50 protein-coding genes and 3 tRNA genes (2 of these 53 only partly in view) are annotated in these 57,671 nt (G+C 63.3%); 5 read left to right on the top strand and 48 right to left on the bottom strand.

All coding sequences use genetic code 11. The features are described from left to right. The 8 genes in view from tatB to BW994_RS06790 are tightly spaced (at most 48 nt apart) and all read right to left on the bottom strand, a layout consistent with a single transcriptional unit that may run on beyond the window. Positions 1-87, bottom strand: the 5' end (the start) of a protein-coding gene (tatB, locus tag BW994_RS06825; RefSeq protein WP_029311248.1) for a Sec-independent protein translocase protein TatB. The gene continues 360 nt to the left of window position 1, outside the view; the window shows 87 of its 447 coding nt (coding positions 1-87); the start codon lies at positions 85-87; the stop codon falls past the left edge of the window. Between the two features lie 48 nt (positions 88-135). Continuing rightward, complete coding sequence (scpB, locus tag BW994_RS06820) at positions 136-702, bottom strand: SMC-Scp complex subunit ScpB (RefSeq protein ID WP_035228461.1); 567 nt, start codon at positions 700-702, stop codon at positions 136-138. Next, positions 695-1,450, bottom strand: a complete 756-nt coding sequence (locus BW994_RS06815) for a segregation and condensation protein A (RefSeq protein ID WP_029311250.1) — start codon at positions 1,448-1,450, stop codon at positions 695-697. The genes scpB and BW994_RS06815 overlap by 8 nt, the downstream gene beginning before the upstream one ends. Then, complete coding sequence (locus BW994_RS06810; RefSeq protein ID WP_029311251.1) at positions 1,437-2,132, bottom strand: site-2 protease family protein; 696 nt, start codon at positions 2,130-2,132, stop codon at positions 1,437-1,439. Before BW994_RS06810 ends, BW994_RS06815 begins: the two co-directional genes overlap by 14 nt. Continuing rightward, positions 2,129-3,055, bottom strand: coding sequence for a beta-N-acetylhexosaminidase (gene nagZ / locus BW994_RS06805; RefSeq protein WP_029311252.1), 927 nt, complete (start codon positions 3,053-3,055; stop codon positions 2,129-2,131). Before nagZ ends, BW994_RS06810 begins: the two co-directional genes overlap by 4 nt. A gap of 7 nt (positions 3,056-3,062) precedes the next feature. Then, on the bottom strand, positions 3,063-3,824 hold the full coding sequence (locus tag BW994_RS06800) for an SPOR domain-containing protein (protein ID WP_081849033.1): 762 nt from the start codon (positions 3,822-3,824) through the stop codon (positions 3,063-3,065). A 13-nt stretch (positions 3,825-3,837) separates the two neighbouring features. Next, positions 3,838-5,628, bottom strand: a complete 1,791-nt coding sequence (locus BW994_RS06795) for an arginine--tRNA ligase (protein WP_029311254.1) — start codon at positions 5,626-5,628, stop codon at positions 3,838-3,840. Between the two features lie 8 nt (positions 5,629-5,636). Beyond that, the gene (locus tag BW994_RS06790) at positions 5,637-6,776 is read right to left on the bottom strand and encodes a deoxyguanosinetriphosphate triphosphohydrolase (protein ID WP_029311255.1); all 1,140 of its coding nucleotides are present in this window, start codon (positions 6,774-6,776) and stop codon (positions 5,637-5,639) included. A gap of 144 nt (positions 6,777-6,920) precedes the next feature. Between BW994_RS06790 and BW994_RS06785 the strand changes: the two genes are divergently transcribed. Both BW994_RS06785 and BW994_RS06780 read left to right on the top strand, forming a co-directional pair. Then, on the top strand, positions 6,921-7,250 hold the full coding sequence (locus tag BW994_RS06785; protein ID WP_035228496.1) for a HesB/IscA family protein: 330 nt from the start codon (positions 6,921-6,923) through the stop codon (positions 7,248-7,250). Positions 7,251-7,262: 12 nt separating this feature from the next. Continuing rightward, on the top strand, positions 7,263-8,033 hold the full coding sequence (locus tag BW994_RS06780) for an exodeoxyribonuclease III (protein WP_029311257.1): 771 nt from the start codon (positions 7,263-7,265) through the stop codon (positions 8,031-8,033). A gap of 207 nt (positions 8,034-8,240) precedes the next feature. Here the strand turns inward: BW994_RS06780 and BW994_RS06775 are convergent, their stop codons facing one another. Together BW994_RS06775 and BW994_RS06770 are read right to left on the bottom strand one after the other, a co-directional pair. Next, positions 8,241-9,842, bottom strand: coding sequence for an NAD(P)/FAD-dependent oxidoreductase (locus BW994_RS06775; protein WP_029311258.1), 1,602 nt, complete (start codon positions 9,840-9,842; stop codon positions 8,241-8,243). Between the two features lie 9 nt (positions 9,843-9,851). Continuing rightward, positions 9,852-10,049 (bottom strand): hypothetical protein, encoded by a 198-nt coding sequence (locus BW994_RS06770; RefSeq protein WP_029311259.1) that lies wholly within the window; start codon positions 10,047-10,049, stop codon positions 9,852-9,854. Here BW994_RS06770 and BW994_RS06765 point away from each other — a divergent pair. After that, positions 10,048-11,835, top strand: coding sequence for an ABC-F family ATP-binding cassette domain-containing protein (locus BW994_RS06765; protein WP_029311260.1), 1,788 nt, complete (start codon positions 10,048-10,050; stop codon positions 11,833-11,835). The genes BW994_RS06770 and BW994_RS06765 overlap by 2 nt on opposite strands. A 130-nt stretch (positions 11,836-11,965) precedes the next feature. Here BW994_RS06765 and BW994_RS06760 read toward each other — a convergent pair whose 3' ends face one another. From BW994_RS06760 to mutS, 35 genes are all read right to left on the bottom strand, one after another. Then, entirely contained in the window at positions 11,966-12,430 is a 465-nt protein-coding gene (locus BW994_RS06760) for a phosphate-starvation-inducible PsiE family protein (RefSeq protein WP_029311261.1), read from the bottom strand. Next, entirely contained in the window at positions 12,420-13,358 is a 939-nt protein-coding gene (locus tag BW994_RS06755) for an alpha/beta hydrolase (RefSeq protein ID WP_029311262.1), read from the bottom strand. Before BW994_RS06755 ends, BW994_RS06760 begins: the two co-directional genes overlap by 11 nt. A gap of 17 nt (positions 13,359-13,375) precedes the next feature. Next, positions 13,376-14,053: an ABC transporter ATP-binding protein gene (locus tag BW994_RS06750; RefSeq protein WP_029311263.1), complete on the bottom strand. Its 678-nt coding sequence runs from the start codon at positions 14,051-14,053 to the stop codon at positions 13,376-13,378. After that, positions 14,046-15,293 carry a lipoprotein-releasing ABC transporter permease subunit gene (locus BW994_RS06745; RefSeq protein WP_029311264.1) on the bottom strand — a complete coding sequence of 416 codons (1,248 nt, stop codon included), beginning with the start codon at positions 15,291-15,293 and terminating at the stop codon, positions 14,046-14,048. The genes BW994_RS06750 and BW994_RS06745 overlap by 8 nt, the downstream gene beginning before the upstream one ends. Then, a complete protein-coding gene (proS, locus tag BW994_RS06740) occupies positions 15,293-16,606 on the bottom strand; it encodes a proline--tRNA ligase (protein ID WP_029311265.1) in 1,314 nt (437 codons plus the stop codon). The genes BW994_RS06745 and proS overlap by 1 nt, the downstream gene beginning before the upstream one ends. Before the next feature lie 34 nt (positions 16,607-16,640). Further along, positions 16,641-17,735, bottom strand: a complete 1,095-nt coding sequence (locus BW994_RS06735) for an acyltransferase family protein (RefSeq protein ID WP_029311266.1) — start codon at positions 17,733-17,735, stop codon at positions 16,641-16,643. A 248-nt stretch (positions 17,736-17,983) separates the two neighbouring features. Beyond that, positions 17,984-19,648 carry a ribonuclease J gene (locus BW994_RS06730; RefSeq protein ID WP_029311267.1) on the bottom strand — a complete coding sequence of 555 codons (1,665 nt, stop codon included), beginning with the start codon at positions 19,646-19,648 and terminating at the stop codon, positions 17,984-17,986. Between the two features lie 19 nt (positions 19,649-19,667). Beyond that, positions 19,668-20,468, bottom strand: a complete 801-nt coding sequence (locus BW994_RS06725) for a type III pantothenate kinase (RefSeq protein ID WP_029311268.1) — start codon at positions 20,466-20,468, stop codon at positions 19,668-19,670. Between the two features lie 22 nt (positions 20,469-20,490). Beyond that, positions 20,491-21,219, bottom strand: coding sequence for a biotin--[acetyl-CoA-carboxylase] ligase (locus BW994_RS06720; RefSeq protein WP_245594079.1), 729 nt, complete (start codon positions 21,217-21,219; stop codon positions 20,491-20,493). After that, positions 21,216-22,652, bottom strand: coding sequence for an NADH-quinone oxidoreductase subunit NuoN (nuoN, locus tag BW994_RS06715; RefSeq protein WP_029311270.1), 1,437 nt, complete (start codon positions 22,650-22,652; stop codon positions 21,216-21,218). The genes BW994_RS06720 and nuoN overlap by 4 nt, the downstream gene beginning before the upstream one ends. An 8-nt stretch (positions 22,653-22,660) precedes the next feature. Further along, positions 22,661-24,169 (bottom strand): NADH-quinone oxidoreductase subunit M, encoded by a 1,509-nt coding sequence (locus BW994_RS06710; RefSeq protein WP_029311271.1) that lies wholly within the window; start codon positions 24,167-24,169, stop codon positions 22,661-22,663. Between the two features lie 13 nt (positions 24,170-24,182). Further along, positions 24,183-26,111: an NADH-quinone oxidoreductase subunit L gene (nuoL, locus tag BW994_RS06705; RefSeq protein WP_029311272.1), complete on the bottom strand. Its 1,929-nt coding sequence runs from the start codon at positions 26,109-26,111 to the stop codon at positions 24,183-24,185. A 1-nt stretch (position 26,112) separates the two neighbouring features. After that, complete coding sequence (gene nuoK / locus BW994_RS06700; RefSeq protein ID WP_029311273.1) at positions 26,113-26,421, bottom strand: NADH-quinone oxidoreductase subunit NuoK; 309 nt, start codon at positions 26,419-26,421, stop codon at positions 26,113-26,115. Further along, positions 26,418-27,077 (bottom strand): NADH-quinone oxidoreductase subunit J, encoded by a 660-nt coding sequence (locus BW994_RS06695; protein ID WP_029311274.1) that lies wholly within the window; start codon positions 27,075-27,077, stop codon positions 26,418-26,420. The genes nuoK and BW994_RS06695 overlap by 4 nt, the downstream gene beginning before the upstream one ends. Positions 27,078-27,086: 9 nt before the next feature. Continuing rightward, positions 27,087-27,575, bottom strand: a complete 489-nt coding sequence (nuoI, locus tag BW994_RS06690; protein WP_029311275.1) for an NADH-quinone oxidoreductase subunit NuoI — start codon at positions 27,573-27,575, stop codon at positions 27,087-27,089. A 168-nt stretch (positions 27,576-27,743) separates the two neighbouring features. Further along, the gene (nuoH, locus tag BW994_RS06685) at positions 27,744-28,760 is read right to left on the bottom strand and encodes an NADH-quinone oxidoreductase subunit NuoH (protein ID WP_029311276.1); all 1,017 of its coding nucleotides are present in this window, start codon (positions 28,758-28,760) and stop codon (positions 27,744-27,746) included. A gap of 4 nt (positions 28,761-28,764) precedes the next feature. Next, the gene (gene nuoG / locus BW994_RS06680) at positions 28,765-30,840 is read right to left on the bottom strand and encodes an NADH-quinone oxidoreductase subunit NuoG (protein WP_029311277.1); all 2,076 of its coding nucleotides are present in this window, start codon (positions 30,838-30,840) and stop codon (positions 28,765-28,767) included. After that, a complete protein-coding gene (locus BW994_RS06675; protein ID WP_051657245.1) occupies positions 30,840-31,226 on the bottom strand; it encodes a pentapeptide repeat-containing protein in 387 nt (128 codons plus the stop codon). The genes nuoG and BW994_RS06675 overlap by 1 nt, the downstream gene beginning before the upstream one ends. A gap of 12 nt (positions 31,227-31,238) precedes the next feature. Further along, complete coding sequence (gene nuoF / locus BW994_RS06670; protein ID WP_029311279.1) at positions 31,239-32,534, bottom strand: NADH-quinone oxidoreductase subunit NuoF; 1,296 nt, start codon at positions 32,532-32,534, stop codon at positions 31,239-31,241. Beyond that, positions 32,534-33,145: a complex I 24 kDa subunit family protein gene (locus BW994_RS06665; RefSeq protein WP_029311280.1), complete on the bottom strand. Its 612-nt coding sequence runs from the start codon at positions 33,143-33,145 to the stop codon at positions 32,534-32,536. The genes nuoF and BW994_RS06665 overlap by 1 nt, the downstream gene beginning before the upstream one ends. A gap of 3 nt (positions 33,146-33,148) precedes the next feature. Next, entirely contained in the window at positions 33,149-34,366 is a 1,218-nt protein-coding gene (locus tag BW994_RS06660; protein ID WP_029311281.1) for an NADH-quinone oxidoreductase subunit D, read from the bottom strand. Continuing rightward, positions 34,363-35,022 carry an NADH-quinone oxidoreductase subunit C gene (locus tag BW994_RS06655; RefSeq protein WP_029311282.1) on the bottom strand — a complete coding sequence of 220 codons (660 nt, stop codon included), beginning with the start codon at positions 35,020-35,022 and terminating at the stop codon, positions 34,363-34,365. Before BW994_RS06655 ends, BW994_RS06660 begins: the two co-directional genes overlap by 4 nt. Further along, entirely contained in the window at positions 35,015-35,575 is a 561-nt protein-coding gene (locus BW994_RS06650; protein ID WP_029311283.1) for a NuoB/complex I 20 kDa subunit family protein, read from the bottom strand. Before BW994_RS06650 ends, BW994_RS06655 begins: the two co-directional genes overlap by 8 nt. 101 nt (positions 35,576-35,676) lie before the next feature. Further along, positions 35,677-36,042, bottom strand: a complete 366-nt coding sequence (locus BW994_RS06645; RefSeq protein WP_029311284.1) for an NADH-quinone oxidoreductase subunit A — start codon at positions 36,040-36,042, stop codon at positions 35,677-35,679. 198 nt (positions 36,043-36,240) lie between these two features. After that, positions 36,241-36,317 (bottom strand) — tRNA-Asp (locus BW994_RS06640). 55 nt (positions 36,318-36,372) lie between these two features. Beyond that, a complete protein-coding gene (locus BW994_RS06635) occupies positions 36,373-36,585 on the bottom strand; it encodes a hypothetical protein (RefSeq protein WP_029311285.1) in 213 nt (70 codons plus the stop codon). 121 nt (positions 36,586-36,706) lie between these two features. Further along, positions 36,707-36,778 (bottom strand) — tRNA-Val (locus BW994_RS06630). An 85-nt stretch (positions 36,779-36,863) separates the two neighbouring features. Further along, the gene (locus BW994_RS06625) at positions 36,864-37,127 is read right to left on the bottom strand and encodes an HU family DNA-binding protein (RefSeq protein WP_029311286.1); all 264 of its coding nucleotides are present in this window, start codon (positions 37,125-37,127) and stop codon (positions 36,864-36,866) included. 201 nt (positions 37,128-37,328) lie between these two features. Then, positions 37,329-39,659 (bottom strand): endopeptidase La, encoded by a 2,331-nt coding sequence (gene lon / locus BW994_RS06620; protein ID WP_408734946.1) that lies wholly within the window; start codon positions 39,657-39,659, stop codon positions 37,329-37,331. A 303-nt stretch (positions 39,660-39,962) separates the two neighbouring features. After that, positions 39,963-41,219, bottom strand: coding sequence for an ATP-dependent Clp protease ATP-binding subunit ClpX (clpX, locus tag BW994_RS06615; RefSeq protein WP_029311288.1), 1,257 nt, complete (start codon positions 41,217-41,219; stop codon positions 39,963-39,965). A gap of 135 nt (positions 41,220-41,354) precedes the next feature. Further along, complete coding sequence (clpP, locus tag BW994_RS06610) at positions 41,355-42,017, bottom strand: ATP-dependent Clp endopeptidase proteolytic subunit ClpP (RefSeq protein ID WP_029311289.1); 663 nt, start codon at positions 42,015-42,017, stop codon at positions 41,355-41,357. 158 nt (positions 42,018-42,175) lie between these two features. After that, complete coding sequence (gene tig / locus BW994_RS06605; RefSeq protein ID WP_029311290.1) at positions 42,176-43,498, bottom strand: trigger factor; 1,323 nt, start codon at positions 43,496-43,498, stop codon at positions 42,176-42,178. Between the two features lie 90 nt (positions 43,499-43,588). Further along, positions 43,589-43,670: transfer RNA gene (locus tag BW994_RS06600), tRNA-Leu, on the bottom strand. Positions 43,671-43,851: 181 nt separating this feature from the next. Then, positions 43,852-46,695 carry a [protein-PII] uridylyltransferase gene (locus BW994_RS06595; protein ID WP_029311291.1) on the bottom strand — a complete coding sequence of 948 codons (2,844 nt, stop codon included), beginning with the start codon at positions 46,693-46,695 and terminating at the stop codon, positions 43,852-43,854. After that, positions 46,688-49,342 (bottom strand): DNA mismatch repair protein MutS, encoded by a 2,655-nt coding sequence (mutS, locus tag BW994_RS06590; protein ID WP_029311292.1) that lies wholly within the window; start codon positions 49,340-49,342, stop codon positions 46,688-46,690. The genes BW994_RS06595 and mutS overlap by 8 nt, the downstream gene beginning before the upstream one ends. A 61-nt stretch (positions 49,343-49,403) precedes the next feature. Here mutS and BW994_RS06585 point away from each other — a divergent pair, with 61 nt between their 5' ends. Then, the gene (locus BW994_RS06585) at positions 49,404-52,178 is read left to right on the top strand and encodes a hypothetical protein (protein ID WP_029311293.1); all 2,775 of its coding nucleotides are present in this window, start codon (positions 49,404-49,406) and stop codon (positions 52,176-52,178) included. On the opposite strand, the gene BW994_RS18835 is transcribed toward BW994_RS06585, so the two are convergent. Beyond that, entirely contained in the window at positions 52,072-54,036 is a 1,965-nt protein-coding gene (locus BW994_RS18835; RefSeq protein ID WP_245801530.1) for a putative bifunctional diguanylate cyclase/phosphodiesterase, read from the bottom strand. The two genes, BW994_RS06585 and BW994_RS18835, sit on opposite strands and share 107 nt — an antisense overlap. A gap of 624 nt (positions 54,037-54,660) precedes the next feature. On the opposite strand from BW994_RS18835, the gene BW994_RS06560 reads away from it, so the two are divergent. After that, positions 54,661-55,470, top strand: a complete 810-nt coding sequence (locus BW994_RS06560) for an N-acyl amino acid synthase FeeM domain-containing protein (protein ID WP_051657246.1) — start codon at positions 54,661-54,663, stop codon at positions 55,468-55,470. Positions 55,471-55,523: 53 nt separating this feature from the next. Here the strand turns inward: BW994_RS06560 and BW994_RS06555 are convergent, their stop codons facing one another. Next, entirely contained in the window at positions 55,524-56,741 is a 1,218-nt protein-coding gene (locus BW994_RS06555) for an acyl-CoA dehydrogenase (RefSeq protein ID WP_051657253.1), read from the bottom strand. Positions 56,742-56,746: 5 nt separating this feature from the next. Then, positions 56,747-57,671 carry the 3' portion of a DEAD/DEAH box helicase gene (locus tag BW994_RS06550; protein ID WP_081849036.1) on the bottom strand. It continues 767 nt past the right edge of the window, so the window shows 925 of its 1,692 coding nt (coding positions 768-1,692); its start codon lies off the right edge, out of view; the stop codon is at positions 56,747-56,749.

Raw genomic sequence — 57,671 nt, 5'->3', positions numbered from 1 at the left:
GATTGCCACCGGCAGATCCTTCGGGCCGATGACGACCAGCGCCACCATCATGATGACCAATAATTCTGACCAGGAAAATCCGAGCATAACAATCCACTGTGATCGAGGCGTTTGCTAGCAGAGACGCGCGGCAGGTCAAGGATCGGGGGGCATCGGCTCGGTGACGGGGGCGGTGGGTTCGACCAGCAGATCGGTCCGGCGGGGCAGGTCGCGCAGCGATTTCAGGCCGAACTGGATCAGGAAATGCGGCGTGGTGGCCCAGAGCGCGGGGCGGCCTGGGGCCTCCTTGTAGCCGGCGGGGGCGACCAGATCGGCTTCGAGCAGAGCATCGAGCGTGTTCTGCGACAGGCTGACGCCGCGCAAATCTTCGATTTCGGCGCGGGTGATCGGCTGGTGGAAGGCGATGACGGCGAGGGTTTCCATCGCGGCGCGCGGCAGGCGGCGCGGCACTTCGACGACGCGCCGGAGGTCGGGCGCGAGGTCGGGGGCGGATCGGAACATCACGCCGGCGCCGATGTCACACAGCTCGAAGCCGCCGCCGGCGTGGCGGGCGCGGATGGCGGCGAGCACGGTATCGAGATCGGTGGCATCGGGCAGCAGGGTGGCGAGGGTGCGCAACGGTACGGGGTCGCGGCTCGCGAAGATCACCGCTTCGAGGAGGCGTTCGGCGTGGGGGCGGGCGGTGATGGAATGATCACTCATGCTGAGACCCCGAGCGGACCATGATCGGGGCGAAATCGGCGTCCTGGCGGAGACTGAGCACGCCGTTGCGGGCCAGTTCGAGGCTGGCGAGCAGCGTGCTCGACAGGGCGGCGCGCTGGCCGAGCGGCGATTGCGGCGCTTCGGGCAGGAACTGCGTGAGGTCCGACCAGTCCGGCACGCTGCCGATCAGCCGGTTCAGCCGTTCCAGCGCCTGTTGCACGGTCCAGTAGATGACCGGCTTGGGGCGGTACTGGCGTTTGGCACCCGAGCGGCGGCGGGCCGCGAGATAGGCGGAGAGCAGCGCCGGCAGATCGAGCTTCAGGCGTGAGCGATCGAATTCGGTGAAATCTTCCGGCATGCCGCGCGCGAAGACATCCTGACCGAGTTGGGGGCGTGCGCCCAACCAGGCGGCGCCGGCGCGGATGGCTTCGAGCGCGCGCAGGCGGTCGGCCAGAATGTCCGCGGTGATTTCGGCCTCCTCGATCGCTTCGGGGTCGGGCAGCAGCAGGCGCGATTTCAGCCAGGCGAGCCAGGCGGCCATGACCAGCCAGTCGGCCGCGAGTTCGAGGCGGATTTTGCGCGCGCCTTCGATGATCGCGAGATATTGATCGACCAGCGCAAGGATCGAGATGCCGGCGAGGTCGAGCTTCTGGCTGCGCGCGAGGTCGAGCAGCAGGTCGAGCGGGCCCTCGAAGCCTTCGAGCTGGACGATGAACGCCTCGGTCGGCGCGGGTTCAGTAGCCGGCATGCACACCCGCGACATGCAAAAATTCGGTGGCGACGCGGGGCACCCAATGGTCGAGGACGTCCGACACCGGGTTGAAATGGATGCCGAACTGACCGAGTGCCGCGGGCAGGATGAACACCAGGAACAGGATGACCAGAATGCCCAGCCGTTCGACCTGAGCGAGCGCGCGGGCGGCGGCGAGCGGCAGGATGCCGACCATGATCCGCCCGCCATCGAACGGCGGCAGCGGGACTAGGTTGAACAGGCCGAGCAGGATGTTGAACAGCAGGAAATAGAACAGGAAATCGGCGATGATGCCCCGGGTGCCGATGGCGGCGAGGATGAAGGCGGAGATCAGCGCGAGCAGGAAATTCGAGGCGGGACCGGCGGCCGCGACGATCGCCATGCCGCGGCGGGGATTGCGGAAACCGGATGGGTCGATCGGGACCGGCTTTGCCCAGCCGAACATATAGGCGATCCGGCCGATGGTCAGGAGTTGGAACGCGATCAGCACGGCGGGCAGGATAATGGTGCCGACCCGGTCGATATGGCGCAGCGGGTTGAGCGAAAGCCGGCCTTCGCGCTGGGCAGTGTGATCGCCCATCGCCAGGGCGGTGAAGCCGTGGGCGAGTTCGTGCAGCACGATGGCCAGCACCGAGGCGCAGACCCCGATGGCGATGCTGCGGATCAGGTCGTTGTTCATGACGGCTGGGTCGCCTTCAACCGGGGGATCAGGGCCGGGTCGAGATCGGGGATGGCGGCGAGGACGGCGCGGTTGGCATCGAGCGCGCCGGGGCAGAACAGCGCGATGTCGCACCCCGCTTCGAGCGCGCGGATGGCGCGGTGCTGCGGTGGGCCGGTGAGCGCGCCCATCGCCAGATCGTCGCTGACCAGGATGCCGGTGAAGCCGATGCGGGTGCGGATGATCTCGGTGATGATGCGGCGCGAGAAGGTGGCGGGGTTTTCAGGATCGAGCGCCGTGTAGACGATATGGGCGGTCATGCCCCAGGGCAGGCTGCGATTGGCGGCGAAGGGGGCAAAATCGGCATCGAGCGCGGTGGCGTCGATGCGTGGCAGGGCGTGGTGGCTGTCGAGCGTGGCGCGGCCGTGACCGGGGAGGTGTTTCATGACCGGCTGGATGCCCTGGAACAACAGGCCCCAGGCGATATCGGCACCGAGCGCGCCGACCGCGACGGGGTCGGGGCTGATCGCGCGATCGCCGATGACGGCGTCGGCGCCCTGGGTTGGTACATCGAGCACGGGAGCGGTGACGATGTCGAACCCGGCATCGCGCGCGATGGCGCCGAGGGCGGCACCATGGGCGCGGGCGGCGTTGCGGGCGGCTTCGGGGTCGGTTGCGAACAGGGCGCCGAGGTTGGCGGCGGGCGGCAGGTCCGGCCAGTGCGGCGCGCGCAGGCGGGCGACGCGGCCGCCTTCCTGATCGACCATCAGCACGGCTGCGGGCGGCAGGGCGGTTCGGAGATCGGCCACCAACGCGGCGAGTTGCGGCGGCGAGACGATGTTGCGGCCGAACAGGATGACGCCCGTGGGCGGGAATTCGGCGAGCAGTACGCGCTCGGGATCGGTCAAGCTGGGGCCGGCGATGCCGATGATGGCGGCTTTCATGGGCGGGTCACTTCGGGATGTAGCAGGTGACGCCGCGCGATTTCAGCCGGTCGCAGAACCCGCCGGCGGCGGCGGCATTGGCGAAACCAGCAAGCCGCAGGCGGTAGAACACCTTGCCGTGGACGGTGCCTGGAACGACGACGGGCTTCTGGTTGCCCAGGATATCCGGCACGCGGGCGACCAGGGTCTGCCAGGCCTGGTTGGCCTTGGCCATGCTGTCGAGCGCGCCGAGCTGCACGGCATAGGGACCGGAGCCGGTGGCCTGGGTGGGTGGCGTGATCGGCGGCAGAATGCTTTGGGCGGCCTGTGCCGGCGCGGTGGCGGCTTGATCGGGCGGCGGTGCCGGCGGGGGCAGCGGCAGGGCGCTGGCAACGGCGGGCGGGGCTTGCTTCGGCGTGGGCGGTGCTGGCGGGGCAGGTTTTGCCGCTGCCGCCTCCTGGTCGAGTTTCGAGAAATCCGGCGCGGGGGATGCGGGCGCCAGTTCGGGTGGGCCGGAGGCGACCTCGCCCGACATGATCTGTTCATGCGCGCCGGGCACCTGCAGGCCGCCGGGATTGACCGGCGCCGTGCGCATCGGGCCGGGCGGCGGTTTGATCACCGGCGGCGGGCCGAGCCCGGTGTGGATGCCGCTCCAGATCAGGGCGAGGGCGATGATGCCGACACCGAGCCCGCCGGCGATGATGGCCATGCGCTTGGTCTCGGGGTCGACGCCACGTGCGCGCAGGCGCGGCGAGGCGTAGGGCGGAATGTCGATATCGGGGTCTTCCATCACGCAGTCCCTTTCAGCGCATCTCCTCGGCCGGGGCCACCCCCATCACCGCGAGGCCGGAGCGGATGACCACCGCCGTTGCGGCGACCAGAGCGAGGCGGGCGCGGGTCGGCCCCGGGGCTTCGGCCTGGATGAACCGCAAACTGGCTTCGGTGCGGCCCGCGTTCCACAGCGCGTGGAAATCACCCGCGAGATCATACAGGAAAAATCCGATTCGGTGCGCCTCACGCGCGATGGCGGCGGCTTCGATCAGGCGCGGCCAGGCGGCGAGCCGGCGGATCAGGGCGAGTTCTTCGGGTGCGGTGAGCGATGCGAGATCGGCGGTGGCGAGGCCGGCATCCGAGGTGTCGCCCAGTTCGGGCGTGGTTGCCGCCGCGCGCAGGACCGAGCGGCAGCGGGCGTGGGCGTATTGGACGTAGAACACCGGGTTTTCGCGGGTCTGGGCGACCGCGGCATCGAGGTCGAATTCCATCTGCGCGTCGGATTTGCGCATCAGCATGATGAAGCGGACGACATCGGGGCCGACCGCGTCGATCAGATCGGCGAGTTCGATATAGGTGCCGGCGCGCTTGCTCATGCGCATCGGCACGCCGTCCTTCAGGACGCGGACGATCTGGCAGAGCACGATGTCGAGCCGTGCGGTTTCGTTGCCGGCGAGCGCGCGGACGGCGGATTGCATGCGTTTGACGTAGCCGCCGTGATCGGCACCCCAGACATCGATCATCTGATCGAAGCCGCGCGCCATTTTATCGGCGTGGTTGGCGATGTCGTTGAAGAAATAGGTGTTCGAGCCGTCGGATTTGCGGACCGGGCGATCGACGTCGTCACCGAAATCGGTGGCGCGGAACAGGGTTTGTTCGCGGGGTTCCCAATCCTCGGGGGTTTTGCCTTTGGGGGGTTCGAGAATGCCCTCGTAGAGCAGGCCGCGCGCGCGCAGGGCGGCTTCGGCACGGATGACGCCGCCGCCGGCGATCAAGGCGGCTTCGCTGGTGAAGACATCGTGGCGCACGTTCAGGGCGGCGAGATCGTCGCGGACCAGATCCATCATGGCGGCGACGGCGAAGCTGCGCACGGTGTCGAGCCAGAGTGAGGAGTCGGCGACGGTGCGGCCGGGGCCGGCGAGCGCATCGCCGTGGGCGGCGGCGAGTTGTGCGCCGAGCGGTACCAGATAATCGCCGGGATATTGCAGGCCGGTTGGCGTTGCTGCGGCGAAATCTGCCTCGGTCATGGCGGTGCCGAGGGCTTGCAGGTAGCGCCAGTAGACCGACCAGGCCAGCGCGATGACCTGGGCGCCGGCGTCGTTGATGTAGTATTCGCGGGTGACGTCGTAGCCGGCCTTGGCGAGCAGGTTGGCCAAAGCATCGCCGACCACGGCACCGCGGCAATGGCCGACGGTGAGCGGGCCGGTGGGGTTGGCGGAGACGTATTCGACGTTGACCTTGGCCCCCTGCCCCAGCGTGCCGGCCCCGAACGCCTCGCCGGTGTGCAGGATGGTGGGGATCTGCGCCTGCCACGCCGCCGGTGCGAGGGTGAGGTTGACGAACCCTGGGCCGGCGGGTTCGGCTTTGATGACGAAGGCGCGGGTCAGCAGCGCGGCCGCGAGCGCATCCGCGATGGCGCGCGGCTTGAGGCCGAGGGGCTTGGCGGCGATCAGCGCGGCGTTGGTTGCGACATCGCCATGCGCGGCTTCGCGCGTCGGGGTGATTTCGATGCGCGCGAGGGAGTCGGGCGCCAGATCCGGATAAAGGGCGGTGACCGTGTCGAGCACCAGGATGCGCAGATCGGCGAACAGATTATCGGACATGGGAACCTTCAGGCGGCAGCGGTGGGGTCGGTCAGGCGGCGATGCTCGTCGAGCGCGAAACGATCGGTCATGCCGGCAATGTAGTCGCGCACGGCGGCGGCCGTTGCCTCCGTGTGCGGCGCGGCGGCGCGATCGCGCCAGTCGTTGCGCAGCAGATCGGGACGATCGAGAAACAGGGTTGCCATGTCGCGCACTACACCCTCGACCTTGTGGGTCATGCGGTTGACCCGCCAATGGCGGTACATGCGGGCATACAGGAAGGTGCGGATCGCCTGGTTGGCCGCCGCGAGATCGGCCGCGAACCCAATCACCGGATGATCGGCGGCGCGGATATCATCGGCCGATGCCGGTTGCAGCGCGGCCAGGCGCCGGCGGCTTTCGGTCAGCGCGCCACCCACGAAGACGCCGATGGTCTGGCGCACCATATGGGCGCGGACGCGGCGCGGATCGCTGGTAAGGGCGCGCGCCTCGGCCAGCATGGCGCCGAGCACGGGCAGGGTTGCCAGATCGTCGATATCGAACAGGCCGGCGCGCAACCCATCGTCGATATCATGGGCGTGGTAGGCGATGTCGTCCGCCAGGGCAGCGACCTGCGCCTCGGCGGCGGCCTGGCGGCTCAGGTCGAGCTTGTAGCCCGCGTCGAACGCCGCGATATAGGCGGGCGGCGCCGACACCGGCCCGTTGTGCTTGGCGATGCCTTCGAGGGATTCCCACGTGAGGTTCAACCCATCGAACCCGGGATAGCGGCGTTCAAGCAAGGTCAGGCTGCGCAGGCTCTGGGCGTTGTGGTCGAACCCGCCATGGGCGGCGAGCGCGGTGTTCAACCCGGCCTCACCGGCATGGCCGAACGGCGGATGACCGAGGTCGTGCGCGAGGGCGAGGGTTTCGGTGAGGTCTTCATCCAGCGCGAGGCCACGGGCGATGCTGCGGGCGATCTGGGCGACTTCGAGGCTGTGGGTCAGGCGGGTGCGGTAGAAATCGCCCTCGTGGATAACGAAGACCTGGGTTTTGTATTGCAGCTTGCGGAAGGCGTTGGAGTGGAGCACGCGATCGCGGTCACGCTGAAAGGCGCTGCGGGTGGCGCTTTCGGGTTCGGGGAACTGGCGGCCGCGCGAGGCGGCGGCGTGGGAGGCGTAGGGCGCGAGCATGGGCGTGGCTTACAGGAGTGCGCGCTGCTCTCCAAGTCAGGGGATCACGGATGTGCAGGACGTCCGTTTTTTCGAAAAACAGCCTTGGCGATCGCGCTGGTCGGGACGGCGCGGCGCGCCTATATAGAGTGCATGAGCGAAACCATGGACCGATTCAAAATCAGCGACAGCGCGGCGGCGCGCATCGCCACCATCATGGCCGGCGAGGCTGGCGCGCTTGCGCTGCGAGTCGAAGTGCTGGCGGGCGGCTGCAACGGGTTTCAGTATAAATTCGACCTGACCGGCGCGATCGACGCCGAGGATTATTTGGTCGAGCGGGATGGCGCGAAAGTGGTGGTCGATCCGGCCAGCCTTGATCTGCTCGACGGCGCCGAACTCGACTACAAGGATACGCTGATGGGATCGTATTTCGCGGTGGGCAATCCGAATGCGAAGACCTCCTGCGGGTGCGGCACGTCTTTTTCGGTCGATTGAACCGGGGTTCCGATGAAGATTGCGACCTGGAACGTCAATTCGGTGCGGACCCGGGCGGCGCTGGTCGCCGATTTCCTGGCCCGGGAACAGCCAGACCTGCTGCTGATGCAGGAGATCAAATGTGAGGCGCATCAATTTCCGGGTGATGTGTTCGAGGCGGCGGGGTATCGAGCCGCAATCGTCGGGCAGAAATCGTATAACGGTGTCGCGGTGTTATCGCGCGAAGCGGTGGACATCCGCGAGCGCGCCCTGCCCGGTGAGGCGGAGGGTTCTGCCTCACGCTATATCGAGGTGGAGTTGCGCGACCTCATCGTGGGCAATCTTTATTTGCCGAACGGCAATTCCGGCGGTGACGAGGGGTTTCGCGCCAAGCTGGACTGGATGGGCAAGCTGCACGACCATGCGGCAGGGCTGCTCGATGCCGATCGTGATTTCATGCTGGCCGGCGATTATAATGTGTGCCCGACCGACGCCGATTACGCCAAGGGCGCGCTTGCCGCGACCGATGCGCTGGTTCGCCCGGAAAGCCGCGCGGCGTTTCGCGCGCTGATCTGGCTGGGGCTGACGGACGCGTTGCGCGCGCTACAGCCGACCGAGACGCTCTACACGTTCTGGGATTATCAGGCCGGCGCGTGGCAGCGGGACAGGGGATTGCGGATCGATCACGCGCTGGTATCGCCACGGGTGAGCGAGCGGCTGGAGTCGGTGGTGGTCGCGAAGGGGGAGCGCGATAAGGTGCAGCCTTCGGATCATGTGCCGGTGGTGGTGGTGATCGGGGGGTAATACTGTGTCGATCGCAAGACATAACGGTTCTGACCGCTCCCGATGCCTCTTAAACGCTAATTCTGAAGTAAAATAGTCCATTTCGCCTAAAGTCACAAAATCAAAATAGGACCTCCGCGACTTACTGCGGGCCGGACAAACGCTGTCATACCAAACTAAAGAAAGTTTTTTGCTTTTTTTTTTACAAAAAAGAAGCCTTCCCTGCCTTCAGTCACTTAGCCCTGACCCCGCACGCATCACCGCTTCGGCCGCGCGGATGCCGTCGACTCCGGCGGAGAGGATGCCGCCGGCGTAGCCGGCGCCTTCGCCGGCGGGGAACAGGCCGGGGGTGTTGAGGCTTTGGCCGTCTTTGCCGCGGGTGATGCGGATGGGGGCGGAGGTGCGGGTTTCGACGCCGGTGAGGATGGCGTCGGCGCGGTCGAAGCCGGGGATTTTTTTGGCGAAGTGGGGGATGGCTTCGCGGATGGCTTCGATGGCGTAGTCGGGCAGGCAGGCGGCGAGGTTGGTCAGGTGGACGCCGGGTTTGTAGCTGGGGGTGACATCGCCCAGGGTGGTTGAGGCGCGGTTGGCCAGGAAGTCGCCGACCAGTTGGCCGGGGGCGTGGTAGGTGCTGCCGCCGGCGATGTAGGCCTGGGATTCGAGGCTGCGCTGGAATGCCATGCCGGCGAGGATATCGCCGCCATCGGCGTTGGGATAATCGGCCGGGGTGATGCCGACGACGATGCCGGCGTTGGCGTTGCGTTCGTTGCGGGAATATTGGCTCATGCCGTTGGTGACGACGCGGCCGGGCTCGGAGGTGGCGGCGACGACGGTACCGCCGGGGCACATGCAGAAACTGTAGACGCTGCGGCCGTTGTTGGCGTGGTGGACCAGTTTGTAGTCGGCCGCGCCGAGGATTGGGTTGCCGGCGAAGCTGCCGTAGCGGGCGTGGTCGATCAGCGATTGCGGGTGCTCGATGCGAAAGCCGATCGAGAAGGGTTTCGGGTCGAGATGCACGGCGCTGTCGCGCAGCAGTTCGAAGGTGTCGCGCGCGGAGTGGCCGATGGCGAGGATGATGTGGTCGGCGGGGAGGGTTTCGCCGGATTCGAGCACGACGCCGCGGGCGCGGCGGGGGTTTTGGTCGATCAGCAGGCCGGTGACTTTGGCGCCGAAGCGGTATTCGCCGCCGAGGCGTTCGATGGTGGCGCGCATGGTCTCGACCATGCCGACCAGGCGGAAGGTGCCGATATGGGGGTGGGCGACATAGAGGATTTCGGGCGGGGCGCCGGCGGCGACGAATTCGGTGAGGACTTTGCGGCCGAGGTGGTTGGGGTCGCTGATCTGGCTGTAGAGCTTGCCGTCGGAGAAGGTTCCTGCCCCGCCCTCGCCGAATTGGACGTTGGATTCAGGGGTGAGGATGCCGCGCCGCCAGAGCGCCCAGGTATCCTTGGTGCGTTCGCGGACCAGTTTGCCGCGTTCGAGGATGATCGGGCGCAGGCCGGCCTGGGCCAGGATGAGGGCGGCGAAGATGCCGCAGGGGCCGGTGCCGATGATGATGGGTCTGGTTTTCGGGGTGTGGGCGTTGGGTGGTTTGTACGCGGTGTCCGGCGTGGGGCGGATATGGGTTTGCTGGGGGACCACGGCTTCGTCGTTCACGGTGGCATCGATCGTGTAGGTCAGGCGGATCGCGGATTTGCGGCGTGCATCGATCGCGCGGCGGAACACGGAGAAGTTGGTGAGTTTGGCGGGGGCGAGGCGTGCGGCGACGGCGGTGGCGAGGGCGGGCTCGTCATGGTCGAGCGGGAGGATGATTTCGGTGAGGCGGAGCATGGGTGGGGTTTAGAACGCCAGGTAGGGAAGCAGAAGGGAGGACTTCTTTTTTTGAAAAAAAAGCAGCAAAAAAACTCCTGTCACCGAGTCCACGCGGGTCAAACCACCGCGAACCAGACGCCAAAAAGTTTTTTGCTTCTTTTTTTCAAAAAAGAAGTGCTTCCCTTGCCTTGCCTTGCTCTCCCCGAATGGCCACAACGCGCCCATGGCCCCTCCCCTATTGGCGTTACAGAACATCCGGCTTTCGCTCGGCGCTTCGCCCTTGCTCGATGGGGCGGAGATTGGCGTGGGGGCGGGCGAGCGGATTTGTCTGGTCGGGCGGAACGGGTCGGGCAAGTCGACTTTGTTGAAGATCGCGGCCGATATGATCAGTGCCGATGGCGGGTCGCGGTTTCTGCAACCGGGGGCGACGTTGCGGTATCTGCCGCAGGAGCCGGATTTGTCGGCGTTTGCGACCGTGCTCGATTACGTGATGGATGGGCTGGATGCGGAGACCGATGGGCACCGGGCGCGGGGGTTGCTGGATCAGCTGGGGTTGAGCGGGGCGGAGACCACGGGGCGGCTTTCGGGCGGCGAGGCACGGCGGGCGGCGATTGCGAAGGTGCTGGCGCCGGCGCCGGATGTGCTGCTGCTCGATGAGCCGACCAATCATTTGGATCTGCCGGCGATCGAATGGCTAGAGGCGGAGTTGCGCGGGTCGCGGGCGGGGATTGTGCTGATCAGCCATGACCGGCGGTTGCTGGAGAAGGTGTCGCGCAGCATCGTCTGGCTGGATCGGGGGCGGACAAACCGGATCGATCGGGGGTTTTCGCATTTCGAGGCCTGGCGCGACGAGGTGTTCGAGCAGGAGGCGCGGGATGCGCAGAAGCTGGCCCGCGAGATTGTGCGCGAGGAAGACTGGATGCGCTATGGCGTGACCGCGCGGCGCAAGCGCAATGTGCGGCGGGTGGCGGAGTTGGCCGGGCTGCGGGAGAAGAAACGCGAGGAGAAGCGCGACACGCGCGAATTGCAGGTGAGTGCCAGTGCTGCCTCGCTTTCGGGCAAGATCGTGATGGATGCCAAGGCGATCGATAAATCGTTCGGCGATCAGGTGATCATTCGGGATTTGACGTTGCGGGTGTTGCGCGGGGATCGGTTGGGGATTGTCGGGCCGAACGGTGCGGGCAAGACCACGCTGCTGCGGTTGCTGACCGGGCAGGACCAGCCGGATGCGGGGAGTATCAAGATCGGGACCAATCTGGCGGTGGCGACGCTGGATCAGCAGCGGGCGGCGCTGGATCCGGCGCGGACGCTGGCGGATACGCTGACCGGAGGCAAGAGCGATCTGGTCGAGGTGGGCGGGGAATCGCGCCATGTGATCGGGTATATGAAGGATTTTCTATTCCGGCCGGAGCAGGCGCGCACGCCGGTGGGCACGCTTTCGGGCGGGGAGCGCGGGCGGTTGCTGCTGGCGGCGATTCTGGCGAAACCTTCGAATTTGCTGATCCTGGATGAGCCGACCAATGATTTGGATTTGGAGACGCTGGATATATTGCAGGACATGCTGAGCGATTATGCGGGGACGATTCTGCTGGTCAGCCATGATCGTGATTTTCTGGATCGGATTGCAACGTCGACCCTGGCGGCGGAAGGGGATGGGCGCTGGGTGGAGTATGCCGGCGGGTATTCGGACATGCTGGCGCAGCGGGGTGAGCGGGTGCGCGAGGCGGCGACGGTGCGCAAGGCGGGGCCGGTGGCGAAGCGGGTGAGCGAGAAGGCCGCGTTTTCGTTCAAGGATCGGCATCGGTTGAAGGCGCTGAACGAGGAGATTGCCGGGGTTCAGGGCAGAATCGATACGCTCGAGGCCACGTTTGCGGATACCGAGTTGTTCACCAAGCGGCCGGAGCAGTTTCAGGCGAATATGACGGCGCTGGCGGGGCTGCATGAGCGGATGGGGGTGCTGGAGGCGGAGTGGTTGGAGTTGGAGATGCGGCGGGAGAGTGTTGAGGGGTAAGAAAGGGAGGCTTCTTTTTTGTAAAAAAGAAGCAAAAAACTTTTTGACTCTGGGGCGGAGGCTGTGGCGAGTGAGCGCCTCGGACCAAACTAATAAAAGTTTTTTGGTTCTTTTTTACAAAAAAGAACTGCTACCCTTCCTTACTAAGCGCCGGAGACACCTTGATTGTAATACTCCGCGCAATCACCAAAACGATCACCAGAATACACAGTGCCACCAGATCGCGCGAGGAGAAGGTCTGAGCGTAGAGTTTGATCAGGATTTCGCGCAGGGAGAACACAATGGTGACGTCGAGCAGGGTCGAGAGGCGGATGCGGCGGGTGCGGGCGTAGTCCATGAAGGTGTTGAACAATTCGATCAGGATGACGACGTCGAGGATGCGTTCGACCAGGGTGCGGAGTTCGAAGGCATCGACGCTGGCGGGGCGTAGTTGGGGGAAGAGTTGGATGGTGGTGATGATGGCTTCGACGAAGGCAAAGCCGAGCGCGATCAGCATCAGCGGGATGACGCCGATGATCACCGCATCGACCGCGATATCGTAGCCGCGGAAGATCAGGGCGCGCCAGCGGTTGCGCGGTTTCGGCTCAGAGGCCACGGGCGGCCATGGCATCCGCGATTTCGTTGATCGCGTCGGTCGCTTCGGGGATGATGCGGCCCATGGTGATGAAGCCGTGGATCTGGCCGGGGAAGCGCTTGACGGTGACGGGCACGCCCGCGGCAATCAGCATGCGGGCGTAGTCTTCCGCCTCGTCGCGCAGCGGGTCGAACCCGGCGGTGATGATCAGCGTGGGGGGTAGGTTTTCATGGTGGGACGCGCGCATGGGTGAGGCGCGCCAATCCTGTTTGTCGGCTTCGGAGCGGAGGTAGTGGCCCCGGAAATAGAGCATGGAGGCGCGGGTGAGGCCGTAGCCTTCGGCGAAATCCTCGTGGCTCTGCGTGGTCATGGCGAGGGCGACGGAGGGGTAGATCAGGGCTTGCAGGGCGATGGCGGGGCCGTGATTGTCCCGCGCATCGACCGCGACGACGGCGGCGAGGTTGCCGCCGGCGCTGTCGCCGCCGACAACGAGGCGGTGCGGGTCGATGCCGAGATCGGGCGCGTTGCCCGCGATCCAGGATGTCGCATCGATCGAGTCTTCGACCGCGGCCGGGAATTTATGTTCCGGCCCCATGCGGTAATCGACCGAAATGACGACGGCGCCGGTACGCTGGGCAAGCTGGCGGCAGACGACATCATGGGTATCGAGATCGCCGATCACCCAGCCGCCGCCGTGGAAATAGACCAGGCCGGCGCGGGGGGCAGGGTTGGTGCCGTCACGGTACAGGCGCATCGGGATCGGGCCGGTGCGCCCCTGGGCCGAAAGGTCGCGCACCTCGGCCAGCGCCGGGGCTTCCGGGCTCAGGGCGAAGCGGGCGTTGCGGTAGGCGAGGCGCGCGTCTGCGGGGCTCAGCGTGTCGGTGGTGGGTGCGCCGGAAAGCCGGATCAGGTCGAGCACCATTGCGGCGCTGCGGTCGAGGTCTGCCATGATGTTTCCTCCGTCGGTTATGATGCGACCAGCAAACCTTCGCGCAGGACGACCACGCGGTCCATCCGTGCGGCGAGGTCGGGGTTGTGGGTGGCGATGAGGGCGGCGACGTTTTCGCTGCGCACCACGCGCAGCAATTCGCCGAACACGATGTCGGCGGTCGCGACATCGAGATTGCCGGTGGGTTCATCGGCCAGCAGGAGTTTGGGCGCGTTGGCCATGGCGCGCGCGATGGCGACGCGCTGGCGTTCGCCGCCGGAGAGTTTTCCGGGCAGATGATTGGCGCGGTTGGCAAGGCCGAAGGCTTCGAGCAGTTTCAGGCTGCGCGCTTCGGCGGCTTTGTTGGCAACGCCCGCGATCAACTGCGGAATGGCAATGTTTTCGAGCGCGGTGAATTCGGCGAGCAGATGGTGCGCCTGGTAGACGAAACCGATTTCATCACGCCTTAGCCTGGTCTTCTCGGAATCGGACAGGCGTGCGGTATCGATGCCGCCGATGCGGATGGTGCCGGAATCCGGGCTTTCGAGCAGGCCGGCGAGATGCAGCAGGGTTGATTTGCCCGAGCCGGAGGGCGCCACCAGGGCGACGATTTCGCCGCCTTGCAGCGTGAGGTCGGCACCGCGCAGAATGTGCAGATCCTCCCCCTCGCCGTGGAAGGTGCGAACGAGATGCGCGAGGTTGAGGATTTCACTCATGGCGCAGGGCCTCCACGGGGTCGGTGCGGGCGGCGCGCCAGCTTGGGTAGATGGTGGCGGCGAAGGACAGGGCGATGGCGAGGATGACCACCTCGATCACCTGGCGCCATTCGAGCTGCGCGGGGAGTGATTCCAGATAATAGACCGTGGGATTGAAGAGCTGGGTGCCGGTAATATTCTGGATGAACAGTCGGATCTGCTCGATATAGGCGCAGAATACCACGCCGAGGATGAACCCGATCGCGGTGCCGATGACACCGACCGACGCGCCGACCATGAAGAAGATGCGCAGCACCGAGCCGGACGACGCACCCATGGTGCGCAGAATGGCGATGTCGGCGGTTTTGTCCTTCACCATCATGATCATCGAGGACACGACGTTGAACACCGCAACGATGATGATCAGCGTCAGGATCAGGAACATGACGTTGCGTTCGACGTTGACCGCCGCGAAGAAGGCGTTGTTGCTGTCCTGCCAGTCGACGATGTTGACCGGGGTGCCGGACAGCACGCCGGGGATCGCCGCCTTGATCGGGCCATCCTTGTCCGGGTTCTTCACGAACAGCTGGATCTGGGTCGCGGCGTTCGGCGTGCGGAACAGGGTTTGCGCGGATTGCAATGGCAGGAAGACGAAGCTCGAATCGTATTGCGCCATGCCGGTCTGGAAAATGGCGCTGACGTGGAAGCTTTCGATGCGCGGAATCGTGCCGATGATGGTGGCGTTGCCCTGCGGCAGGACCAGGGTGATGGTGCCGCCGACCGCAATGCCGAGCTGGGTGCCGACGCCGGCACCGATCGCGATATCGTTACCCGAAAAATTGCTGAGCGAGCCGGCGACGATGTGACGCGACACGGTGCGCAGCTGGGCGATGCCCTGCGGTTGGATGCCGCGCGCCATGCCGCCGATGGCGCCGCCGTGCGGACCGGTCATCAGCACTTCGCCCTGCACGATCGGGATGGCGCTGATCACGCCGGGGATTTTCATCAGCTTGCCGGCCGCCGCATCGTACTGGCTGATGTTGCCGCCGGCGCCGTAGACGCCGACATCGCCGTTCAGCCCGAGGATCTGACCGAGGAGTTCCTGGCGGAAGCCGTTCATCACGCTCATCACGATGATCAGCGTGGCAACGCCGAGCGCGATGCCGATCAGTGAAAAAATCGCGATGATCGAGACGAAGCGCTCGCCCTTGCGGGCGCGCAGGTAACGAAACGCGATGCGGCGCTCGAAGGCACTGAACATCAGCCGCGCACTTTCGCCAGCGTGTCTTCGAGCGAGAGTTCGGCGCGTTCGCCGGTGCGGCGGCGCTTGAGTTCGACCATGCCGTTAGCGGCACCGCGCGGGCCAATGATGATCTGCCAGGGGTGGCCCATCAGATCAGCATCGGCGAATTTTTCGCCGGCGCGGGCGGGGCGATCGTCGTACAGGGCGGCGTCGCCGAGGCCGGCGTAAGCCTGTTCGCACAGCGCATCGGTAGTCGCATCGCCTTGGCGCAGGTTGAGGATGGCGGCGTGGAACGGGGCGACCGCGTCGGGCCAGATGATGCCGGCATCATCATGGCTGGCTTCGATGATCGCACCGGTGAGGCGGGATACGCCGATGCCGTAGCTGCCCATTTCGGGATGGATTTTTGCGCCGTCGGGGCCGACCACGGCGAAGCCCATTTTTTCGCTGTATTTGGTGCCGAAGTAGAAGATCTGGCCGATCTCGATGCCGCGGCCTTCGCGGCGGTCCGCTTCGGGGATGTTCGACCAGGCCACCGTGTCGTGTTTTTCATCGGTGGCGGCGTAGAGCGAGGTCATGTGATCGAAAAACGCGTCGAGGTCGGCTTGGTTTTCGTAGGAATAGGTGTCGTTGCCAAGGTCGATGGTTTCGAAGGCCTTGTCGTAGAACACGCCGCTTTCGCCGGTAGGGGCGAGGATGTGGAATTCGTGGCTGAGGTCGCCGCCGATCGGGCCGGTATCCGCGCGCATCGGGATGGCGCGCACGCCCATGTCGCGGAAGATGCGCATGTAGGAGAGCATCATGCGGCGATAGCTGGACACGGCGCTGGCATAGTCAAGATCGAAGCTGTAGCCGTCCTTCATGTAGAATTCGCGGCCGCGCAGGACGCCGAAGCGGGGGCGGACTTCGTCGCGGAACTTCCATTGGATTTGATAGAGCATCTGCGGCAGGTCACGGTATGACTGCACGCTGTCGCGCATGATCGCGGTGAGCATTTCCTCGTTGGTCGGGCCGTAGAGCATCTCACGGTCGTGGCGGTCGCGGATGCGGAGCATTTCTGGGCCGTAGGCATCGTAACGGCCGCTTTCGCGCCAGAGGTCGGCGGATTGGATGGTCGGCATCAGGATTTCCTGCGCGCCTGCCCGTGTCTGCTCGGCGCGGACGATGTTCGCGATATTGTGCAGCACCCGCAGCCCGGCCGGCAGCCAGGCGTAGATGCCGGAGGATTGCTGGCGGATAAGCCCGGCGCGCAGCATCAACCGATGCGAGACGATCTGCGCCTCGGCGGGGGTTTCCTTGATGGTGGGGATGAGCGAGCGGGAGAGGCGCATGCGATGTCCTGAACGAGTGTTGAAGCCCGTTCTCCTACAGCGGCACGGAGCCCTCGGCCAGAGCCTCGGCCCTTGCGGGGTCAAGCCGGCGGTTGAGCGCGACGCGGGCGGGCTTTTCGATCAGCAGATGCAGCACGATCCCAAGACCCAGCGTGAGCAGCGCGAGCACCGCGGTATAGGGCAACGGCGCATGGGCGGGCGCGATGGCGAGGCGGCGGAACAGTTGCGCGGTGACCAGTTCCGCCGGAGCGAAGCTCATATAGAAGGCATAGGACATGATGCCGAGCGCACGCAGCGGCTTGATGCGGCCAAGATAGGCGGTGCGCTCGGCGTCGCCCTGCATAGCGAAGCCGTAGATCATCAGCCAGAGGCCGAAGACGGTCGATGCATCGTGACCGGCCCAGGCGAAGCCAGCGGCCAGGGCGGCGCCGATCAGGCCGATCGTGATGCCGGAAGCTTCATCGGCCAGCATCGGTACGATGGTGACGGTTGCCATGCCGGCGATGAATTCGGGAAAGAAGCGCAGCATCGAAGCGGCGAAGGTGAGATTCAGGCCGTGATAGACAAAGGCCACCACGCATAGGATGAAAAAACACAGCGGCATGGCGGCGACGACGGCGAGATTGAAAAATATCGCAAGACTTGCGACCATAAACGGAAACAGCAGATAGCCCGCCCATTCCGTGCTGATCGACCAGGAGGGGTAGTTCCATGTCCAATGGTGCAGGCCGCCCCAGCTTTGGACCAGCGCCAGGTTTTCGATTAGCGCCAGGGTTCCGAACCGGTAGGGATGGCGCGGCGTGATGCCGATGGCGACACCACCGATGAAAATGGCACCGAGCAGCACGATGACCGCGAGGTGCACCGGGTAGAGCCGGGCGAGACGCTTGCCCCAGAAGTGCAGCAGCCCTTGCCTTGTGAGCGGAATTCTATTGTCCACCCGGGTGAGGATAAAACCCGAGAGGACAAAAAAACCATCGACGCCGAGATAACCGTGATGGATCACGGCACCGAGCGGTCCCAGCCAGCGGCTGAACTGCGCATGGAGGTTGGCGTGATAGGCGAACACCCAGAGCGCGAAGAGCGCGCGGCAGGCGGTCAGATCCGTCAATTCGCGTGTCTTGTTCATGTATTTGGATTATGGCCAGAAAAAAGCCCGCCGACCATAGGGCCAGCGGGCCAAGTTCAGGGAGGAAACGCCAGTCACACGGCAGAGTAAAGAACCAACCTTCACTCTATGACGCATGATGCATCGCAGCATCGCTCCCGTAAAGTTAAATCAGGGCGGATTATTCATAAAAAATGCACATCCAGACGATATTTGCATATTAAGTAGGCCGTTCAAAATTATGCAATCGTCAACCGCCTATTTTTCGATCACCCGACCTGAATGACGTGAACATCAACCATCGGGCGCTTGCCGAATCGGCGGCCGAGCACGCGACGCAAAGCAGCCTGGGCCGCTTCCTTGACCGACCCGCGATCGGTGCGGAGGCTGGCGGGAAGCTCCTCGAAACTCGCGACGAAATCGGCTTCCAGCGCACCGAGCGCGGTATCATCCGCCTCGAACAGACCGGGTGCGGTGATCTGGGCGCCGCCTTTGACGCGACCGGATTTATCGACCGCGATGCTGCCGACCACGACGCCGTTGAACATCATGCGCCGGCGGGCGGCCATCACGCCGCCCTGCATCGGGACCAGGCGATCACCATCGACCGCGAGGCGGCCGACCGGCACCGAATCGACGACTTCGGGTTCGCCCGGCCCGAGGCGGACGACATCGCCATCTTCCAGCAACAGCGTGCTAATGCCTTCGGCTTCGGCAAGGTCGGCCTGGGCGGCCATGTGGCGCCATTCACCATGGGTGGGGATGATGTATTTCGGACGGACCAGACGATACAGCCGTCGGAGTTCATCGCGCGCCGGATGGCCCGACACATGCACCATATGATCGTCCGCGGTCATGACATTGACGCCGGCGCGGACCAGATCGTCCTGCACCGCGCCGATCGCGCGTTCGTTGCCGGGGATCTGGCGCGAGGAGAAAATCACGGTATCGCCCTCGCCCAGCGCGATGTTGCGATGGGTATCGGCCGCGATCCGGGCGAGTGCCGAGCGTTTTTCGCCCTGGCTACCGGTGGCGAGGATGAGCAGATTGTCGTCGGGGATACGGCCGGCTTCGTCCTCGGGCACGAAATCGGGCAGGTCCTGCAGGTAGCCGACTTCCTGAGCCGCCTCGACATATTTGGCGAGGCTACGGCCGACCAGCGCCACATGGCGATCGGCCGCCAGGGCGGCTTTCACCACGGTGTCGATCCGGGCGATGTTGCTGGAGAAGCAGGTGACGACCACCCTGCCCTTCAGCCCGGCGATCAGCGCGGTCATGCTTTTGCGCACGGTGGCTTCGGAGCCGGAATGGCCTTCGACCTGGGCGTTGGTGCTGTCCGAAATCATCGCCAGCACGCCCTTGTCGCCTAGCGCCTGCAGGGCGGCTTCATCGGTCGGCGGGCCGACCAGGGGTTCAGGATCGAGTTTCCAGTCGCCGGTGTGCAGGATGGTGCCGAGGCGTGTGGTGATGGCCAGTGCCTGGGCTTCCGGCGTGGAGTGCGCCATGCGGATGTATTGCAGCGAGAACGGCGCAATCTCGAAGCCAGTGCCCGGCTTGATTTCGTGGATCTGCACCGTGCGCAGCAGCCCGGCTTCGCTCAGGCGATAGCGGATCAACGCGGCGGTGAACGGCGTCGCATAGATCGGGCAGCGCAGACTGTCCCAGATGCGGGCGATGCCGCCGATATGGTCTTCATGGGCATGGGTGATCACGAGGCCGCGGATGCGCTCGCGATTGGCTTTCAGGAACGCGGGATCGGGGACCAGCAGCTCGGCTTCCGGCGCTTCGGGCCCTGCGAAGCCCATGCCGCAATCGACCACGAGCAAGGCATCGTCGAGCCCGTAGACGTTCAGGTTCATGCCGATCTCGCCGGTGCCGCCGAGCGGTGTGAAGGTCAGGCCCGACGTGATCTGGCCTTTGGAAGTTTGGTTCATTCGTATCGATCTTTCATCATCAGTCGTTGTCAGGTTCGCGGTTGCGCAATGGCGGGGCGGGGTTGCGCAGGCTGAGCAGGCGCAACCCTTCAAGGGTCAAATCAGGGTCGGTGCGTTCGATGCGGGGGCTGCCCTCGGCAATGAGCGGGGCGAGGCCACCGGTCGCGATGGTTTTCATGGGTCGGCCGTATTCGGCTTCGATCCGCGTGATCAGGCCTTCGACCAGACCCACGTAGCCCCAATAGATGCCCGACCGCATGGCCGGGATGGTCGATGTGCCGATCACCCGCTGCGGCCGGCCGATGCCGATGCGCGGCAGGCGGGCGGCTGCCTGGTGCAGGGCTTCGACCGAGAGGTTGATGCCCGGCGCGATGGCGCCGCCGATATAGGCGCCGGATGCGTCTACCACGTCGAACGTGGTTGCCGTGCCGAAATCAACCACGATCAACGGGCCGCCATAGGTCTGGTGGGCGGCGAGCGCGTTCAGCAGACGATCGGCGCCGACTTCGTTCGGGTTATCCACCGCAATCGTGAACCCCCAATCGAGCCCGGCGCTGGCGATCAGCGGCTCGATGCCGAACCAGTCGCGGCAGAGCCGGCGCAGGTGATAGAGTGCGGCCGGCACCACGGTGCCGATGATTGCCCGGCTCAGATCGGCGATGGCGATACCATTGCGCTCCAACAGGAAGCCGAGCCAGACGCCGTATTCATCGGAGGTGCGTTGCGCATCGGTTGCGATGCGCCAGGTGCCGCGCCAAGCGATGCCGTCGTGCACAGCAAACACGATATTGGTATTCCCGGCATCGATTACCAGTTTCATGCGGTTTGGCTCTCGCTATGCGTCACAACAGGGCGACATCGCCGCTGCGGATGATTGTGACCTGCTCGCCCTGCGCGAGCAACAGACTGCCATCCTCCGCAAGCCCGGCGAAGCGCCCGGTGATGCGCCCGCCATCGATCGCGAGCGCCGCACCGATCGGGTGGGCGCGGCGCAGCCAGGATGCCCGGAGGGTCGCGCCGGCATCGGCGATCAAACTGTGCTGCCAATGATCGATCCGCGTGCAAAGGGCGGTTGCGAGATGATTCGGGGCGACGCGGAGGCCGAGCGCTGCGAGGCTGGTGGTGGCACGGCCGGGGATTTCGGGGGCGAAGACCAGATTGGCGCCGAAGCCGATGGTCAGCGTGGCGATCCGGCCGGACTCGATCGTGGCATCAAGGAGGATGCCGGCGAGTTTGGCGGTGCCGGCGGTAATGTCGTTCGGCCATTTCAGGCGGAGTGCGGCGTCGGTACCGCTGGATTGCTCGATCGCTTCGAGCAGCGACAGTCCAGCCATCAGTGCGAACAGACCGCCCTCGGCGGCGGGGATGCCGGGGCGGAGCAGGGCCGAGGCGTAGAAATTGCCGGGCGGCGAAGACCACACGCGCCCTGCCCGGCCGCGCCCGGCAGTCTGGCTTGCCGCGATGATCAGCAGGCGATCGGCTTCGCCGGCGCGGGCGCGTTCGGCGCAGAGATCAGAGGTTGAGGCGAGCGTTTCGAATTGTTCGATCCGCCACGGGGCAAATGGCGTCAAAATCCCTGGCTCGGAAACAAGGCATGGGCCGCCAGCGACGAGACGGTGGAGAGCGGCGACGGGTAGAATACGAACAGCACCGTTGCGATCGCGCTGACGCCGATGACGAGGTTGATACCGGCGGTGCGCTTATCGAAGCCGGGCGAGCCGGCATCGAAATACATCACCTTGATGACACGCAGATAATAGAAAGCGGCGATGACGCTGGTGATGATGCCGATGACCGCGAGCACGTTCAGATGCGCATCGATCGCGGCGGCGAAGACATAGAACTTGCCGAAAAATCCCGAAAGCGGCGGGATGCCCGCCATCGACCACATCATGATCGCGAGGACCAGAGCATAGCGGCCATCTTCGCTGGCCATGCCGGCGAGATCGGCGATGCGTTCCACCGGGCGGCCCTTGCGCGACATCGCGATGATGCAGCCGAAGGTGCCGAGCGACATGACGACATAAATTGCCAGATAAATCAGCGTGGCGCGCACGCCGATCAGCGAGCCGGCGGCGAGGCCCATCAGCGCGTAACCCATATGGCCGATCGAAGAATAGGCCATCAGGCGCTTGATGTTGCTCTGGCCGATCGCGCCGAGCGCGCCGATGATCATGGAGGCGGCGGCAAGGATCTGCACCAGATCCTGCCATTGCGCGAACAGCGGTGCGAACGGGCCGAGCATCACCCGCAGCAGCAGCGCGAATACCGCGACTTTCGGCGCGGTCGCGAAAAACGCGGTAACCGAACTGGGCGCGCCTTCATAGACATCGGGCGTCCACATGTGAAACGGCGCCGCCGATATCTTGAAGCCGAGCCCGACCAGGACGAACACGATGCCGATCGTGGAACCAAGCGAGGCGCTGGCGCTGCCGGTAAAGGCCCGCGCAATGCCGGTGAATTCGGTGGTGCCGGAAAACCCATAGACCAGCGAAATGCCGTATAGCAGGATGCCCGACGAGAGCGCGCCCAGGATGAAGTATTTCAGACCGGCTTCCGATGAACGCAGATTATACCGCGCGAAGGCCGCCAGCACGTAGAGTGCCAGCGACATCAGTTCGAAGCCGAGATAGAGGGTGAGTAGATCGCCCGCCGAGATCAGCACGACCATGCCGATGACCGCGAAGACGATCAGCACCGGGTACTCGAACCGCGTGATGCCGGTGCGCTGGTTGAACGCGACAGAGAGCGACAATGCGCCGGCGGCCCCCATCAACACCAGCAGATCGGCAAAGCGGGTGAAATCGTTGGTGATGAACAGACCATGGAAAATCGTGCCATCCGGGGCCGCGAACATCAGGCGCGCGGTGATGGCGAACAGCACGATCGCCGCACCGGTGATCGCGAAACTATGGTCGCGCCGGCTGAACACGCCCGACATCAACATGATCATGGCGGCGAGCGCGAGAAACAGGATAGGGAGCATCGTATCGAAAATCGTCATCGGGGCGCTCATGGTTTGGCCATCGCGAGATGGGACAGGGGCGACATGGCAGCGACATGCGCATGCACCAGATCGGTCACTGCCGTGTGAAACGCCGTCGTCAGGCCGCTCGGAATGAATCCGAGGCCGAGCACCAGGATCGCGAGCGGCGCCAGCATGAGCCATTCCTTCGCCGACAGATCGCTCATCACCGCATTCGCGATGCTGCGGGCATGGTCGAACAACACGCGGCGGACCATGACCAGCATATACATCACGCTCAGGATCATGCCGGTGCCGGTAAGGAAGGCGACCCAGAAATTGATCTGGATGGCGCCGATCATCACCAGGATTTCACCAACGAAGCCGGATGTGCCGGGCAGGCCGACATTGGCCATCACGAAGAACATCAGGAACGCGGCAAAGACCGGCATGCGGGTGGCAAGCCCGCCCAACTGGTCGAGCCGCAGCGAATGGCCGCGCGCCAGCAAAATGCCGACGCAGAGGAACAGGGCGGCGATCACCAGCCCGTGCGAGACCATCTGAAACAGCGCGCCTTCGATGCCGATGACGGTAAAGGTGAAAATGCCGACGATGATGAGCCCCATATGGGCGACCGAGGAATAGGCGATCATGCGTTTCATATCGGTCTGCGCCAGGGCGGCGAAGGAGATGTAGATAACCCCCATGATGCCGAGGGCGAACATCAGCGGCGCGAAATAGGCCGAGGCCTGCGGCAGCATCGGCAGCGAGAAGCGCAGGAAGCCGTAGGCGCCCATTTTCGAGAGTACCGCGGCGAGCATGATGGTGCCGGGCAGCGGCGCTTCGCCATAGGCATCGGGCAGCCAGGTGTGCAGCGGCCAGACCGCGGCCTTGACGCCGAACGAGGCAAGGAATGCGATGAACAGCCAATCCTGGATATGCGGCGGGATCGGCGTGTGCATCAGCGTGATCATGTCGGTGGTGCCGGCGTGATGCCACATCCACACCAGCGCCAGCAGCATCGGCAACGAGCCGGCGAGCGTGAAGATGAAAAACTTGATCGCGGCATGGATGCGCCGCTCGCCGCCCCAGACGCCGATGATCAGATACATCGGGATCAGCACGGCTTCGAAGAAGATATAGAACATCAGGAAGTCGAGTGCCGAGAACATGCCGATCGTCATGGTCTCCAGCAACAGAAAGGCAGCCATGTAGTCACGCACCCGGCGCGTTTCGCGCCAGCTTGCCAGTATCGCGATCGGTGTCAGCAGGGCGCTGAGGGCGACGAAGAACAGGCTGATGCCATCGAGGCCGAGCCGGTAGGCGATATGGAATTGCGGAATCCATGCGGCGGTTTCGGTGAACTGGAACCCGTGGATGCCCGGGTTGAAATCAACCAGCGTGATAGCAGCCAGAATCAGGACGATCAGGCTGGTCCAGAGCGCGATCCAGCGCGCATTGCGCGCGCTGGCGGCGTCGCTGCCCTGGGGGATGAACATCAGCGCCGCACCGATCAGCGGCAGCCAGATCATCAGCGATAGGATGGGAAAGCTCATCATTTCGATCTCCTCACCGCGCCAGCAGGAACACGGTGACCAGCACCATCAGGCCGATCAGCATGATGAAGCCGTAAATCGCGATCGAGCCGCTTTGCAGGCGCACCGCCTGTCCCGATGCCTCGCTGGTCAGTCGCGCGAGGCCGGAGGGCACGCCGTCGATCACCTCGTCATCACCGACGCGCCAGATCAGGCGGGCCAGCCGCAGCGCGGGGCGGACGAACATCGCATCATAGGCTTCATCGAAATACCATTTGTGGAGGAGGAATTGGTACAGCCCGGGCATCGCGTTCGCGAGCTTGCCGGGCATGGCGGGGCTGAGTTCGTAGAACCAATAGGCAACGCCGATGCCCGCGATGGCGAGCAGCAGCGGCAGTTCGGCACCCCACGCGGGAATGCCATCGAGCGCGTGCATCACGGCGGCGTGGTGAGGCTCGGCGATGCTGGTGCCCCAGAAGGCGACGAACGCCTTGCCGATGAAGCGGGGCGCGAGCAGAAAGCCGCTGGCCAGCGCGCCGATTGCGAGCACCACCAGCGGTGCCAGCATCACGGCCGGGCTTTCATGGGCGTGGGCCATGGTATCGGCCGGGCCGCGCGGTTTGCCGTGAAACACCAGCAGCATCAGCCGCACGATATAGAAGGCGGTCAGCCCGGCGCCGAGCGAGCCGGCGAGCCAGGCGAACAACGAGGTTGAGGTATGCTCGGCAAAGGCGGCGGCAAGAATGGCATCCTTCGAGAAGAACCCCGAGAACGGCGGAATCGCGGCCAGGGCCAATGAGCCGAACCACATGGTGACATAGGTGATCGGCAGCGTGCGCCACAGGCCGCCCATTTTGCGCACGTCCTGCTCATCGGCCAGCGCATGGATCACCGAACCGGCGCCGAGGAACAGCAGCGCCTTGAAGAAGGCGTGGTTGATCAGGTGAAACATCGCCGCCGGGGCCGCGCCGACGCCAACCGCGATGAACATGTAACCGAGCTGCGAACAGGTCGAATAGGCGATGATGCGCTTGATGTCGTTCTGCACGCAGCCGATCGTCGCGGCAAAAAACGCGGTGGCGGCACCGATGATGGTGATCACCTGCAGGGCAACCGGTGCGGCATCGATCAGCGGCGTCATCCGCACGGTCATGAACACGCCGGCGGTGACCATCGTGGCGGCATGGATCAGCGCGGAAATCGGCGTCGGGCCCTCCATCGCATCGGCGAGCCAGGTGTGCAGGAACAACTGGGCGGATTTGCCCATGGCCCCGATGAACAGCAGGATCGCGATGACTTCGAGCACCGGCAGATCGGCACCGAACAGATGATACGTCGCACTGCGCGCCTGCGGCACCGCGGCGAAGATCGTATCGAAACTGACGCTGTGGAATTGCAGCCAGGTGAGCGCGATGCCGACCGCAAAGAACAGATCACCGACGCGGTTGACGATGAACGCCTTGATCGCGGCCGCATTGGCGGCGGCACGGTCGTACCAGTAGCCGATCAACAGATAGGACATCAGGCCCACACCTTCCCAGCCGAAGAACAGTTGGACCAGGTTGTTGGCGGTGACCAGCATCAGCATGGCGAAGGTGAACAGCGAGATATAGACGAAAAAGCGCGGCTCGGTGCGATCGTGCGCCATGTAGCCGACGCTATAGATATGGATCAGCGCGGACACCACCGTGACCATGCCGACCATCACCAGCGACAGCGTATCCTGGCGCAGCGCCCAGTGCGGGGTGAACTGGGCGACGTTTATCCAGGTGCCGAGCATCACCAGATGATCCGGCAGGTGCAGCACGAGATGGCGATAATCGGTGATGATGCCGGCCGCGGCGGCGATGATCAGGGAAACGACGCTGGCGCCGACGGCCAGCGTGCGGCCGGCGAAGGGGCGGAACAGGGCGGCGAGCAAGGCGCCGGCGAGCGGGGCCAGAACGGCAATGGCGGTGAACATATCAGCCCTTCATCAACGTGACGTCTTCGACCTCGATCGAGCCGCGATTGCGGAAATATACGACCACGATGGCAAGGCCGATCGCCGCCTCGGCCGCCGCGACCGAGAGCACGAACATGGTGAACACCTGGCCCATCATGTCGTGCAACGCGGCCGAAAACGCGACGAAATTGATGTTGGCCGCCAGCAGGATCAACTCGATCGACATCATGATGACGATGACGTTCTTGCGGTTCAGGAAAATCCCGAAAATACCGATGATCAGCAACAGGCCGGCGACGACCAGATAATGCGCGAGGCCGATGCTCATTGCGCGGTCTCCTTGTCGGGTTCGGCTTTGGTCGCGGCCGGCGTGATCTGGCGCGAACCATCGCCGAGTTTCATGTTCACCATGGTCAGGGTCTGCGCGATCGTGCGATCGTGCTGGCTGTGGATGTTCTGACGGCGCGGGCCGCGCCGATCGGTATGGGTCAGCACGATGGCACCAACCATGGCGACCAGCAGCAGCAGCGCGACCAGTTCGAAGGCGAACATGTAGCGCGTATAGATCAGGTTGCCGATTGCGTTGGTGTTGGCAAGATGTTCGGGGGTGGGCACCAACGCCGCCAGATGTGCCGCCGGGGCGATGGTCCAGTTGACCGCGGTCAGCCCGATTTCGACCATCAGGATGAAGCCGATGGTCAGGCCGAGCGGTGCGTAGCGCTGGAAGCCTTCGCGCAGGGCGGCGAAATCGACATCCAGCATCATCACGACGAACAGGAACAGCACCGCGACCGCGCCGACATAGACGATGACCAAGACCATCGCGAGGAATTCTGCACCGGCCAACACGAACAGGGCGGCGGCGTTGATGAACGCAAGGATCAGGAACAGAACCGAATGCACCGGGTTGCGCGCGGTAATCACCATGCAGGCGGAGGCGAGCAGAATGGCCGCGAACACGTAAAAAGCGATGGCGGAGATCATGCGCGTGGCTTACCGATACGGCGCGTCGAGTTCGAGGCGCTTGGCAAGCTCGGGCTCCCAGCGATCGCCATTGTCGAGCAGTTTCTGCTTGTCATAGAGCAATTCCTCGCGGGTTTCGGTCGCGAATTCGAAATTCGGGCCTTCGACGATCGCATCGACCGGGCAGGCTTCCTCGCACAGACCGCAATAGATGCATTTGGTCATGTCGATATCGTAGCGGGTGGCGCGGCGCGAGCCATCGGCGCGGGGTTCGGCCTCGATGGTGATGGCCTGGGCCGGGCAGATCGCTTCGCATAATTTGCAGGCGATGCAGCGTTCCTCGCCATTGGGATACCGGCGCAACGCGTGCTCACCCTTGAAGCGCGGGCTGATCGCGTTTTTCTCGTACGGGTAGTTCAGCGTCGCCTTGCGTTTGAAGAAGTAGCGCAAGGTGATCGCCATGCCGGAGAGGATTTCCAGCAGCAGGAAGCTGCGGGCGGTGCGGTCTAGCAGGGGCATTGAGGACGCTTCCAAAACAGCGAAGGGAGAAGGACTTCTTTTTTTGTAAAAAAAGAAGAAAAAAAACTTTTTTTAATCAGGGCCGTGCTCGTGAGAACGCCCGTGCCCCAGCGAATAAAAGTTTTTTGCTTCTTTTTTACAAAAAAGAAGTCTTCCCTTTTCCCTTGCTCAAGCATGAGGCAACCACCCGAAGATTTCGAGCACGCTCGCCGTCAGCACCAGCCAGCCGAGCGAGAGTGGCAGGAACACTTTCCAGCCGAGTTGCATGAGTTGGTCGTAGCGGAACCGCGGCAGGGTCGCGCGCACCCAGAGGAACACGAACAGGCAGACTGCGACTTTGAGGATGAACCAGATCGGGCCGGGCACCCAGGTGAACGGAACGAACGGAATCGGCGAGAGCCAGCCACCGAGGAACAGGATGGTGGTCATACCGCTCATCAGGATCATGTTCGCGTATTCGCCGAGGAAGAACAGCGCGAAGCTCATGGCGCTGTACTCGACGAAGAAGCCGGCGACGATTTCGCTCTCGCCTTCCGGCAGATCGAAAGGGGCGCGGTTGGTTTCGGCCAGCCCGGAGATGAAGAACACCACCAGCATGGGCAGCAGTGGGATGGCGAACCAGATGTGGCGCTGGGCGAGCACGATGGCGTTGAGGTTGAGGCTGCCAGTGCAGACCAGGACCGACAGGATCACCAGGCCGATCGAGACCTCGTAGCTGACCATTTGCGCGGCACTGCGCATCGCACCCAGGAAGGCGAATTTCGAGTTGCTCGCCCAACCCGCGATGATCACGCCATAGACGCCAAGCGAGGAGATCGCGAACAGATAGAGCATGCCGACGTTGATGTTCGCGATCGCCCAATGGTCGTTCACCGGAATCACCGCCCAGGCGATGATGGCAAGCCCGAAGGTGATGACCGGGGCGAACAGGAACAGATAGCGGTTGGACCCATCGGGGATGATGGTTTCCTTGAACAGCATTTTGATCGCATCCGCGAAGGGCTGCCACAGGCCGAACGGCCCGGTCACGTTGGGGCCCTTGCGCAGTTGCACCGCGGCCAGCACCTTGCGTTCCGCATAGGTCAGGTAGGCGACGCCGATCAGCAGCGGGACGATCAGCGCGAGGGATTTCAGCAGGGTCAGGATCAGGATGCCGAAATCGGTAGCGAAAAATCCGGTTGCCATGCCCCTACTCCGCCGCCTGCTGCACAGGTGCGGGCATGGCAGGCGGCAGGATGTCGGTCACGCATTTCGCCATAGTCGGGCTGGCGCGGCTGATCGGGTCGGTCTGGTAATAGGTGGCGAAGGCCGCGGTGAATTTCGCATCGCTCAGTTGGCCGCTGTCGCCCTTCGGTGTCAGACCCACCTGAGGTGCGATGCGACGCACCGTATCGGGGCTGGCGAACACCGGATTCGCCTCGCCCATCCGCTGACGCAGCGCCTCGATATCATCATAAGGCAGCGGCTTGCTGACCAGGGCGCTGACGGCACGCAGAATGGTCCAATCCTCGCGCGCTTCGCCGGGCGGGAAAATCGCGCGCTGGGCAAGTTGCATGCGCCCTTCGGTGTTGACGTAGGTGCCGGGCTTTTCGGTATAGGCGGCGCCGGGCAGAATGATATCGGCACGCGCCGCGCCCCGATCGCCGTGATGCCCCTGATAGATCACGAAAACATCCGGCGGCAGTGCGGCCATGTCGATTTCATCGGCACCGAGCAGCCACAGCACATCGACCCCGCCCGCCACCATGCCGGCGACATCCTTGCCGCCGTCAGCCGGCACGAACCCAAGGTCGAGCCCGCCGACGCGGGCCGCCGCGTTATGCAGCACGTTGAAACCCTGCCAGTCAGCGGTCAGCGCCCCGGCGGCCTCGGCAATTTGCCAACAGGCGGCGAATACCGCCGCACCATCTGGCCGGGCGAGCGCCTGTTGGCCGATGATCACCAGGGGCTTCTTCGCCGCCGCCAGCTTCACGGTAAACTCATGCGCGGGATCGAGCAGCGCGCGCAACGCCGCGCCATCCTCGCCCAGATGGGTGCAGCCGTAGGTGATATCGGCGTACGGCCCGATCAGGCCGGCGACGAAACCGGTGTTTTCAACCCAGCGGCGGCGGATGCGCGCATTCAGCACCGGCGCTTCGCGGCGCGGATCAACGCCGACGAACAGCACGGCGTCCGCCTCATCGATCCCCTCGATCGTGGTGTTGAACAGATACAACGCGCGGTTACCGGCATCGAGCACAGCACCATCCTGGCGGCAATCGAAATTGGGCGAACCGAGCCCGACCAGCAGATCCTTCAGCGCCATCATGCTCTCGGCATCGCACAGATTGCCGGCGATCGCGCCGATCCGCCCGGGTTCGGCGCCGTTCAGGCGTGCCACGACGGCAGACAGCGCGGCATCCCAGGTCGCCGGCTGCAATTTGCCGTTCTGCCTGATCCATGGCCGATCGAGCCGTTTGCGCTTCAGCCCGTCGATCGCGAAGCGCGATTTATCGGCCAGCCATTCCTCGTTCACCGCATCATTGATGCGCGGCAGCACGCGCAGCACTTCGCTGCCGCGGGCATCGATGCGGATATTGGTGCCAACGGCGTCGAACACATCGATACTGTCAGTCTTGCGGAGTTCCCAGGTGCGGGCAACAAAGGCGTAGGGCTTGGCCGTCAGCGCGCCGACCGGGCAGAGATCGATGATATTGCCAGATAATTCCGAGGTCAGGCCGCGCTCGACGTAATTGGTGATTTCCATGGTTTCGCCGCGCGAGGTGGCACCCAGTTCGGGTACACCGGCGACTTCGGAGAGAAACCGCACGCAGCGCGTGCATTGGATGCAGCGGGTCATCACGGTTTTGACCAGCGGGCCGAAATTCTTGTCGGTCACCGCGCGCTTGTTTTCGTGATAGCGCGTGTGATCGCGGCCGTAACCGACCGCTTCATCCTGCAGATCGCACTCACCGCCCTGATCGCAGATCGGGCAGTCGAGCGGGTGGTTGATCAGTAGGAATTCCATCACGTTGCGGCGGGACTGACGCACTTTTTCGGTATCGGTGAAAATCACCATGCCCTCGCCGACCGGTTGGCCGCAGGAGGCGACCGGTTTGGGCATTTTTTCGATCTCGACTAGGCACATCCGGCAGTTACCGGCGATCGACAGCCGATCGTGGTAGCAGAAACGCGGAATTTCCTTGCCGGCGGCCTCGGCGGCCTGCAGCACGGTGAAGCCGTTGGGAACTTCGAGTTCGATCCCGTCGACGGTAACCTTGGGCATCAGCGCTGGCTCCGGTAGGCGGCGAGCAGTTTTTCGACCTCGATGCCGTCAATCTTCATGCCCGCCAGCGTGCAGTTGGAAATCATCACGCCAGACAGATCGACCTGATCGATGACGGCGCCGGCGAGCGAGACGTCCTGGAAGCGGGCGCCGGACATATTGGCGTCCGTGACCACCATGCCTGGCAGCAGCGCATCCTCGATCCGCGCGCCGGACAGATCGACTGCGTGGAACGTCACGCCGGACATGTTGACATCGGTAAACCGCGCGCCGGCCATGCCGGCGTCGTTGAAGCTGACCCGCTCCAGCTTGACCATCTCGAACACCGAATCGGAGATGTCGGATGAGGCGATTTGCAGGGCTTCGTTCAATTCACTGTGCTGCATGGCCGAACTCCGTCATTCCGCTGCGATTTTTGGTGCCGTGCGCGCCTTGTAGTCCGCGATCCGCTGTTCGACCACCGGGCGGAAATGGCGCAGCAGGCCCTGGATCGGCCATGCCGCGGCATCGGCCAGCATGCAGATCGTATGACCTTCGAGTTGCTTGGTGATCTGTTCCATCAGGTCGATCTCGGCAAATTCCGCGCGGCCTTCGGACATGCGGTTCATCATCCGCATCAACCAGCCGGTGCCCTCGCGGCACGGCGTGCACTGGCCGCAGCTTTCATGCTTGTAGAAGGCCGATATCCGGGCGATCGCACGGATCAGATCGGTCGATTTATCCATCACGATCACCGCGGCGGTGCCGAGGCTGCTGCCGGCTTCGCGCAGGCTGTCGAAATCCATCAGCACGTTGTCGCAGACCGATTTCGGGATCATCGGAACCGAGGACCCACCCGGGATCACCGCGAGCAGATTATCCCATCCGCCGCGCACGCCGCCGGCGTGGCGCTCGATCAGGTCGCGCAGCGGCAGGCCGAGTTCGTCCTCGACCGTGCAGGGTTTATTGACGTGGCCGGAGATGCAGTAGAGCTTGGTGCCCGAATTCTTCGGCCGGCCGAGTGCGGAAAACCAACCCGCCCCCCGGCGCAAAATGGTCGAGACGCAGGATATCGATTCGACATTGTTCACGGTAGTCGGGCAGCCGTACACGCCCATCGCGGCCGGGAACGGCGGCTTCATGCGCGGCAGGCCTTTCTTGCCCTCGAGGCTTTCAAGCAAAGCCGATTCCTCGCCGCAGATATAAGCACCGCCGCCACGATGGATCGTGATGTCGAACGCCCATCCCGAACCGCAGGCATCCGGCCCGATCAGCCCGGCCTCGCGCGCTTCATCGACGGCTGCCTGCAGGTGCAGGTATTCGTTGTAATATTCGCCCCGAATATAAATGAACGCCTGGTGCGCGCCCATTGCGAAACTCGCGATCAGGCAGCCTTCGACCAGCTTGTGGGGATCATGGCGGATGATGTCGCGATCCTTGCAGGTGCCGGGCTCGCTCTCATCGGCGTTGACCACCAGATAGCTCGGCCGGCCATCGCTCGCTTTCGGCATGAACGACCATTTCAGCCCGGTCGGAAACCCAGCCCCGCCCCGGCCGCGCAGGCCCGATGCTTTCACCTCTTCGATGATCGCATCGCGACCGCGCGCCAGAATATCCGCCGTGCCATCCCAGTCGCCGCGGGCCCGGGCACCGGCGAGGCGCCAATCATGGATGCCGTAGAGATTGGTAAAAATCCGGTCCTTGTCGCTCAGCATCAGGAATCCGCTCCGGTATCGTGCTTGGTCACATCGGCAAACAGGGTGGTGCGGCCGCCTTCCGGCGCCGAATTCTGCCGGCCGATGGTCGAGCCAGGTTTCGGCGCGTCGCCGCGCCGGAAGGCTTCGAGCAGGGCTTCGGTGCGCGCGCCGTCGAGGTCTTCATAGTAATCATCGTTGATCACCAGCACCGGCGCGTTGACGCAGGCGCCAACGCATTCAAGCTCTTCCATGCTGAACATGTCGCCATGGGTGGCGACGGCGTGCCGGCAGGCATCGAGCACCGCATCCGACCCGCGCAGCCAGCACGGCGTGGTGGTGCAGACCTGGAGGTGGAATTTCTGCACCGGCTTGAGGTGGAACATGGTGTAGAAGGTCGCGACCTCATACACGCGCATCCGCGGCATCGCGAGGCGATCGGCAACAACGTCCATCGCCGCGCGCGGCACCCAGGCGTGATCGGTCAGGCGGGCCATCTGCCGCTGTACCAAATCGAGCAGCGGCATCACCGCGCTCGCCTGCCGTCCGGCTGGGTATTTGGCGATGATGCCCGGAATTTTTGCCTCGCTCACATCGTCGAAGCTGAAGGTTTCGGTCGTCATGTCGTTCATCGCTTAGCGGTCCACTTCGCCGAACACGATATCGATCGAACCGAGTACCGCGATGGCATCGGCCAGCAAATGGCCCTTCGACATCATTTCAAGCGCCTGCAAATGCGAAAACCCGGTCGCGCGGATCTTGCAGCGGTAGGGGTGGTTCGTACCATCAGCGATCAGATACACGCCGAACTCGCCCTTGGGAGCCTCCACCGCCGTATAGGTGGTGCCCGCCGGCACGTGGTAGCCTTCGGTATAGAGTTTGAAATGATGGATCAGCGCCTCCATCGAGCGCTTCATTTCAGCGCGCTTTGGCGGGGTGATCTTGTTGTCCTGCACCTTCACCGGGCCTTGCGGCATTTTCTGCAACGCCTGGCGAATGATTTTGAGGCTCTCGCCCATTTCATTGATGCGGACGAGATACCGATCGAAACAATCGCCATGGCGGCCGACCGGAATATCGAACTCGACCTTGCCATATTTATCGTAGGGCTGCGCGCGCCGCAGATCCCACGCGATGCCGGCGGCGCGGAGGTTGGGTCCGGAGAACCCCATGCCTAGCGCGTCCTCGGCGGAGATGATGCCGATATCGACCAGGCGCTGGCGAAAGATGCGGTTATCGTTCAGCAGATTCTGCAAATCTGCGAGGAATTTCGGGAAGGTTTCGCTCCAAGCCCAGATTTCGTCGGCGAGTCCGGCCGGCAGGTCTTTCGAGACCCCGCCGGGGCGAAAGTAATTGGCGTGAAAACGGGCACCCGAGACCGCTTCGTGGAAGCTCAGCAGTTTCTCGCGCTCTTCATAACCCCATAGGCTGGGGGACTGCGCACCGATGTCGAGCGCGAGGTGCACGATGGTGAGCAGATGGTTCAGGATGCGGGTGATTTCGGAGAACAGCACTCTAATCCACTGGCCGCGGTCCGGCACGGTGATGCCCAGCAGTTTTTCGGTGGCCAGGGCGAAGGCGTGTTCGCAGCACATCGGCGAGACGTAATCGAGCCGGTCGAAATACGGCACCGCCTGGAGGTAGGATTTGTACTCGATCAATTTTTCGGTGCCGCGATGCAGCAGGCCGATATGCGGATCGGCGCGGGTGACGGTTTCGCCCTCGAGTTCCATGATCAGCCGCAGCACGCCGTGCGTCGCCGGATGCTGCGGCCCGACATTGACGGTATGGCGTTCGAGATCGAGCGTCCGCAACGCCCGGCCGGGGGCCGCCTCGTGCAATCCGCCGCTCATGGCTTCACCGCCGGCGCGCTCGTTGCCGGCCGATGCGCTTTTTCATCGCCGGGCAGCGTGGTCATGGCTTCCCAGGGCGAGAGGAAGTCGAAATTGCGGAACTCCTGGGTCAACGCGACTTTTTCATAGACCACGCGCTTCTGCTCCTCATCGTAGCGGAGTTCGACATGACCGGTAAGCGGGAAATCCTTGCGGAGCGGATGGCCTTCGAACCCATAGTCCGACACGATCCGCCGATGATCGGCCAGACCATCGAAAGTGACGCCGAACAGATCGAACACTTCGCGCTCCCACCAGGCGGTACCCGGCCAGATTCCGGTGACGCTGGGGACCGAGGCGGTTTCATCGGTGCTGACGATCACCCGCAGCCGGTCATTCCGCGTCACCGACAACAAATTATAGACGACATCGAACCGCTCTTCGCGCTGCGGCCAGTCGACGCCGCAGACATCCATGCATTGCTCGAAGGCGAATCGGGCATCATGGCGCAGTACGGTCATCAAGGCTGCCAGATCGCCGCGATTCGCGTGCAGGATTCGCTCGTCACGCTCCATGATCACCGACGCCACGCCCGGCAGGGTGCCAAGCGCCACCGCGAACGGATCAAGCGCCGGGGCGTCGGGTGCGGATACCTCTGGTGTGGTGGCGTCACTCACGGAAAATCGTCCCGGTGCGGCGGATTTTTTTCTGGAGCTGCATGATGCCGTAGACCAGCGCCTCGGCGGTCGGCGGGCAGCCGGGCACGTAAATATCGACCGGCACGATCCGGTCGCAGCCGCGCACCACCGAGTAGGAAAAATGATAGTAGCCGCCGCCATTGGCGCAGCTGCCCATCGAGATGACCCACCTAGGCTCGGGCATCTGATCGTACACTTTGCGCAGGGCGGGCGCCATTTTGTTGGTCAGCGTGCCGGCGACGATCATGACATCGCTCTGCCGCGGCGAATTGCGCGGGATGATGCCGAATCGGTCGAGGTCCCAGCGCGGCATATAGGCATGGATCATTTCAACGGCGCAGCAGGCGAGACCGAACGTCATCGGCCAGAGGCTGCCGGTGCGGGCCCAGTTCACCAATTTATCGAGATTGGCGACCACAAACCCTTTGCCGGCGATTTCGCCGGTGATACCGCGGATCACCGCGTCCTGTTCGGCACCGGGCGCGAGTGCTTCGCGGTTCCAGGCGATTTCGGGTTGCTGCACGGCGTTCATCTCATGCTTTCCGATCAGACCGCTATCCGGCCAATAACCATAATCCTGCGTGATCCCCCGGCGCCGCGTGGCGTGGAGCGTCTGGGCTTATTACCGACCGTCTATTCCCAGTCGAGAGCGCCCTTGCGCCATTCGTAGATAAACCCGACCACGAGAATTGCGAGGAACCCCATCATCGACCAGAAGCCGAGCATGCCGATATGCGACAGGCTCACGGCCCAGGGAAACAGGAACGCAACCTCGACATCGAAAATAATGAACAGGATGGCGACCAGGTAATAGCGGACGTCGAATTTGCGGCGGGCATCGCCGAACGGCTCGAACCCGCATTCATAAGCGCTGAGTTTTTCGCCGTAGGGATTTTGCCGAGCCACCAGCAGGGAGCCGATCACGAACGCCGCGCCAATCAAGCCCGCAATGCCGAGGAAAACCAGGATCGGAAAATAATTCATCAAGCTCGGCTGCATCGCGGTCCGCCTTTGTCATGCCCCAAGGTTACGCCCGTATCGCCTAACGTGCGATTACCGACGCCCAGCATCGTCTGCTTTCCACTTGTCGTATCGCGCATGCAACAGGTCAAGCCCGCTTGCGCGCGTCGATACGTCCTTCCTCCGAACGTGATCCATCAGCATTAAGCAAAAGATGGTTGTCACTAAACCAAAAACTGGCGCGAGTGACGGGGCTCGAACCCGCGACCTCCGGCGTGACAGGCCGGCGCTCTAACCAACTGAGCTACACCCGCGTCGTTGGCGTGCTCGTAACGCGCCGACCTGAAGGCGTCAAGCCGGACCGGAAACTTACGGCGCGGTGACCGCACCACCGATGGCGCCGGCACCGCCGCCGATCAACGCGCCCGTCGCAGGTTTTCCGCCGGTCAGGGCGGAAATTCCGGCGCCGGCACCCGCACCGAGCACGCCGCCGCTCAATGCGCGGCTGCCGGGCGTATTGCCGCAGGCGGCCAGACCGAGAACCAGGCCCAGAGCCAGCAGCGGTTTGATGGTTTTCAACATATGATATCCCCCATGGCGTTGATCACGATGGAGAGATGGGGACGCAACCTGTCTGCCCTCCATCCGTGAGATGAACGATGCGTCAGACACGGGTCGGATGTGATTAAACTGCAAAATCGTATGGGCGGTGACGGGATCGAACCGCCGACCCTCTCGGTGTAAACGAGACGCTCTACCGCTGAGCTAACCGCCCGAAAAGACGGCCTGCGTGGCGCAGCGCCGCCGTTTTGTTGTTCTGAGCATACAAAAGCCGATGTGGCCGGCCAGCGTAGGCGAGATTAGTTGACAGCGTCCTTCAGCGTCTTGCCGGGCTTGAACCGCACCGAGGTCGAGGCCGGGATTTTGATTTCTTCGCCGGTGCGCGGATTACGGCCAATGCCGGCTTTACGCTCTGCGGTGCCGAACGTGCCGAAGCCGACAAGGCGGACTTCCTGCTTTTGCTTCAATGCCGATTCAATAGCGGCAAACACGGCATCGACGACCTCGGTCGCCTTTGCTTTGGAAAGATCGGTCTGTTCCGCCACGTCGGCGACTAGATCCATTTTGTTCACGGGGTGGTCTCCCAGTTGTAAAATTGAGCAGCACTCTAACCGGACAAGAGTAGCCCCGCCCTTGATGTGCTGCGTCCGATTCGGTGGTGGCACACTAGAAGGGCCGGTTCGCACTCGTCAACGAAGACGAGGCAAAAACCGGCCCCATGACAGTCATTTAAGCCAGATTTCGCCGGCTTTCGCGCGTCAGGATCAATGCGGCAATGCGGTCCCGACAGGTTCGGCTGCGCGAGGCGCGATCGGCTCGACTGGTTCTTCCCACTCGATCGGTTCGAGCTTGCGTACCAACGCCTGGGCGATCACATCATCCACGTGCGATACGGGAATGATTTTCAACGATTTTTTGACGTTATCCGGAATCTCGGCAAGGTCTTTCTCGTTGTCCTTGGGGATCAGCACCGTGGTGATACCAGCACGCAAGGCTGCCAGTAGTTTCTCCTTCAACCCGCCAATCGGCAAAACCCTGCCGCGCAGCGTGATTTCGCCGGTCATGGCGATATCCTTGCGCACCGGTACGCCGGTCAAAGCCGAAATAATCGACACGGCCATGGCAATACCGGCGGACGGACCATCCTTTGGAGTGGCACCTTCCGGGACATGAACATGAATGTCACGCTTCTCGAACAAAGGCGGCTTGATGCCGAAGCTGATCGAGCGTGACCGGATGTAGGAAATCGCGGCCGAAACACTCTCCTGCATCACATCGCCGAGCTTGCCGGTCTGCTTGACATTGCCCTTGCCGGGCAGCAGCACGCTTTCGATCGTCAGGATCTCGCCGCCGACTTCGGTCCAGGCCAGGCCGGTGACGACACCCACCATATCCTCCGCCTCAGTCTCACCAAAGCGGAATCGCGGCACACCCGCAAACGCTTCGAGATTCTTCGCGGTCACAGCTACCTTGGTCACTTTCTTGGTGACGATTTCCTTGACCGATTTGCGCGCCAGATTAGCCAGCTCGCGCTCAAGATTACGCACGCCGGCTTCGCGGGTATAGGTGCGGATCAATTCGCGTATCGCATCGTCCGAGACCGACCACTCACCTTGCTTCAGCCCATGGGCTTCGGCCTGTTTCTCGACCAGATGGCGCTTCGCGATCTCGACCTTTTCATCCTCGGTATAGCCGGGGATGCGAATGATCTCCATGCGGTCGAGCAGCGGTTGCGGCATCCGCAGGGAGTTGGCCGTGGTCACGAACATCACGTCCGACAGATCATAATCGACTTCCAGATAGTGATCATTGAACGTCGCGTTCTGTTCGGGATCGAGCACTTCGAGCAGCGCCGAGGTCGGATCGCCCCGCCAATCGGCGCCGAGCTTGTCGATTTCATCGAGCAGGAACAACGGGTTGGAAGTTTTTGCCTTCTTCATGCCCTGGATGACCTTACCGGGCATCGAGCCGATATAGGTCCGGCGATGACCGCGGATTTCCGCCTCATCGCGCATGCCGCCCAGCGACATCCGCACAAAATTACGCCCCGTCGCTTTCGCGATCGACTTCCCGAGCGAGGTTTTGCCGACACCAGGCGGCCCGACCAGGCACAGAATCGGCCCGCGCAGCTTCGGACTGCGCGACTGCACGGCCAGATACTCGATGATGCGTTCCTTGACCTTCTCAAGCCCGTAATGATCGCCATCAAGCACCCGCTCGGCCTCGATCACGTCGTTCTTGATCTTCGCACGCTTTTTCCACGGGATGCCCAGCAACCAGTCGAGATAGTTGCGCACGACGGTCGCTTCCGCGCTCATCGGGCTCATCGTCTTGAGTTTTTTCAGCTCGGCGGTCGCCTTTTCACGGGCTTCCTTGGTCAGCTTGAGCGTCTTGATCTTTTCCTCGAGCTCGGCGGTTTCGTCCTTGCCTTCCTCGCCCTCGCCCAATTCCTTCTGGATCGCCTTGAGTTGCTCGTTGAGGTAATATTCGCGCTGGGTCTTCTCCATCTGGCGCTTGACCCGGTTGCGGATGCGCTTTTCGACCTGCAGAACACCGATTTCGGCTTCCATATGGGCGAACACGCGCTCAAGCCGCTCGGCGACCGAAGCGGTTTCCAGCAATTCCTGCTTGTCGGAAATCTTCAGGCCGAGATGGCTCGCAATCGTATCGGCCAGCTTCGAGGAATCGTCGATCTGGTTGATCGATACCAGCACCTCCGGCGCAATCTTTTTGTTCAGCTTGATATATTGCTCGAACTGGGTCACCACGCCGCGTGCCAGCCCCTCGGTTTCCTTGGAGTGATCGACGATATCGTCGAGCGTCTCGGCCAGAACCTCGAAATGGCTGTCGATTTCGTTGTAGCCGGTGATCCGAGCCCGGCGCACACCCTCGACCAGCACCTTGACCGTGCCGTCCGGCAGTTTCAGCAATTGCAACACCGTGGACACAGTGCCGACGTCGTAGATGTCGGACGCAGCGGGATCGTCCTGCTGCGCATTACGCTGGGCGACCAGGAGGATCTGCTTGTCCTCCTTCATCACGCCCTCCAGAGCGCGGACCGATTTTTCACGGCCGACGAACAGCGGCACGATCATATGAGGAAACACAACGATATCGCGCAACGGCAACACCGACAGCGCTTCACCGGCGATCACCACGGGCAGCTTTGCTTTCGCACCCGCAGGCTTGGATTTCTTGGGATTGGTCTCTGACATCAGACTACCTTTCGTAAGCCACGATCCCTGCCCGACTGCGGCACAGGGAACGGTGCCGGTTGATCCGGCCACATAGGCGATATGGGGTTAGGTTTTCGTTAACGCAACAGCACGCGACGAGCAGGGTCCGGCATGTCGGCCGCGTGCCGCCGACGTACCGGTCCTGGACAGCCAGCTTTCCGATCAAGAAGCGGTCTCAGCCCGTTCTTTGCCGTGGATGAAGAGCGGTTCGGCCCGACCTTCGGCCACTTCGCCATTGATTACCACCTCTTCGACACTGTCGAGCCCCGGCAGATCGAACATGGTGGCCAGCAGGATCTGCTCCATGATCGACCGCAGGCCGCGCGCACCGGTTTTGCGCTGAATGGCGCGTGAGGCGACGACGCGGAGCGCGTCTTCGGTGAAATTGAGCTTGACGCCTTCCATCTCGAACAACCGGCCATATTGCTTGACCAACGCATTCTTCGGCTTGCTCAAAATCTCGATCAACGCCACCTCGTCCAGATCCTCGAGCGTGGCGACGACCGGTAGACGACCGATGAACTCGGGGATCAGGCCGAACTTGAGCAGATCCTCAGGCTCAACCTCGCGCAGCACCGCCCCGGTGCGCCGTTCGCTCGGATCGCGCACATCGGCACCAAAGCCAATGCCCGAACCCTTGCCGCGCTGGGAAATGATCTTTTCGAGGCCGGAAAAGGCACCGCCGCAGATGAACAGGATGTTGGTGGTATCGACCTGGAGGAATTCCTGCTGCGGGTGCTTGCGCCCGCCCTGCGGCGGCACCGAGGCAACGGTGCCTTCCATGATTTTCAACAGGGCCTGTTGCACACCCTCGCCCGATACATCCCGGGTGATTGAGGGATTGTCCGATTTGCGGCTGATCTTATCGACTTCATCAATATAGACGATGCCGCGCTGCGCCCGCTCGACATTGTAGTCCGCCGCCTGCAGCAGCTTGAGGATGATGTTCTCGACATCCTCGCCCACATAGCCCGCCTCGGTCAGCGTGGTCGCATCGGCCATGGTGAACGGCACGTCCAGAATCCGCGCCAGGGTCTGCGCCAGCAGCGTCTTGCCCGAACCGGTCGGGCCGAGCAGCAGAATGTTCGACTTGGCGATCTCGATGTCATTGTTCTTCTGGGCGTGGGCCAGACGCTTGTAATGGTTGTGGACCGCGACGCTCAGAACCTTCTTCGCCTGGTCCTGGCCGATCACGTAGTCATCGAGCACCTTGCAGATCTCGCGCGGCGTCGGGACGCCGTCGCGGGTCTTGACCAGGTGCGTCCGGTTGTCCTCGCGAATGATATCCATGCACAGTTCGACGCATTCATTGCAGATGAATACGGTCGGTCCCGCGATCAGCTTGATCACTTCATGCTGCGACTTGCCGCAGAACGAGCAATATAATGTGTTCTTCGAATCTCCGGACTTAGTGCTCATCGACGCTCCAGCAGCGCCCCAGGAAGTGTGGCGCTTCAATCATCGCGGGAAGAATAGACCCCAACTCGGGATCATACAAGCATTCTGATGCGGCGTGTCGCAGGAATGCAACACAGCCGCGTCAGCAATGCGCGATCAGGCCGCCTCTTTCTTGGCATCCTTGCTTGCGGAGTCGGACGGGCCGGTGGGTTTATGCGCCATCACCTCATCCACCAGGCCGAAAACCTTCGCCTCATCGGCCGACATGAAGCGGTCACGCTCCAGCGCGCTCTCGATATCTTCAAGCGTCTGACCCGTGTGCGTCACATAGATATCGTTCAGGCGCCGGCGCAGCGTCAGGATCTCGCGGGCCTGAATTTCGATATCGGCGGCCTGCCCCTGCGCACCACCGGAGGGCTGATGCACCATGATGCGTGAATTCGGCAGAGCATAGCGCTTGCCCTTCTCGCCTGCGGCGAGCAGCAGGCTGCCCATCGATGCTGCCTGACCGATACACACCGTCGAAACCGGCGATTTGATGTATTGCATCGTGTCATAAATCGCGAGGCCGGCTGAAACAACGCCGCCCGGACTGTTGATATAAAAGGAAATATCCTTCGACGGATTCTCGCTCTCCAGAAACAGCAACTGCGCCGAGATCAACGAACCGACCTGATCATAGACGGTACCAGTGAGGAAAATGATGCGCTCTTTGAGCAGGCGCGAGAAAATATCGTAGGAGCGTTCACCGCGGGCGGTCTGTTCGACGACCATCGGCACCAGGCTGTTCATGTAGTATTCGGTCGGATCGCGGTCCATCGGCGTCTGTCTCCTGGTCGCGGGCCGGGATGACCGCACCCGCATGAAAATCCACTCCTGCCGGTCATGGTTCCGCCTCACCGAGGCCGGAACCATGATCGCAGGTTTTTAAGATGAGCCGAGATTGGGCTGTCGTAAACCCCCCATGCTGGGGCGGATCACTCTTCGTCGTCGGCGAACAACACCTCGGTCGTGACTTCCTGGTCGGTCACGGTGGCAAGTTCGAGCGCGTGATCGACCACTTTATCCTCGAAAATCGGCCCGCGCAGACGATCCATCGCGCGAGGATTTTTCTGGTAAAAATCGATGATCATCTTTTCCTGGCCAGGGAATTGCTGCATTTCGTTAATCATCGCGCGGCGCAGATCCTGCTCGGTCACCTGCACATTGGTGCTGCGGCCGATCTCGGCGACCAGCAGGCCGAGTCGCACCCGGCGATCCGCGATGGCGCGATATTCGGCGCGCAACGTCTCTTCGTCCTTGGCGGCATCTTCCGCATCGAGCCGTCCGCCGGCCCGTTCGGCCTCGACCTGGCGCCAGATTTCGGCGAATTCCGCCTCGACCAAGGTTTCCGGCGCGGTAAAATCGGCCTGCTTGGCCAATTCATCGAGCAGGGCGCGCTTGACCTTCATGCGGCTGGCGCCGGCGCGCTGCTGTTCGAGCCGATCCTTGAAGAATTTACGAAATTCCTCGAGATTTTCAAACCCGTTGGTCTCGGCGAACGCATCGTCGATCACGACCGGGGTTTTCTGTTTCAACGCCTTCACGGTGATGTCGAACGTGACGTCTTTACCCGCCAAATTGGCGGCATGATATTCGGTCGGGAACGTTACATTGATGATTTTCTCCTCGCCGACCGACATACCCTCGATCTGCTCGGCGAATCCGGGAATGAAGCCGGAACCACCGATTTCAACATCGGAATCCTGCGCGGCACCGCCGTCGAACGGCGTGCCGTCGAGCTTGCCAAGGAAATCGACCGTCACGACATCACCGGTCACTGCCGGGCGAACCTCTTCAACGGGCACCAGAGTCGCGCGCTGATCAGCGAATTTGGCAATCGCATCGTCGACTTCGGCGTCGGTAACCGGCGCGATCGGGCGGGTCAGCGTCAGCGATTTGAGGTCCGGCAACGTCACGTCCGGCAGCACTTCCATCTCGATCTTGAACTCAAGATCGGCCTCGGTGCCGGCGTTGACGACTTCGACCTTGGGCGACACCGCGGGGCGCAGGCTGCGCTCGGCCATCATCTTATCGGTGGCATCGTTCACCGAGGCCTCGAGCACCTCGGCGGCGACGGCCTCGCCGAAGCGCTTGCGCACCATCGACAACGGCACCTTGCCCGGACGAAACCCCGGCATCTGCATCGTCTTCGACAATTCGGCGAGGCGCTTATCACGCTTTTCGCTCAAATCGCTGCCGGGAATGACCACGGTGAAGTTGCGCTTCAGCCCATCGGTCAGGGTTTCGGTAACCTGCATGTCCAACAAAATCCTTACGTTACGCCATCTTGTGATTGCCGTGCTGAAACACGGCCTCGGTATCGCAGCGCCTTGCGGAGCCTTCATTCATACGGGCGGAGGGATTTGAACCCCCACAGCTCACGCCACCAGAACCTAAATCTGGCGTGTCTACCAATTCCACCACGCCCGCGCCTAGCCAAACTCATCGCCCCGCGCCCAGACGGACGCAGGGCTACAGAGGCGGCACCTAGCGCGGATTGGCACATTCGACAAGCAGGGGATAACCGATTGCGGGCCCGCGCGCATGAGGCAAGCAAGCGGTTCGTTGGCGTGACGCGAAACGGAACCGCGCCGCCTCCGCTGCCTCCCGTTTAAACCGCGGCGCGATCGTGCGCTGCATCCTCCGGCCGGTCGGCCAGCGAGGCAATCAGCGCACTGCGCAACTGGGCCAGTTTGCGTTCGTTTTCCACCTTCAGGCCAAACACGTCCTTGACGTAGAACACGTCGACCGCGCGAACGCCGTAGGTGGTGATATGGGCCGAGGCGATCTGCAGGCCCTGCCCGCTGATCGCCGCCGTGACATCGTGCAGCAGTCCGGGCCGGTCGCGGCCGTTCACCTCGATCACGGTATGCCGGTTCGATGCGCTGTTATCGACCACGACACGCGGCGGCACATGGATGGCACGCATCCGCCCGCCCACCACGCTGCGGCCCGCCTTGCGGATCTCGGCTGAGAGCCGCAACCGGCCGGACAGCACCTGTTCGATCAGCGCCGAGACGCGCGCCAGACGATGTGGCGCATCGAGCGGACCGCCGCCGGCATCCTGGATCCAGAACGTATCAAGCGCCATGCCATCGGTCATTGTATGGATGCGCGCATCGACGATCGAAGCGCCGGCGACCGCGAGCGCCCCGGCGATCCGGCTGAATAGTCCTGCGTGATCGGCGGTATAGACCACGACCTCGGTCACGGCGCGGGCCGGCAGGGGGATCGTTGCCACCACCAGCGGCAGGTCGCGAATGCGGGCATCGCGGATCAGGCGGCCATGGCGGGCAATGCTGTCAGGGTCGAAGCTCAGCCAATAACCGGGATAGCCCATGCCCAGAAACTGCTCGCGATCGGCGGACGACCAATCGGCGAGCAATTCACCGACCATCTGCTTGACGCGGGCGACCCGCACATCCCGCTCGGTGGTGGCCAGCCCGCCTTCGAGCACCTCGGCGACACGGGCGTAAATTTCCCGCAGCAACGTGGCTTTCCAGCCGTTCCACACCTTGGGCGAGACGGCGCGGATATCCGCGCAGGTCAGGATCAGGAGCAGGCGGAGGCGTTCGGGCGACTGCACCACATCCGCCACGTCGAGAATCGTCTTCGGGTCATCGATATCGCGGGAAAACGCGGTCTGGCTCAGTAGCAGGTGATGCAGGACAAGCCAGGAGACCATTTCGGTTTCCTCGGGGTTGAGACCCAGCGCCGGGCCGATGCTGAGGGCAAGCTCGGCACCGATTTCGGAGTGGTCGCCCCCCCTGCCCTTCGCGATATCGTGGATGAGCAGCGCGACATACAAGGCCCGGCGGGATTGCAGATGCTGCGCGATGCCGCTGGCGACCGGCAGTGTTTCCGACAGATCCCCCCGCTCGATCGCGTTGAGCACGCTGATCGCTTGGATCGTATGCATATCGACCGTGTAGACATGATAGGAATCGAACTGCATCTGACCGACGATGCGGCGCCAGTCAGGCAGATAGCGCCCCAGGGCGCCGGTTTCGTTGAGGATGGTCAGCCAGGTCGCACCATCGGAGGCGGGTTCGGTCGCGCCGCACAGCAGATCAAGAAACAACGCCGCCGCGGCCGGATTGCCGCGCAACTCGGCGGTTCGTCGCGCACCGCGGATCATTGCGCGCAAAGCCAGCGGGTGCAGCGCCAGCGCCCGGTCGCGCGCAAAGCGCAGGATGCGGAATAATTGGAGCGGCTCGGCCATCGGCTCGCGGCCCGGCGCGAACAAAATCCTGCCGTCGGCGAGGACGAAGCCGGCATCGGCCAGTTCCGAATCGGTCGCCGCCGCAATTGCGGGTGGCCCGAGGGCTGCGCGGATGACCGCGGGTTCCAGCACGCCGGTAACACGCGCAACCTCGCGAACCACCAGGAAGTAGTGGCGCATGAAGCGCTCCACGCCGTCCTGCCGGCCGTGACGCGTGTAGCCCATGCGCGCGCCGATCACCGGCTGCAGGTCGAAAGTGAGTCGCTCCTCGGCGCGGCCCGCGACGTAATGAAGGTGAAACCGCACGGTCCACAGATAATCCCACGCCCGTTTGCAGGCCCGCGCCTCGGTTTCGCTGAGAATACCACCGCCGGGCGCGGTCGGGCCGACCAGTTCGGTCATGGCAAAGGTGCCGAACACATAGCGGGCAACCCAGTACAACGTCTGAAGGTCGCGCAGACCGCCCTTGCCTTCCTTGATGTTGGGCTCGACCATGAAGGGCGTGTCGCCGAACCGCTTGTGCCGTGCCGCGCGCTCTTCCTGCTTCGCGGCGATATAGCCGGCCGGGCTGCCTTCGGCGCAATCGGCGCGGAAGGCGATCTGGAAATGCGCGAACAAGGCGCGGTCGCCGGCGATGCAGCGGGCATCGAGCAACGAGGTGCGGATCGTGATGTCGCCTTGCGCCTCGGTCAGGCAATCGGCGGTGGAGCGCGTGGCGTGGCCGACCTTGAGGCCCAGATCCCACAGAAAATACAGAATGAACTCGACCGCGCGTTCGACCCGCGCCGAAGGCTCATGGTCGGTCAGGAACAGCAGATCGATGTCGCTGAACGGCGCAAGCGTGGCGCGACCGTAGCCGCCGGTTGCGGCGACGGCGAGCCGGTCGTCCGGCTCGATCGGCAGCAACGCCAGCGCATACCCGATCAATGCCGCGATGAACTCGTCCATCAAGCCGGAAAGCAGCCTTGCCGCGACGAGGCCGCCAAGGTCACCGCGCTCGAACCGGGTCTGCACATGGGCCTGCAACCGGCCGAGCTGGCGGCGGAACAGGCCGAGTGCGGCATCGCGCGGCGGCGTCGTCCCCTGCGGGATCAGCGACTGCAGGGCCGCAGCGATATCGGGTCGCTCAACTGGTGCGTCATCGCGCGCAGCGCCGCTGGTATCGCTCTGGGAGTGCGGCAGGCCACCCGAGGCGAAGCGGGGCTGGTTGATGAGATCTGACATGTCATTCATTCTCTACCGCGCCTTGCGGGCCATCGCCAAGAAACTTTCGTCGCCACGCATAAATCAGGTCGAGCGCCTGGCGCGGCGTCAGTTGATCAGGCACCGCGGCGGACAGCGCGTCACGCCAGATCGAAGCCTCCTCAACAACGGGGGGCGGTGCCGGTTCGAGCCCTGCAAACAGCGGCAGCGCCTGATCGCCGGGGCGTGAACGCTCGGCCGCGCGCAGCAGCATATCGGCCCTGCGCACGACGCCGTCCGGTACGCCGGCGAGCTTCGCGACATGCACACCCCAGCTGCGCTCCGCAGCACCTTCGATTACCTCATGCAAAAATACCACCTCGCCGCGCCATGATTTCACCCGCATTGTGCAGGGGCGCAGCCGTGGCAGCGCCGCACCCAACTGCACCAGATCATGAAAATGTGTCGCGAAAATGGTTCGGCACCGGATCTGCCCGTGCAGCGCTTCCAGCACGGCCTGCGCGATCGCGAGACCATCGCGGGTGCCGGTACCCCGGCCGATCTCATCGATGATCACGAAGCTGCGCGGCCCGGCCTGATGCAAAATGGCGGCGGTTTCGATCATTTCGACCATGAACGTCGAGCGCCCGGCCGCCAGATCATCCGCCGCGCCGACGCGTGAGAACAGACGATCGACCAGTCCGATCCGCGCAGAGGCCGCCGGCACCGGCAAGCCGGCCTGGGCGAGCACGATCATCAGGGCGTTCTGGCGCAGGAATGTCGATTTCCCGGCCATATTGGGCCCGGTGAGCAGCATCAGCCGGCGGTCGGGCGATAAATCCGCCTCGTTGGCAATGTAGCGCGCGCCGGGCGGCAGCGCCGCCTCCACGACCGGATGGCGGCCAGCTTCGATCGTGAAATCATGATCCGTGGTCAGGCTGGGCGCGTTCCAGCGGCCGGATTGCGCCAGGCTGGCGGCCGATTGCAGCGCATCGAGCCGGGCCAACGCGGCGGCACAGGCGGCCAAAGCACCCTCGCGTGCAATGAGCTGGCGCAGCAGATGATCGAGTATCAGCGCCTCACGCGCCGCCGCGCGATCATGCGCCTCAGCGATCCGACGATCGAGGTCGGAGAGTTCGGGTTGGGTAAACCGCGCCGCCGCGGCGAGCCCCTGGCGCAGCACCAGTTCGGGAAAGGCGCGCAGCGCTTCGACAGCGCTCGACGGTGCTTCGAGCACATAGCCGAGTTGATGATGGTGCCGCACTTTCAGGCTGGCAACGCCATACCGCATCGCGAGTTCGGTCTGCAGGGCGGCGATGACCTGCCTGGTATCGTCGCGCAGGCGGCGCTCGGCATCGAGTTCGCCATCGAAACCGCTGGCGATCGACGGCGCCTCGCCCACACGTTGCGGCGGGGCGTCCACCAAGGCGCGGCGCAGCAAATGCGCAAGATCGGCCGATGGATCGAGCGCCGCCGCATCGGCCGCAAGCGGATGCGCCGCTTCGCCACAGGCGGCCGGCAAGGCCGCGCGCAAGTCGGCTGCCGCCGCCATCGCATCGCGCACCTGCGCCAGATCGCGCGGGGCCAGGCGGCCGGATTTGCCGGCGACCAGGCTGAGCCGCGCGAGGGCGCGGGCCAGATCGGGCACGCCGCGCAGCGCGGTGCGGATCGCGCTCAGGCCATCCGGCACCACCAGCAGGCTTTGCCAGCCGGCTTGCCGCGCGCGCAACGGTTCGATCGCATCGAGCGGCCCGGCGATCCATTGGGCCAGATGCCGCGCGCCGGCCGCGCTGACGGTGCGCCGGATCGCGCCGAACAGGCTGCCCGCCTCGCTGCCATCGCGGGTGCGCAACAGATCGAGGCTGGCACGGGTCGCTACGTCCATCACCAGCAGCCCGGCCTCGCTCTGGCGGACCGGATGCCCAATCCGCGGCAGGCTGCCGCCCTGGCTGCGCTCGACATAGCGCAGCGCCGCCGCCGCCGCCTGCGCCTCGAGATCCGAGAACGCCCCGAACGCATCGAGCGAGGCAACGCCGAACAGCCGCGCGAGGTAGCGGCGGGCCGCATCCGGCCCGGGCAAGCCCTCCGCCTCGGCACGCCGCCCGGCCAGCGCGCCCAGACCGTCCAACTCCGCGCTCAAAATCTCGGCGGGGTCGAGCCGCGCGAGCAATGCCGGCAGCTCATTGCGCTCGATCAGCGCGGTTTCGAACGAAGCCGTCGAGACGTCGATCCATGCGAGACCGATCTGTCTGGCGTCATGCGCCAACGAGACCAGCAGGCTGGACCGGCCGGACTCGAGCAATGCCTCTTCGGTGATGGTACCGGGCGTAATCAGCCGGACCACGGCGCGCTCGATCAGCGCCTTGCCGCCGGATGATTTCGCGGCGCGCGCGCGGGCTGCCGCCGGTGCCTCGATCTGCTCGGCAATCGCCACACGAAAGCCGCGCCGGACCAGACGGGCCAGATAGACATCGCGTTGCGCCGCCGGCACGCCGCACATCCGGATCGGCTCGCCTTGGTGGGTGCCGCGGGCGGTGAGCGCAATATCGAGCGCCGCGGATGCCGCTTCGGCATCGTCGAAGAATAATTCGTAAAAATCGCCCATCCGGAAAAAAATCAGCGCGTCCGGGTATTCGGCCTTCGCCGCGAACCATTGCGCCATAGCGGGGGTTGCGCCCGCGGCGCGATCGACATCCATTCGACCAGTGTAATCCACCGGCCGCGGCCTGCGAAGCGCCGATTGCTGGCATGGTTGCGAGATGTTAACCGAGGCGGGCATGATGTTGCCGCAGCGCGCTCTCAAAAATCGTCACTCATTGCCGATCCTGGCGTTGATCGCCCTGCCCTTCGCGGCCCATGCGCTGATGCTGCTCGGCATCGCGCATGGCAACCCCGCGCTGTTCGTCGAGTTCCTGACCCACGGATTGATCGGCGGCTGGCTGCCGGGCGCGCCGGGCTGGCGCGATCCCACGATCGGCTTGATCACGCAGCCACTTGGGTTCCTCAGCGCGCGCGACTGGCTGCACGGCATCGTGCCCTGGTGGAACCCCTATTCGGGCGTCGGGATGCCGCTGGCGGCGGAAATGCAGACGATGTCGTTCTTTCTACCCTTCGTGCTGCTGCTGAAATTCTGGCATGGCTGGCTTGCGCTGTTGATCCTGCTGCAAATCCTGTGCGGGCTATTCACGTATGCCTTGCTCATCGAATTGCGGCTGAGCCGGCTCGCCGCGTTCCTGGGCAGCCTGTTCTATGCCTTGTCGGCGACATTCTTTCTTGTACCGCACGTGATGGGCCCGCTGCCGTTCGCACCGCTGCTGCTGCTCGGCATCGAGCGGGCGCAGCGTGCCGCACGCGACGGGCATGCCCTTGGCTGGGGCCTGATTCCGCTTGCACTCGCTTACTCGATTTACGGTGGCTACCCGGAAGTTGCGTATGCCGATGGTACGCTGGCAGCGGTGTGGACGATCTGGCGGTTCGCCACGCTCGGTGCTGCCCGCGCGCGGTTCGCCGGCAAGGTTGCGCTCGGCGGCGGGATCGGGCTGGCGCTGACCCTGCCCTTGGTGGTGCCGTTCTTTCAATATGTGCGCCTGTCGTACCTGGGTCAGCACGCCGATCTATACAGCTGGCTCTGGCTGCTGCCGCCGGGCGCACCACTGCAATTGTTCCCTTTCATCTACGGGCCGGTGGGCGCACTGACACCGCCGGGCGTCTCGCCGGTCCTGTCGAATTTGATCACGTCGTGCTGGAATCAGCTTGGCGGCTGGTTCGGTCCGTTGGCGAGCTGTATGGCGCTGGCAGCCATCGTGCGCCCCGGTCCGCGGCGCGGTCTGGTGCGCCTGCTCGCGGGCTACATCCTGATCTGGCAATTGCGGATCTGGGGATTTCCGCCGGCGGTCTGGCTGATCGATCAGATCCCGCTGATGGGCCAGACCAATGCCGTCCGGTTCTGCGGCCCCGCGATGGAACTCGCCTGCTTCACCCTGCTCGCGATCACGGTCGATACCTGGCAGACGAGCGGCGCGATGGATCGGCGCGCGATCCGACGCCTGATCGCACTCAGCCTGGCGATCGTGCTGATCGCGGTGGTGCCCGCGTTGCGCAGTCTGTACGCCTGGTTTGCCCCGGGTACGGCCATGCCCGGCTTCGCGATCGGGGCCACCGGCGCTGAGCTGATCCTCGCGATGGGGGCGGGCTTCATGCTGACCCGCCGCCCCAGCCGGGTCGCGGCGCTGATGCTCGCTTTGATTATCGGCACCGACGGTTTCGCGACGGCCGGCCTCAGCCAGTTCGCCGCACCGGTCCACGGCACGATCGACCTGACCGGCGTCGCCTATTTGCAGCGTCATCTTGGGCTCGCACGGCTCTACTCGCTGCAACCGTTCGGCCCGAACTACCCAGCGGCCTACGGTCTCGCCGCAATCGATGAGAACGAGCTGCCAGTGCCGGCCGCCTGGAACGACTATATCCACCGCCATCTCGACCCCTATGCCGATGTCGTGATGTTCACCGGCTCGCAGGCCCGCAGAATCGGCTGCGTGCTCCTACCGCGCGCCGCCGCCGCACTACGGAACGGGGTTTTCATCCGGCCGCAACGCTCGGTCATCCCACCCGATCAGAGCGCGGAACTGCGGCGGCATCTGGCAGCATATCAAGCGATCGGGGTCAAATACGTGCTCACACCGCCCGGCCAGGATCCGTTCATCGAGCAGGCGCACCTGCCGGTAACGACCGTTGGCCAGGTACCGTTCCAACTCGCGGCCGGCGGCGTGCTCGACGGCGTCATCCCGGCAGGGACTGTCGCCGTGCGTCGGATCGACCGGGTGGATGCGCTGATCGGCACCTATCAGGGGGCTGCGCGCGGCGTGCTCCGGTTAAAACTCTGCGCCGGCACAGTCTGCGCGACAGGCCACGCCGATCTGGCGACGGCGCGAGACAATCACGACCTGCCGATCCCGCTCGATCGGCCGCTGGCGGTGCCGGGCGATACGCCGCTGACGTATCATTTCACCCATGCGAGCGGGTCTGCCGTGGCGCTCTGGCTGGGTTCGTTCCGGATCGATGCGCCACGCGCGCTCGCGGTCGGCGGCATCACGCCGCCGCATGCGCCGCTGCTGCGCCTGGTGACGGAGCCTCCCGACCGGCCGCCCCTCGTGTTCCACAACCGGGTGATGCGCATCTACCGGCTCGCCGATCCGCACCCCCTGTTCACGGCAGGCCCAGCCTGCCACCTGACGCCGCTGGGTATCGATGCGGTGGATGCTGATTGCACCAAGCCATCGCAGCTGCTGCGGCTGGAAGCGTTCTTTCCAGGTTGGCACGCCAGCATCGCCGGCCACGCGGTGGCGATCACGCCAGCACAGACGATGTTTCAGTCGATCCCGTTGCCGGAAGGGTCGAGCCGCGTGCGGTTCTTCTACCGCCCGCCGTTCATTCGAATGAGCTGTGCTGCGGCATTGGTTGCTCTACTCGTCTGGCTCGCGTTGCTTGCCGCACCATCGATACGGTCTCGACGCATCCAACGCCCAGACCGGTAACAGTCCGGCCGGATTCGAATAACTGCAGCACTTGCGCCTTGCGGACAGGGGGCGAGTAGAGGAACCCCTGAATATCGTTGCACTGATACAGCGTCAGAATGGCTGCCTGCCGTTCGGTTTCCACGCCTTCGGCGGTCACGCGGAGACCCATGGTCTGGCTGAGGTCGATCATCGCTTTGACGATCGGCGCATCCGCGGCGTTGTGTTCCAGATCGTTGATGAAACTGCGATCAATCTTCAACCGGTCAAACGGGAATCGCGACAGCGTGGCAAGCGAAGAATAGCCGGTCCCGAAATCATCGATCGCGATACGGCAGCCGAGCGCGCGCAAGCGATGCAGATTATCGATCGTGCGGCCTTCAGTCTCGAGCACCGCGGTCTCGGTAACTTCGAATTCGATCCGCTCGGGCGCCACGCCGGCCTGTTGGATGATCTCGGAAACCTGATCAACCAGCCATGCCTCGCGCAGATGCAAGGGTGACAGATTGACCGCGATTGCCATGAAGCCAGGCAACTGTGCCGCCAGCGCCGCGGATTCAGCCAGCACGAATGCGGTGATGGCGCCGATCAAACCACTGCGCTCGGCGATTTCGATGAATTCTCCGGGAGGAATAATGCCCCGATCGGGGTGCTCCCACCGCACCAGCGCCTCGAGCCCGACGATCGAACGCGTCGATAGCGCAACGACCGGCTGGAACTCGACGAACAGCTGATCCTCGCGCAGCGCACTCTTGATGTCGCGCTGTAAGCCCCGGCGGTCCTGCAACTGGCGATCCATCGCCGGGTCGAACAGTCGCCAAGTACCGCGCCCCGCATCCTTCGCGCGGTACAAGGCAAGATCGGCGTTGCGATAGAGCGTTTCAGGCGTTTTGCCGTCACGCGGCGCCATCGCAATTCCGATGCTGACGCCGATTTCAACGATGACACCGTCGAATTTATAGGGTCGTGAAACACGGTCGATGACCCGGTCGGCGATTGCGGTCGCCTCGAACTCGTCATCCGAGGGCAGCAGGATCGAGAATTCATCGCCGCCGAGCCTCGCCGCGACATCCCGATCCCGGATCGCCCCGCGGATGCGATGCGCAACAGCGCGAAGCACCGAATCGCCGAGGCCGTGACCGTAACTGTCATTCACCGCCTTGAACTGATCGAGATCGAGGCAAAGCAACGCCGCATTCGGCTCAGCGCCTTCGGACATCAGCAGTCCAAGCGCATTGTTGAACTCGGTGCGGTTGGCCAGATCGGTCAAGCTATCGTGGCGCGCCAGATAAGCGATCCGCTCGCGCGATCGATGCATGGCAGTTACATCCGAGCCGACACCACGATAGCCGATGAAACGACCGGCGGAGTCCTCGATCGGCTTGCCCGTCATCGACCACCACCGCCGTTCGCCGCCCATATTGACCGGCATGACCATATCGCGGAACGGTTTACGCGCGATCATCCGCCGGCGCAGTGGCTCGAACACATCACCCTCAGCAGGGTACACCCGTCGCAACGTGTGGTCGGCGCCAGCCATGAAAGCGAGTAAGTCGCCCTGTATAGCAGATTGAGGTTGACGCGCCACTTCAGCAAACCTCGGCGAGACATGTTTGATCTCACCCATGGCATTGGTTTCCCAGAGCCAGTCGCTGGCGTTTTCCTCGAAATCGCGGAGGAGGATGCGAATGGTCTCACCCGTTTGAGCCAGATTGATTTCGTTCACGCTCCGCTCGAGCATTTTTCGATTCAGAAAAACCATCGTGAAAAATACGAGCGAGGTATAGCCCGACAGTGAAACAACGAATGCCAGATTATCCAGGTGCCCCGAAACATAAATGGCACAGAACGAGCCGACCGTCAGCGGCAACCAGAACATCAGCGTCGATGATAATGGCCCCGATGATATCGTTGTTGATATCAAGCCAATTATAATACTCAGAATCAGCGCTTGTTGGGCAGCGGGCGAAATTTGGATAATCGAAACCAAATAGAATGACCAAAAGCTGCCTAAAGAAAATATAAAGAAGTTAAAAACATATTTTAATATTACAAAAGAATCGTCTTTCTTACTTAACTTTATCCAGATCTTCGTTATTAAGAATAATATAAAATAATTAAGAATCAAAGCAACAAAATAGTATCCGGTATATTGCAGATGAATTTGGCTGTTGAACTCCAAGTCAATTGCAGTTGCAACCGTCGCACCTAGAATACAAGCACCGCGAGTCAACCGGATACGAACGCCGAAATTTTCTCGAGAAATCAGTAACCTTAGTTCTGGCGGAACGACGTCCAAAGAAAAAAGCTTAGACGCTAAGCGTCTACTTAAAAGCACAAACAAATATAATATTTTAGGCAAAAAATTATTCTTTCAAAGCGGTCTCTTATAAAAAAGTGCTGATTCAAATTACTAGCGCACTGAGTATGTCACCGTCTTTACATTCGATTAAGTGATGCTTGTTATTGCTCATTTCCCAATCTTTCAAAATGGAGGTTACCGATGGACGGATCGATTTTCGGGCTTGGTCGACAAAGCGAAGCAGCAGTGCCGGTCAAAAATACCAAAGTATCGGATGGTATCACAGCCCGGCTCGTGGTCAACGAAAATGGCTACCACGAAGTCCAGCGACTTCGTTACGATGCCTATCTAGCCGCCGGCTACCTCCAGCCACGCGAAATTACGCTGTTCGCCGATTCTCATGACGCCCGGTCATCGAGCCAGTCGCTGGTCATGTATCTTGATGGGCTCCCGGCCGCCTCGGTCCGGGTGTGCCTGCTGGACAATTCGAACTCTGACGCAGAAGGCGGCCAATTACCGGCATCGGCGATGTTCAAAACCGAAATCGAAACGTTTCTGAAGCAGCGCGCCGATCAGGGTTGCGGCACCACTGCCGTCGAGATCACGCGGCTAGCACGCAGTCCGGTCCACGCCAAGAACCTCGCTCTCGTTCTTGGTTTGTACCATGTCGCTGGCTACCTGATCCTGCATTTCCACGCCGATGTCATCTTTGCCGCTGTCACCAAAAACCACACCAGCTTCTACCGGCGCATGGGTTTCCGCGAGATCGCGCCGCCAAAGGATTACCCGGGCCTCGATGTCCAGACCGTCCTGATGGGTTGCCTGCTAGAAGAACATCGTGGCATCCCCGGCCGCACGCTGGCGTTGAAGGAAATGTCCTTATCGGATGACACCTATCTTGGATTGATCGCCGGCGAACGCGTGCCAGTGTTTGGTGGCGAGGCAACATCGGCCCCCGATCTGGTCGTCAACCGCGCGCGTACCGAACCAAGTCACCATCGCAACGGATAACACCGAAATGCGCAAACTACCGCTGATCGGCCAACAAATAGTAGCACACGGGTCTAAAACGCCGACAATCCAGTCTGCGCGCGGCCAAGGATCAAGGCGTGCACGTCGTGCGCCCCCTCATAGGTGTTTACCGTCTCCAGATTCATCATGTGCCTGATGACGTGATACTCATCAACGATGCCGTTGCCGCCATGCATGTCGCGTGAGAGACGGGCAATGTCGAGCGCCTTGCCGCAGTTGTTGCGCTTCATCAGCGATATCATCTCGGGCGCCGCCTCGCCGGCATCGAGCAACCGGCCCAGCCGCAGCGCGCCTTGCAGACCCAGCGTAATCTCGGTCTGCATATCGGCGAGTTTCTTCTGAACCAGTTGCGTACCAGCCAGTGGTCGGCCGAACATCTGGCGATCGAGCGTATATTGCCGGGCCGCGTGCCAGCAGAACTCGGCAGCCCCCAGCGAGCCCCACGCAATGCCGTAGCGCGCGTTGTTCAGGCACGAAAACGGGCCGCGCAACCCCTTCACGCCTGGCAGCATATGGTCATCCGGCACGAACACATCGGCCATCATGAGCATGCCGGTCACCGAGGCACGCAGCGAAAACTTGCCCTCGATTTTCGGCGTCTCGAACCCTTTGCTACCCCGGTCGACCAGAAAACCGCGGATGATCCCGGCGTCGTCCTTCGCCCAGACCAACGCCACATCCGCAATCGGCGCGTTGCTGATCCAGGTCTTCGAACCGTTGAGCAAATAGCCGCCGTCGACTTTTCTAGCCCGTGTCCGCATCGAACCGGGGTCAGAGCCGGCGTCCGGCTCGGTCAGGCCGAAACAGCCGACCCATTCGCCACTGCGCAGTTGCGGCAGGTATTTGTCTTTCTGCGACTCGGACCCGAACGTCGCGATCGGATACATCACCAGCGAAGACTGCACCGAAAACACCGAGCGATAGCCGCTGTCGACGCGCTCAACCTCGCGCGAAATCAAACCGTAAGCGACATACGAGACATCAGCGCAGCCATGGCTCGCGAGCGTTGCTCCCAGAAACCCCATCTCGCCCATTTCGGACACGATCGCCCGATCGAATTGTTCATCGCGAAACGCACGCAGCACGCGCGGGAACAGTTTTTCCTGACAATATTCGTGTGCGGCATCGCGAATCGCACGTTCATCCTCGGTCAGCTGCGTGTCGAGGTGAAACGGGTCGGACCAGTCAAACGTGGTGAATCCACCCTTTTTCACCAAATTTTTCGGTTCTGGCCCCGCCGGCTTGCGCATCTCGTTCACGCTGCGATCTCCGTATCGTCATTATCGGTGCCGTCGTCATCGAAACCGGTGGGCTCGATCGGATCGGGCGTTGGGGCGCCGGCACGCCGCCGGATCTGCATGAAAGCGGGAATATCGTCGCCAAATCCCACGACGACGCCCCGCTCCTCGCCCGTCTCGCCATCCCGCCCACGCCGGACGTTTCGGCCAAAGTCGCGCGGCGCGTCACGCGCCGCATCGCGACCCGCCCCACGCGCCGACCGAACATTCTCACGCGCCACAGGACGTGCTTCGTCGCGCTCCGGCGCGGCCTGAGACTCTGGGGCGGGTCCCGAGGCCGTCCGACGCGACGAAGATTTCGGCGGCGCCGGCGGCGCAGTGCGGCCACGACGGCGGCCACGCTTGTCCGACTCCGCCCATTCAACAGGGTCGAGCCCCTCCACCACCAGCGGCGGTATCGCATGCCCCGTCAGTTTTTCGATCGCCTCGACCGCCAGACGGTCTTCCGGTGTCGCCAGCGTCAGGGCGCGCCCCTCAAGTCCGGCGCGGCCGGTACGGCCGATACGATGAACATAATCCTCGGCATGATGCGGCACGTCGAAATTGAACACATGCGACAAACCACCGATGTCGATGCCGCGCGCCGCCACATCCGAACAGACCAGCAACCGGATCTCGCCGGCCTTGAACGCCTCGAGTGTGGCGAACCGCGCCGATTGCGGCATGTCGCCATGCAGCTGGCCGGCAGAAAATTTATGCCGCGTCAATGACTTATAAAGGATATCGACATCGCGCTTCCGATTGCAGAACACCAGCGCGTTCTGCACATCCTCGGTCGCCACCAAGCGGCGCAATGCCTCGCGCTTGTCCTGGGCCGCCACCAGAAACAGCCCCTCGGTAATCGTGGTCGCAACCGACGCCGGTTTCGAGACCGTGATTTCC

This window comes from Acidiphilium rubrum (genome assembly GCF_900156265.1).
GTDB lineage: Bacteria > Pseudomonadota > Alphaproteobacteria > Acetobacterales > Acetobacteraceae > Acidiphilium > Acidiphilium rubrum.
This window is presented reverse-complemented; position numbering and strand designations above follow the sequence as displayed.

What these genes read in the sequence shown, in the direction of transcription:
- proS (WP_029311265.1), bottom strand. Translation starts at nt 16,606, where the DNA reads ATGCGCCTCTCCCGCTCGCTCATCCCCACCATCAAGGAAACCCCCGCC.
- BW994_RS06650 (WP_029311283.1), bottom strand. Translation starts at nt 35,575, where the DNA reads ATGAACGCCGTGCAGCAACCCGAAATCGCCTGGAACCGCGAAGCACTC.
- BW994_RS06695 (WP_029311274.1), bottom strand. Translation starts at nt 27,077, where the DNA reads ATGATCTCCGCCATCGCTTTTTACGTGTTCGCGGCCATTCTGCTCGCC.
- BW994_RS06765 (WP_029311260.1), top strand. Translation starts at nt 10,048, where the DNA reads ATGGCCCCTCCCCTATTGGCGTTACAGAACATCCGGCTTTCGCTCGGC.
- BW994_RS06790 (WP_029311255.1), bottom strand. Translation starts at nt 6,776, where the DNA reads ATGCTCGCGCCCTACGCCTCCCACGCCGCCGCCTCGCGCGGCCGCCAG.
- BW994_RS06795 (WP_029311254.1), bottom strand. Translation starts at nt 5,628, where the DNA reads ATGTCCGATAATCTGTTCGCCGATCTGCGCATCCTGGTGCTCGACACG.
- BW994_RS06730 (WP_029311267.1), bottom strand. Translation starts at nt 19,648, where the DNA reads ATGAACCAAACTTCCAAAGGCCAGATCACGTCGGGCCTGACCTTCACA.
- BW994_RS06745 (WP_029311264.1), bottom strand. Translation starts at nt 15,293, where the DNA reads ATGTTCAGTGCCTTCGAGCGCCGCATCGCGTTTCGTTACCTGCGCGCC.
- BW994_RS06800 (WP_081849033.1), bottom strand. Translation starts at nt 3,824, where the DNA reads ATGGAAGACCCCGATATCGACATTCCGCCCTACGCCTCGCCGCGCCTG.
- BW994_RS06815 (WP_029311250.1), bottom strand. Translation starts at nt 1,450, where the DNA reads ATGCCGGCTACTGAACCCGCGCCGACCGAGGCGTTCATCGTCCAGCTC.
- BW994_RS06660 (WP_029311281.1), bottom strand. Translation starts at nt 34,366, where the DNA reads ATGAGCGGCGGATTGCACGAGGCGGCCCCCGGCCGGGCGTTGCGGACG.
- clpP (WP_029311289.1), bottom strand. Translation starts at nt 42,017, where the DNA reads ATGGACCGCGATCCGACCGAATACTACATGAACAGCCTGGTGCCGATG.
- nuoG (WP_029311277.1), bottom strand. Translation starts at nt 30,840, where the DNA reads ATGCCCAAGGTTACCGTCGACGGGATCGAACTCGAAGTTCCCAACGGC.
- tig (WP_029311290.1), bottom strand. Translation starts at nt 43,498, where the DNA reads ATGCAGGTTACCGAAACCCTGACCGATGGGCTGAAGCGCAACTTCACC.
- nuoH (WP_029311276.1), bottom strand. Translation starts at nt 28,760, where the DNA reads ATGGCAACCGGATTTTTCGCTACCGATTTCGGCATCCTGATCCTGACC.
- BW994_RS06675 (WP_051657245.1), bottom strand. Translation starts at nt 31,226, where the DNA reads ATGCAGCACAGTGAATTGAACGAAGCCCTGCAAATCGCCTCATCCGAC.
- BW994_RS06755 (WP_029311262.1), bottom strand. Translation starts at nt 13,358, where the DNA reads ATGGCAGACCTCGACCGCAGCGCCGCAATGGTGCTCGACCTGATCCGG.
- BW994_RS06780 (WP_029311257.1), top strand. Translation starts at nt 7,263, where the DNA reads ATGAAGATTGCGACCTGGAACGTCAATTCGGTGCGGACCCGGGCGGCG.
- BW994_RS06770 (WP_029311259.1), bottom strand. Translation starts at nt 10,049, where the DNA reads ATGGGCGCGTTGTGGCCATTCGGGGAGAGCAAGGCAAGGCAAGGGAAG.
- nuoI (WP_029311275.1), bottom strand. Translation starts at nt 27,575, where the DNA reads ATGCCCCTGCTAGACCGCACCGCCCGCAGCTTCCTGCTGCTGGAAATC.
- nuoN (WP_029311270.1), bottom strand. Translation starts at nt 22,652, where the DNA reads ATGACGATTTTCGATACGATGCTCCCTATCCTGTTTCTCGCGCTCGCC.
- BW994_RS06810 (WP_029311251.1), bottom strand. Translation starts at nt 2,132, where the DNA reads ATGAACAACGACCTGATCCGCAGCATCGCCATCGGGGTCTGCGCCTCG.
- BW994_RS06585 (WP_029311293.1), top strand. Translation starts at nt 49,404, where the DNA reads ATGTTAACCGAGGCGGGCATGATGTTGCCGCAGCGCGCTCTCAAAAAT.
- BW994_RS06710 (WP_029311271.1), bottom strand. Translation starts at nt 24,169, where the DNA reads ATGAGCTTTCCCATCCTATCGCTGATGATCTGGCTGCCGCTGATCGGT.
- nuoF (WP_029311279.1), bottom strand. Translation starts at nt 32,534, where the DNA reads ATGCTGAGCGACAAGGACCGGATTTTTACCAATCTCTACGGCATCCAT.
- BW994_RS06595 (WP_029311291.1), bottom strand. Translation starts at nt 46,695, where the DNA reads ATGAATGACATGTCAGATCTCATCAACCAGCCCCGCTTCGCCTCGGGT.
- BW994_RS06665 (WP_029311280.1), bottom strand. Translation starts at nt 33,145, where the DNA reads ATGAACGACATGACGACCGAAACCTTCAGCTTCGACGATGTGAGCGAG.
- BW994_RS06735 (WP_029311266.1), bottom strand. Translation starts at nt 17,735, where the DNA reads ATGAACAAGACACGCGAATTGACGGATCTGACCGCCTGCCGCGCGCTC.
- scpB (WP_035228461.1), bottom strand. Translation starts at nt 702, where the DNA reads ATGAGTGATCATTCCATCACCGCCCGCCCCCACGCCGAACGCCTCCTC.
- BW994_RS06750 (WP_029311263.1), bottom strand. Translation starts at nt 14,053, where the DNA reads ATGAGTGAAATCCTCAACCTCGCGCATCTCGTTCGCACCTTCCACGGC.
- mutS (WP_029311292.1), bottom strand. Translation starts at nt 49,342, where the DNA reads ATGGATGTCGATCGCGCCGCGGGCGCAACCCCCGCTATGGCGCAATGG.
- clpX (WP_029311288.1), bottom strand. Translation starts at nt 41,219, where the DNA reads ATGAGCACTAAGTCCGGAGATTCGAAGAACACATTATATTGCTCGTTC.
- BW994_RS06785 (WP_035228496.1), top strand. Translation starts at nt 6,921, where the DNA reads ATGGACCGATTCAAAATCAGCGACAGCGCGGCGGCGCGCATCGCCACC.
- BW994_RS06635 (WP_029311285.1), bottom strand. Translation starts at nt 36,585, where the DNA reads ATGTTGAAAACCATCAAACCGCTGCTGGCTCTGGGCCTGGTTCTCGGT.
- BW994_RS18835 (WP_245801530.1), bottom strand. Translation starts at nt 54,036, where the DNA reads ATGTTCTGGTTGCCGCTGACGGTCGGCTCGTTCTGTGCCATTTATGTT.
- nuoL (WP_029311272.1), bottom strand. Translation starts at nt 26,111, where the DNA reads ATGTTCACCGCCATTGCCGTTCTGGCCCCGCTCGCCGGCGCCTTGCTC.
- nagZ (WP_029311252.1), bottom strand. Translation starts at nt 3,055, where the DNA reads ATGAAAGCCGCCATCATCGGCATCGCCGGCCCCAGCTTGACCGATCCC.
- BW994_RS06775 (WP_029311258.1), bottom strand. Translation starts at nt 9,842, where the DNA reads ATGCTCCGCCTCACCGAAATCATCCTCCCGCTCGACCATGACGAGCCC.
- BW994_RS06725 (WP_029311268.1), bottom strand. Translation starts at nt 20,468, where the DNA reads ATGAAACTGGTAATCGATGCCGGGAATACCAATATCGTGTTTGCTGTG.
- nuoK (WP_029311273.1), bottom strand. Translation starts at nt 26,421, where the DNA reads ATGAGCATCGGCCTCGCGCATTATCTGGTCGTCGCCGGCCTGTTGCTG.
- BW994_RS06645 (WP_029311284.1), bottom strand. Translation starts at nt 36,042, where the DNA reads ATGCAGCCGAGCTTGATGAATTATTTTCCGATCCTGGTTTTCCTCGGC.
- BW994_RS06560 (WP_051657246.1), top strand. Translation starts at nt 54,661, where the DNA reads ATGGACGGATCGATTTTCGGGCTTGGTCGACAAAGCGAAGCAGCAGTG.
- BW994_RS06555 (WP_051657253.1), bottom strand. Translation starts at nt 56,741, where the DNA reads ATGCGCAAGCCGGCGGGGCCAGAACCGAAAAATTTGGTGAAAAAGGGT.
- lon (WP_408734946.1), bottom strand. Translation starts at nt 39,659, where the DNA reads ATGATCGTGCCGCTGTTCGTCGGCCGTGAAAAATCGGTCCGCGCTCTG.
- BW994_RS06625 (WP_029311286.1), bottom strand. Translation starts at nt 37,127, where the DNA reads ATGGATCTAGTCGCCGACGTGGCGGAACAGACCGATCTTTCCAAAGCA.